47 protein-coding genes (1 of these 47 running past the window's edge) are annotated in these 56831 nt (G+C 62.3%); 30 read left to right on the forward strand and 17 right to left on the reverse strand.

Annotation, left to right across the window (positions count from 1 at the left end):
- Positions 1–263 precede the first annotated feature (263 nt).
- Positions 264–1484 carry a serine/threonine protein kinase gene (locus tag ACILSQ_RS30330; RefSeq protein WP_395747457.1) on the reverse strand — a complete coding sequence of 407 codons (1221 nt, stop codon included), beginning with the start codon at positions 1482–1484 and terminating at the stop codon, positions 264–266.
- Between the two features lie 89 nt (positions 1485–1573).
- On the opposite strand from ACILSQ_RS30330, the gene ACILSQ_RS30335 reads away from it, so the two are divergent.
- The 6 genes from ACILSQ_RS30335 (at position 1574) to ACILSQ_RS30360 (ending at position 6799) form a co-directional block, all read left to right on the forward strand.
- On the forward strand, positions 1574–2680 hold the full coding sequence (locus tag ACILSQ_RS30335) for an ABC transporter ATP-binding protein (protein ID WP_395747458.1): 1107 nt from the start codon (positions 1574–1576) through the stop codon (positions 2678–2680).
- Positions 2681–2712: 32 nt separating this feature from the next.
- Positions 2713–3537 (forward strand): ABC transporter permease, encoded by an 825-nt coding sequence (locus ACILSQ_RS30340; RefSeq protein WP_395747459.1) that lies wholly within the window; start codon positions 2713–2715, stop codon positions 3535–3537.
- Positions 3534–4304: an ABC transporter permease gene (locus ACILSQ_RS30345; RefSeq protein ID WP_395747460.1), complete on the forward strand. Its 771-nt coding sequence runs from the start codon at positions 3534–3536 to the stop codon at positions 4302–4304. The genes ACILSQ_RS30340 and ACILSQ_RS30345 overlap by 4 nt, the downstream gene beginning before the upstream one ends.
- On the forward strand, positions 4301–5077 hold the full coding sequence (locus ACILSQ_RS30350) for a YdcF family protein (protein WP_395747461.1): 777 nt from the start codon (positions 4301–4303) through the stop codon (positions 5075–5077). The genes ACILSQ_RS30345 and ACILSQ_RS30350 overlap by 4 nt, the downstream gene beginning before the upstream one ends.
- Positions 5078–5150: 73 nt before the next feature.
- On the forward strand, positions 5151–6251 hold the full coding sequence (locus ACILSQ_RS30355) for a helix-hairpin-helix domain-containing protein (protein ID WP_395747462.1): 1101 nt from the start codon (positions 5151–5153) through the stop codon (positions 6249–6251).
- 8 nt (positions 6252–6259) lie between these two features.
- Positions 6260–6799: a PHP domain-containing protein gene (locus ACILSQ_RS30360; RefSeq protein WP_395747463.1), complete on the forward strand. Its 540-nt coding sequence runs from the start codon at positions 6260–6262 to the stop codon at positions 6797–6799.
- A 449-nt stretch (positions 6800–7248) separates the two neighbouring features.
- Here the strand turns inward: ACILSQ_RS30360 and ACILSQ_RS30365 are convergent, their stop codons facing one another.
- Positions 7249–8553: a M20 family metallopeptidase gene (locus tag ACILSQ_RS30365; RefSeq protein ID WP_395747464.1), complete on the reverse strand. Its 1305-nt coding sequence runs from the start codon at positions 8551–8553 to the stop codon at positions 7249–7251.
- A gap of 54 nt (positions 8554–8607) precedes the next feature.
- Complete coding sequence (locus tag ACILSQ_RS30370; RefSeq protein ID WP_395747465.1) at positions 8608–12597, reverse strand: PQQ-binding-like beta-propeller repeat protein; 3990 nt, start codon at positions 12595–12597, stop codon at positions 8608–8610.
- Between ACILSQ_RS30370 and ACILSQ_RS30375 the strand changes: the two genes are divergently transcribed.
- A complete protein-coding gene (locus ACILSQ_RS30375; RefSeq protein ID WP_395747466.1) occupies positions 12596–13624 on the forward strand; it encodes a hypothetical protein in 1029 nt (342 codons plus the stop codon). The genes ACILSQ_RS30370 and ACILSQ_RS30375 overlap by 2 nt on opposite strands.
- On the opposite strand, the gene ACILSQ_RS30380 is transcribed toward ACILSQ_RS30375, so the two are convergent.
- A complete protein-coding gene (locus ACILSQ_RS30380) occupies positions 13605–14480 on the reverse strand; it encodes a hypothetical protein (RefSeq protein WP_395747467.1) in 876 nt (291 codons plus the stop codon). The two genes, ACILSQ_RS30375 and ACILSQ_RS30380, sit on opposite strands and share 20 nt — an antisense overlap.
- A gap of 182 nt (positions 14481–14662) precedes the next feature.
- Between ACILSQ_RS30380 and ACILSQ_RS30385 the strand changes: the two genes are divergently transcribed.
- Positions 14663–15403 (forward strand): lysozyme inhibitor LprI family protein, encoded by a 741-nt coding sequence (locus ACILSQ_RS30385; protein WP_395747468.1) that lies wholly within the window; start codon positions 14663–14665, stop codon positions 15401–15403.
- Positions 15404–15429: 26 nt separating this feature from the next.
- A complete protein-coding gene (locus ACILSQ_RS30390) occupies positions 15430–15714 on the forward strand; it encodes a VF530 family DNA-binding protein (RefSeq protein WP_395747469.1) in 285 nt (94 codons plus the stop codon).
- A 116-nt stretch (positions 15715–15830) separates the two neighbouring features.
- Here ACILSQ_RS30390 and ACILSQ_RS30395 read toward each other — a convergent pair whose 3' ends face one another.
- Entirely contained in the window at positions 15831–16583 is a 753-nt protein-coding gene (locus ACILSQ_RS30395; RefSeq protein WP_395747470.1) for an ABC transporter ATP-binding protein, read from the reverse strand.
- 148 nt (positions 16584–16731) lie between these two features.
- Here ACILSQ_RS30395 and ACILSQ_RS30400 point away from each other — a divergent pair, with 148 nt between their 5' ends.
- Positions 16732–18381: an alkaline phosphatase family protein gene (locus ACILSQ_RS30400; RefSeq protein WP_395747471.1), complete on the forward strand. Its 1650-nt coding sequence runs from the start codon at positions 16732–16734 to the stop codon at positions 18379–18381.
- A gap of 187 nt (positions 18382–18568) precedes the next feature.
- The gene (locus tag ACILSQ_RS30405) at positions 18569–19165 is read left to right on the forward strand and encodes a hypothetical protein (protein ID WP_395747472.1); all 597 of its coding nucleotides are present in this window, start codon (positions 18569–18571) and stop codon (positions 19163–19165) included.
- A 6-nt stretch (positions 19166–19171) separates the two neighbouring features.
- Here ACILSQ_RS30405 and uvrA read toward each other — a convergent pair whose 3' ends face one another.
- Complete coding sequence (gene uvrA, locus ACILSQ_RS30410) at positions 19172–22105, reverse strand: excinuclease ABC subunit UvrA (protein WP_395747473.1); 2934 nt, start codon at positions 22103–22105, stop codon at positions 19172–19174.
- A gap of 125 nt (positions 22106–22230) precedes the next feature.
- On the opposite strand from uvrA, the gene ACILSQ_RS30415 reads away from it, so the two are divergent.
- The 3 genes from ACILSQ_RS30415 to ACILSQ_RS30425 all read left to right on the forward strand — a co-directional run bounded on the left by ACILSQ_RS30415 (position 22231) and on the right by ACILSQ_RS30425 (position 25222).
- The gene (locus tag ACILSQ_RS30415; RefSeq protein WP_395747474.1) at positions 22231–23199 is read left to right on the forward strand and encodes a hypothetical protein; all 969 of its coding nucleotides are present in this window, start codon (positions 22231–22233) and stop codon (positions 23197–23199) included.
- A 209-nt stretch (positions 23200–23408) separates the two neighbouring features.
- Positions 23409–24695, forward strand: a complete 1287-nt coding sequence (gene hisD / locus ACILSQ_RS30420; protein WP_395747475.1) for a histidinol dehydrogenase — start codon at positions 23409–23411, stop codon at positions 24693–24695.
- Positions 24692–25222, forward strand: a complete 531-nt coding sequence (locus ACILSQ_RS30425; RefSeq protein ID WP_395747476.1) for a hypothetical protein — start codon at positions 24692–24694, stop codon at positions 25220–25222. The genes hisD and ACILSQ_RS30425 overlap by 4 nt, the downstream gene beginning before the upstream one ends.
- A 255-nt stretch (positions 25223–25477) precedes the next feature.
- Here the strand turns inward: ACILSQ_RS30425 and ACILSQ_RS30430 are convergent, their stop codons facing one another.
- Positions 25478–26422: a type I phosphomannose isomerase catalytic subunit gene (locus ACILSQ_RS30430; RefSeq protein WP_395747477.1), complete on the reverse strand. Its 945-nt coding sequence runs from the start codon at positions 26420–26422 to the stop codon at positions 25478–25480.
- A 63-nt stretch (positions 26423–26485) separates the two neighbouring features.
- Here ACILSQ_RS30430 and ACILSQ_RS30435 point away from each other — a divergent pair, with 63 nt between their 5' ends.
- The 4 genes from ACILSQ_RS30435 (at position 26486) to ACILSQ_RS30450 (ending at position 30111) form a co-directional block, all read left to right on the forward strand.
- Positions 26486–27871: an FAD-binding oxidoreductase gene (locus ACILSQ_RS30435; protein WP_395747478.1), complete on the forward strand. Its 1386-nt coding sequence runs from the start codon at positions 26486–26488 to the stop codon at positions 27869–27871.
- Between the two features lie 59 nt (positions 27872–27930).
- On the forward strand, positions 27931–28053 hold the full coding sequence (locus tag ACILSQ_RS30440; protein WP_395747479.1) for a hypothetical protein: 123 nt from the start codon (positions 27931–27933) through the stop codon (positions 28051–28053).
- Positions 28054–28122: 69 nt separating this feature from the next.
- Entirely contained in the window at positions 28123–29457 is a 1335-nt protein-coding gene (locus ACILSQ_RS30445; protein WP_395747480.1) for a (Fe-S)-binding protein, read from the forward strand.
- Positions 29458–29508: 51 nt separating this feature from the next.
- Entirely contained in the window at positions 29509–30111 is a 603-nt protein-coding gene (locus tag ACILSQ_RS30450; protein WP_395747481.1) for a flavin reductase family protein, read from the forward strand.
- A 22-nt stretch (positions 30112–30133) separates the two neighbouring features.
- Here the strand turns inward: ACILSQ_RS30450 and ACILSQ_RS30455 are convergent, their stop codons facing one another.
- From ACILSQ_RS30455 to ACILSQ_RS30465, 3 genes are all read right to left on the reverse strand, one after another.
- Entirely contained in the window at positions 30134–30463 is a 330-nt protein-coding gene (locus ACILSQ_RS30455) for a HigA family addiction module antitoxin (protein ID WP_395747482.1), read from the reverse strand.
- A 37-nt stretch (positions 30464–30500) separates the two neighbouring features.
- On the reverse strand, positions 30501–30779 hold the full coding sequence (locus ACILSQ_RS30460) for a type II toxin-antitoxin system RelE/ParE family toxin (protein ID WP_395747483.1): 279 nt from the start codon (positions 30777–30779) through the stop codon (positions 30501–30503).
- 63 nt (positions 30780–30842) lie between these two features.
- The gene (locus tag ACILSQ_RS30465; RefSeq protein WP_395747484.1) at positions 30843–32924 is read right to left on the reverse strand and encodes an FAD-dependent oxidoreductase; all 2082 of its coding nucleotides are present in this window, start codon (positions 32922–32924) and stop codon (positions 30843–30845) included.
- A gap of 158 nt (positions 32925–33082) precedes the next feature.
- On the opposite strand from ACILSQ_RS30465, the gene ACILSQ_RS30470 reads away from it, so the two are divergent.
- Positions 33083–33583, forward strand: coding sequence for a hypothetical protein (locus tag ACILSQ_RS30470; RefSeq protein ID WP_395747485.1), 501 nt, complete (start codon positions 33083–33085; stop codon positions 33581–33583).
- A 147-nt stretch (positions 33584–33730) separates the two neighbouring features.
- On the opposite strand, the gene ACILSQ_RS30475 is transcribed toward ACILSQ_RS30470, so the two are convergent.
- Positions 33731–34138, reverse strand: coding sequence for an RrF2 family transcriptional regulator (locus ACILSQ_RS30475; protein WP_395747486.1), 408 nt, complete (start codon positions 34136–34138; stop codon positions 33731–33733).
- Positions 34135–34947: a DUF4058 family protein gene (locus ACILSQ_RS30480; RefSeq protein WP_395747487.1), complete on the reverse strand. Its 813-nt coding sequence runs from the start codon at positions 34945–34947 to the stop codon at positions 34135–34137. Before ACILSQ_RS30480 ends, ACILSQ_RS30475 begins: the two co-directional genes overlap by 4 nt.
- 99 nt (positions 34948–35046) lie before the next feature.
- Between ACILSQ_RS30480 and ACILSQ_RS30485 the strand changes: the two genes are divergently transcribed.
- The 3 genes from ACILSQ_RS30485 to ACILSQ_RS30495 all read left to right on the forward strand — a co-directional run bounded on the left by ACILSQ_RS30485 (position 35047) and on the right by ACILSQ_RS30495 (position 38794).
- Positions 35047–36414 (forward strand): replication-associated recombination protein A, encoded by a 1368-nt coding sequence (locus tag ACILSQ_RS30485; RefSeq protein WP_395747488.1) that lies wholly within the window; start codon positions 35047–35049, stop codon positions 36412–36414.
- A gap of 322 nt (positions 36415–36736) precedes the next feature.
- Positions 36737–37456 (forward strand): 3D domain-containing protein, encoded by a 720-nt coding sequence (locus tag ACILSQ_RS30490; protein WP_395747489.1) that lies wholly within the window; start codon positions 36737–36739, stop codon positions 37454–37456.
- A gap of 111 nt (positions 37457–37567) precedes the next feature.
- Entirely contained in the window at positions 37568–38794 is a 1227-nt protein-coding gene (locus ACILSQ_RS30495) for an alpha/beta hydrolase (RefSeq protein ID WP_395747490.1), read from the forward strand.
- 1458 nt (positions 38795–40252) lie between these two features.
- Here ACILSQ_RS30495 and ACILSQ_RS30500 read toward each other — a convergent pair.
- Complete coding sequence (locus ACILSQ_RS30500) at positions 40253–41653, reverse strand: DUF1501 domain-containing protein (protein ID WP_395747491.1); 1401 nt, start codon at positions 41651–41653, stop codon at positions 40253–40255.
- A 93-nt stretch (positions 41654–41746) separates the two neighbouring features.
- Here ACILSQ_RS30500 and ACILSQ_RS30505 point away from each other — a divergent pair, with 93 nt between their 5' ends.
- Together ACILSQ_RS30505 and ACILSQ_RS30510 are read left to right on the forward strand one after the other, a co-directional pair.
- Positions 41747–42022 carry a UPF0175 family protein gene (locus tag ACILSQ_RS30505; RefSeq protein ID WP_395747492.1) on the forward strand — a complete coding sequence of 92 codons (276 nt, stop codon included), beginning with the start codon at positions 41747–41749 and terminating at the stop codon, positions 42020–42022.
- On the forward strand, positions 42019–42504 hold the full coding sequence (locus tag ACILSQ_RS30510) for a DUF3368 domain-containing protein (protein ID WP_395747493.1): 486 nt from the start codon (positions 42019–42021) through the stop codon (positions 42502–42504). The genes ACILSQ_RS30505 and ACILSQ_RS30510 overlap by 4 nt, the downstream gene beginning before the upstream one ends.
- A gap of 12 nt (positions 42505–42516) precedes the next feature.
- Here ACILSQ_RS30510 and ACILSQ_RS30515 read toward each other — a convergent pair whose 3' ends face one another.
- A complete protein-coding gene (locus ACILSQ_RS30515) occupies positions 42517–43935 on the reverse strand; it encodes a DUF1501 domain-containing protein (RefSeq protein WP_395747494.1) in 1419 nt (472 codons plus the stop codon).
- A gap of 53 nt (positions 43936–43988) precedes the next feature.
- On the opposite strand from ACILSQ_RS30515, the gene ACILSQ_RS30520 reads away from it, so the two are divergent.
- The gene (locus ACILSQ_RS30520) at positions 43989–44471 is read left to right on the forward strand and encodes a Uma2 family endonuclease (protein WP_395747495.1); all 483 of its coding nucleotides are present in this window, start codon (positions 43989–43991) and stop codon (positions 44469–44471) included.
- 191 nt (positions 44472–44662) lie between these two features.
- On the opposite strand, the gene ACILSQ_RS30525 is transcribed toward ACILSQ_RS30520, so the two are convergent.
- A complete protein-coding gene (locus ACILSQ_RS30525; RefSeq protein WP_395747496.1) occupies positions 44663–48370 on the reverse strand; it encodes a DUF1553 domain-containing protein in 3708 nt (1235 codons plus the stop codon).
- Positions 48367–49152, reverse strand: a complete 786-nt coding sequence (locus tag ACILSQ_RS30530; RefSeq protein WP_395747497.1) for an IclR family transcriptional regulator — start codon at positions 49150–49152, stop codon at positions 48367–48369. Before ACILSQ_RS30530 ends, ACILSQ_RS30525 begins: the two co-directional genes overlap by 4 nt.
- Positions 49153–49257: 105 nt before the next feature.
- On the opposite strand from ACILSQ_RS30530, the gene queF reads away from it, so the two are divergent.
- Together queF and queC are read left to right on the forward strand one after the other, a co-directional pair.
- A complete protein-coding gene (gene queF, locus ACILSQ_RS30535; RefSeq protein WP_395747498.1) occupies positions 49258–49695 on the forward strand; it encodes a preQ(1) synthase in 438 nt (145 codons plus the stop codon).
- Complete coding sequence (gene queC, locus ACILSQ_RS30540) at positions 49692–50354, forward strand: 7-cyano-7-deazaguanine synthase QueC (RefSeq protein ID WP_395747499.1); 663 nt, start codon at positions 49692–49694, stop codon at positions 50352–50354. Before queF ends, queC begins: the two co-directional genes overlap by 4 nt.
- 387 nt (positions 50355–50741) lie before the next feature.
- Here the strand turns inward: queC and ACILSQ_RS30545 are convergent, their stop codons facing one another.
- A complete protein-coding gene (locus tag ACILSQ_RS30545) occupies positions 50742–52232 on the reverse strand; it encodes a sigma-54-dependent transcriptional regulator (RefSeq protein WP_395747500.1) in 1491 nt (496 codons plus the stop codon).
- 459 nt (positions 52233–52691) lie between these two features.
- Here ACILSQ_RS30545 and ACILSQ_RS30550 point away from each other — a divergent pair, with 459 nt between their 5' ends.
- The 3 genes from ACILSQ_RS30550 to ACILSQ_RS30560 form a co-directional block, all read left to right on the forward strand.
- Positions 52692–53288 (forward strand): TetR/AcrR family transcriptional regulator, encoded by a 597-nt coding sequence (locus ACILSQ_RS30550; protein WP_395747501.1) that lies wholly within the window; start codon positions 52692–52694, stop codon positions 53286–53288.
- Positions 53289–53376: 88 nt separating this feature from the next.
- The gene (locus ACILSQ_RS30555; protein ID WP_395747502.1) at positions 53377–54531 is read left to right on the forward strand and encodes an efflux RND transporter periplasmic adaptor subunit; all 1155 of its coding nucleotides are present in this window, start codon (positions 53377–53379) and stop codon (positions 54529–54531) included.
- A gap of 33 nt (positions 54532–54564) precedes the next feature.
- Positions 54565–56831: the 5' portion of an efflux RND transporter permease subunit gene (locus ACILSQ_RS30560; protein ID WP_395747503.1), read on the forward strand. It continues 913 nt past the right edge of the window; the window shows 2267 of its 3180 coding nt (coding positions 1–2267); it begins with the start codon at positions 54565–54567; its stop codon lies off the right edge, out of view.

Genomic DNA, 56831 nt, shown 5'->3' on the forward strand with positions numbered 1-56831 from the left:
TGTTCCTGCTCGAAACCATCCAACGTTGGCAACGTCAGGTCCGACCATGAACATAAACTCTTCATCTCAACCGCCGGATGCGGAACCGCACGTCCGGTGGTGTGGGAGGACGGCGGGGGCAACCCCGCCTCCTACCCGATCGGAGCTACAAACCGTTTCCAGATCCGGATTCCGGATTCCGGCTTCCTCCTTCGCTCCACGAGCTACGGAGGGCCCGAAAGCCGGTACTGCAATGCGGCGCCGGATGCGGTGTCAGACTTCGGTCAGCGCGGCTTTGGTGCGGGCTTTCCTTTTTGGGACTGGGGATTCGTTTTCGGGGGTGCGGGCTTCGAACCGCAGCGGGGAAGGATGAACACGACGATGATGAGAATGACAGCCGCGGCCGCGATGATGATGGGCTTGTGGTTTTTGGCACCAGCGCCCGGGGTCTTGCGCAGAGGGGGTGTGGGGGGCTTGCGCTGAGCGGGAACTGCCGCTGCGGCTGGGGCGGGGGCCGCGGTGGGGCGCTTCGGTTTATTGGCGGCCACATGAGGGCCGGCGGCGATGGGGATGGTGCTGGAGGTGGCGTTTCGCGCGCCGTGCTGAGGCGTGGGCAGCACGACCGGGGCGGAGAGCGGCTGCTGGAGGAAGGGAGCGGGCGGGGTGGAGGTGGGAGCCTGGGGGGCGGGCTCGGAGCGCGGCGGGAGATCGGGGGCTTCGCGACGCTGAAACAATTCACGGGCGGCCGCGGCCTTGCGCGGACGCTGCTCGGGATCGACGGCCATGAGGTGCATGACCCAGGCGCTCATCCAGCCGGGGACGTGGGGGGCGAGTTTTTGCAGCGGGGCGAGATCGTGGCCGAGGTGCTTGAGGCGCAGCTCTTTTAACACGCGGCCGTCAAACGGCGGCCTGGCGGTGAGGGCTTCGTAGAGGATGCAGCCGAGGGCGTAAACGTCTGTGCGGCGGCGGGTGGTGCCATCCTGCCATTGCTCAGGGGCGGTGCAGCGGTAGGCGCGGATCTGCTCCTCCTTGCTGTCATTGCGTCCGGCAAAACCCTGGCCAAAGCCGTGCAGGGTGACTTTCCACTCCTCGGCGGAGCTGCCGGAAATGCGGACGTAGTCCGGGCGGAGGCTGCCGTGGACGATGGCCTCCTCGTGGAGGGCGGAGAGGGCCTCCAGGAGCTGGGAGGCGACGGCTTCAAACTCCTTCTCCGTGAGGGGGCCGCGCTCCAGGATGGCGCTGAGGGTCTCGCCGGGCAGGGAGCCGGCGACGATGGTGTAGAAGCCGTCCTTGTCCGCGCCGAAGTCGATGAGGCGGTCGAGGTGGGGATTTTGCAGGGGGGCGAGCTGGCGGAAGAGTTCCTGGAGGCCGTCGATTTCCTCCTGCTTGGTGGTTTTGAAGCGGCGCAGGCGGAGTTCGTCGCCGCGCTTGTTGTCGCGTACGAGGAGGAGCTTGCTGGCGGTGTCCTCTTCAAGAGGACGCAGGATTTCAAAACGGGAGGACATTCGGTAAAGCTGGCCCGTTCCATTGAATCCCGCAAGCTTCTTGCCACATCCATTGTTTGCAGGCTACAGTACCCCTTCAACCATCCTGAATGGACGATTTTCTCGTCATTGACCACGTTTCCAAGTCCTTCGGCGCCCAGCGCGCCGTGGATGATGTGTCGTTGACGGTGGGGAAGGGGGAGGCGTTTTCGCTGCTGGGGCCGAGCGGGTGCGGGAAGACGACGCTGCTGCGGATGATCGCGGGATTTGAGCGGCCGGACGGGGGGCGGATCCTGGTGGGGGGGCAGGACATCACGGCGCTGCCGCCTGAGCTGCGGCCGGTGAACACGGTGTTTCAAAACTACGCGCTGTTTCCGCACCTGAGCGTGTGGGAGAACGTGGCCTTTGGGCTGCGGATGAGCCGGAGGCCGCGGGAGGAGATACGCAGCGGGGTGGACCGGATGCTGGAGCTGGTGAGGCTGAGCGAGCATGCGCGGAAGAAGCCGGCGCAGCTCAGCGGCGGGCAGCGGCAGCGGGTGGCGATCGCCCGGGCGCTGGTGAACCGGCCGCAGGTGCTGCTGCTGGACGAGCCCCTGGCGGCGCTGGACCTGAAGCTGCGGCAGCACATGCTGATGGAGCTGAACACGATCCATGAGCAGGTGGGGACGACGTTTATCTACGTGACGCATGACCAGGGGGAGGCGATGAGCCTGAGCGACCGGATAGCGGTGATGAACGCGGGGAAGGTGGAGCAGGTGGACTCGCCGGAGCACCTGTATGAGACGCCGCGGAGCAGCTTTGTGGCGACCTTCATTGGCGATGCGAATTTTTTCACGGGAGTGGCGGTGGAGCTGCAGCATGAGGGGTATGTGCGGGTGATGATCGACGGGCTGGGAAGTCCGCTGGTGCTGAGCAACGGGGCGGTGGCGTCGAACCAGAAGGTGACGCTGATGGTGAGGCCGGAGAAGATCAGCCTGACGCTGAAGCGGCCGCCGAGCGGGGAGCGGGTGAACGCCTTTCCGGGGGTGGTGGAGGACATGGCGTATTTCGGTTCGCACACACGGTACCGGATTCGCGCGGGGGAGCATTCGGTGCTGGCGCAGGTGCAGCGCAGCCGCTTCAGCGGCGGAGAGATTGACCCCGCGCCCGGCGCGGAGGTGTGGATGAGTTTTCACCCTGACGAGGGCCGGGTGGTGCGGCTGGAGGGGGCGGCATGAAGAGCGGGGGGGAGCCTTCCAAGCAATGGCTGGTGACGCTGCCGTCCCTGGCATGGCTGATGGTGTTTTTTGTGGTGCCGGCGGTGCTGGTGTTTGTCACCGCGTTTCGTCCGGCGGATCTGCAGGGCGGGGTGGGACCGGGATGGACGCTGGCGACGCTGGAGGAGCTGCGGGATCCGGTGTACCCGCCCATTTTGTGGCGCACCTTCTGGCTCAGCGGACTGACGACGGCGGCGTGCCTGGCGCTGGCGCTGCCGATGGCGTTTCAGATGGCGCGGGTGGGGCCGCGCCTGCGGCAGGCGCTGCTGCTGCTGGTGATCATCCCGTTTTTGTCGAACTTTTTGATCCGCATCTTTGCGTGGAAATCGCTGCTGCATCCGGAGGGGCCGCTGACGAAGATGCTGGTGGCGCTGCATGTGGTGCCAGAAAATGCCATGCTGCTGAACCACGCGGGTACGGTGCTGCTGGTGCTGGTGTACACGCAGCTTCCGTTTGCCATTCTGCCGCTGTATGCGGCGGCGGAGAAGTTTGACTTTGGCCTGCTGGACGCGGCGCGGGATCTCGGGGCGGGGCCGTGGGCTGCGTTTTCAAAGGTGTTTGTGCCCGGGGTGCGGCGGGGGCTCATTTCCGCGGGGGTGATGGTGTTTGTGTGCTGCCTGGGGCAGTATGTCATTCCGCAGATGGTCGGCGGCGCCTCGGATGAAATGCTGGGGAGCAAGATCGCGCAGCGGGTGTTTTCAGACCGGAACCTGCCGCATGCCAGCGCGCTGGCGGCAGGGCTGATGCTCGCAGTGCTGGCGCCGATGCTGATGGTGGCGCTGTGGCAGCGGTTTGGACGAAAGGAGGAGGCGGCATGAAGCGCTCGCGCGTGCCCGCGTTCATCACGGCGGGGGTGATTCTGTTTTTGTTCGCGCCGCTGGTGGTGCTGGTGGTGAACTCCTTCAATGCATCGCGGTTTGGCGGCGAGTGGGAAGGGTTTACGTGGAACTGGTATGAGAAGCTGTGGGCGGCGGGAGAGGTGTGGGCGTCACTGTGGATCACCCTCAAGATCGCGGTGTCAGCCTCGCTGGCGGCGATGGTGCTGGGCACGCTGGCGGCGTATTCGCTGCACCGGTTCCGGTCGTGGCTGCAGAACGTGCATCACATGCTGATCACGCTGCCGCTGGTGATGCCGGACATTTTGATGGGGATGTCGCTGCTGGCGCTGTTTGTACTGACGGGGGTGGAGACGGGACTGCTGACGATCTGGATCGCGCATGTGACGTTTTGCCTGAGCTTTGTGACAATGGTGGTGCTGGGACGGCTGCAGGACTTTGACTTCACGCTGCTGGACGCCGCGCGTGACCTGGGGGCAACACGGGGGCAGGCGGTGAAGAAGGTGCTGCTGCCACTGCTGCTGCCCGGGGTTCTGGCGGGCGGGCTGCTGGCCTTCACGCTTTCGATTGATGATTACGTGATCACGTTCTTTGTATCCGGGCCGGGAACAACCACGCTGCCACTGCGGGTGGCCAGCATGATGAAGACCAGCCGAAGCCTGCCGATGATCAACGCCCTGAGCACCCTGCTGATCGCCAGCACATTTCTTTTTGCCGCCCTCAGCTCCCGCCTGCAACGCCGCGCATGAACTCCTTTCTCAGAGCCCTGGCCGATTTCATGGAGCCCGTGGGGGTTCTCTGGCTGCTGCTTTCAGCCATGCTGGGGCTCATGCTCCGGCGGCGGCAATGGCGGGCGGCGGCGCTGCCCGCGGCTGCGTGGCTGCTGCTGACGCTCACCGCGGCTTCTCCTTTGTCGGACGCCTTGATGGGATGCCTGGAATCCCGGTGGCCGCCGGTGGAGGTGGAAAAGCTGCCGGAGTGCGACGCGATCGTGGTGCTGGGTGGAGGCATGGACCCCTCATGGCGTGAGCCGGCAGGCATTCACCTGAAAGGAGGAGCGGACCGGCTTTTTACCGGGCTGCTGCTGGCGAGACAGCACAAGGGCAGGGTGATGGTCATCGGCGGAGGGAGCTTTGAAACGGCGACGAGCAGCGAGGCCGAAGCGGACGGCGCGAAGCGCTGGGTGGAGTCGTGGGGGCTTTCGCCCGTGCCGGTGGAAAGCCTGGGCCACTGCCTGGACACGCATGACGAGGCGGTCAAAGTGTCCGCGATGGCGGCCAAAAACGGCTGGAAGCGCGTTGCTGTGGTGACGTCCGCCTTTCACATGACGCGGACGAAGGCGGTCTTTGAAAAAGCGGGGGTGTCCGTGGTGCCGGTGCCGTGCAATTACATCAGCACGATGATGAGAAACCAGAAGGTGAAGTGGCTGCATGTGCCCAATGCCGCGGATCTGGCCAGCTTTGAGGCGTGGATGCATGAGGTGATCGGATGGTGGGCCTATCGTCTGCACGGGTGGATTTAAGGGCCGGCACGGAATCAGGAGCGGAGATGATTTTCGCGCTTCACCTCGCTGCAAGGCACGCCATGATGCGGGCATGACCCGTGAAGACGCCGCCACCCTCTTTGAACGCATCGCCCTCCTGCTTGAGCTGAAGGGGGAAAACACCTTCAAGGTGCGTGCGTACCGGACGGGCGCGGAGATCGTGGAAAGCTACAGCGGGGACATCATGCAGATGGCGGCGGAGAACAAGCTGGCGGGCATCAAGGGCCTGGGCGAGGCGCTGCGGGACAAGCTGCATGAGATGGCGACCACTGGGCGGCTGGAGTTTTATGAGAAGCTGAAGGCGGAGTTTCCGGACACGCTGTTTGAGCTTTTCAACCTGCAGGGCCTCGGGCCGAAGAAGGTGGCGGCGCTGCATGCGGAGCTGGGCGTGTCCTCCATCGCGGATCTCAAGCGAGCGTGCGAGAGCGGAGAGGCGGCGAAGCTGGCGGGTTTTGGCGGCAAGACGGTGGAGAAGATTCTGGAGAGCATCGCCTTCCGTGAGCAGCATGCTTCGGAGTTTCGCCAGGACCAGGCGCACCCGCTGGTGCAGGAGATTCTGGAGGCGCTGCGACAGCACCCCAATGTCTCGCATGCGGAGGTTTGCGGCAGCTTCCGGCGCGGCAAGGAGACGGTGCATGATCTGGACTTTCTGGTGTCCACGCGAAAGCCGGAGGAGGTGATCGAAGCTTTTGTGAAACTGCCGCTGGTGGTGGATGTGATTGCCAAAGGACCGACGAAGGCGAGCGTGCATGTGACGCACGGTTTGCAGTGCGATCTGCGCGCCGTTTCATCCAAAGAGTTCCCGTTTGCGCTGGCCTATTTCACGGGGAGCAAGGAGCACAATGTGGCGATACGGCAGCGGGCGCTGGCGCGCGGGTGGTCGCTCAATGAGTATGGCTTTACTGCGGAACGGGATGATGCGCCGGTCATCCCGCCGGTCCATGATGAGGCGGAGCTGTATCGGGCGCTGGATCTCGATTTCATCGACCCTGAGCTGCGCGAGAACAAAGGGGAGATCGATGCGGCGGAGCATGGCGGGCTGCCGCGGCTGATTCAGCTGGAGAATCTGCGGGGTGTTTTTCATAACCATACGACGGCGAGCGATGGTGGTGCGACGCTGCGCGAGATGGCGGATGCTGCATCAAGGCGCTGAACGAAGAGATGAGGGAAGAGGGCTTCCGTATCTTTGCGGGCAGCGAGGTGGACATTTTGAAGGATGGCAGCCTGGACTTCAGCGATGAGGTGATGGCGCAGCTCGACTACGTGGTGGCTTCGGTGCACAACGTCTTCAACCTGCCGGAGGCGGAGATGACGAAGAGGATCATCCGTGCGATTGAAAATCCGCATGTGACGATGCTGGGGCACGTGACGGGGCGGCTGCTGCTGCAGCGCCCGGCTTACAATGTGAACATCGCGGCGGTGATCGATGCGGCGGCGGAGACTGGGACGATCATCGAGCTGAATGCGAGCGCGTGGCGTCTGGACATGGACTGGCGCTGGTGGCGGCTGGCGAAGGAGAAGGGGGTGAAGTGCAGCATCAATCCGGATGCACACAGCACGCACGGGCTGCAGGCGGTGATCTATGGGATCAAGGCGGCACGGAAGGGATGGCTGACGCGGCAGGATGTGGTGAACAGCCTGCCGCTGGGGGAGATTGAGGAGGTGCTGAGAGCGAAGCGCGGCAGAAAAGCGGAGGACTGAAAATTGGGAACTGAAAGGTGAAAACTGAAAATTGACTGACGCCAGGCGCAGTTGAAAATGAGCCTGGCGGGAGGTGCTTTATTGAGCGCCGGTGCTGAGGTTTTGGCGAGGCGGCGAATGGTGAGATGAAAGAGATGGGTGATGGCGGAAGAGGAGCGCGGCGGGACGCGTTGCAGACGCTGCTGGAACCCGTCGTGGTTTTGAGGGATGATGGGTTTGCTTAACCGGATTTCGCGTGAGAGACCCAGGGCTTGCTCGTTCCTCGCGGCGCCCTGGGCTGAATCCGTCGCCCCTTTGGGGCTGGTGAAAGTTTGGGCGAAGAGAATCGACTCGTTTTCAACAGATCGTGGTATGAGAAGGCGTCAGGCGCTTTGGGCGATGTTTGGGAAAAGTGGACGCTGGGCATTCCAGAGTGAGCTAAAGCGCACGAGTACTTTTCTTGGAGCGTCTTACTTTGCTGAGGCGTCGAGAAAATCGCAGACGGCGGCGGCCATGACGGCGACGCCGGTTTTGATGCTTTCTTCGTCGCAGTCGTACATGGGGGTGTGGCCGCCGTAGGTGAAACCTTTTTCCTCGTTGGCGACGCCGAGGCGGAAGTAGAAGCCAGGGACGACCTGGGCGAAGAAGCTGAAGTCTTCGCCGCCCATGCCGGGAATGAGCTGGATGACGTTCTTCTCGCCGACGATGCGTTTAAAGACGGGCAGGGTGGCATCGACGAGCTTCTGATCGTTGTGAATGCTGGGGTAGGTTTTGCGGTACTCCATTTCATAGGTGGCGCCGTGGGCTTCGGTGATGCCTTTGAGGATGCGTTCCATCTGCTTGATGATGCCGTCACGGAAGGCGGCATCGTAGGTGCGGACGGTGCCGCCGAGCTCGACTTTTTCCGCGACGATGTTTTCGCGGTCGCCGCCGCTGATGGTGCCGATGCTGATGACGAGGGGCTGGCGCGTGTTGGTCTGGCGGCTCTTGATCATCTGCAGGGCCATGATGGCCTCGGCAGAGATGGCGATGGCGTCCACGCCTTTGTGCGGCGAGGAGCCGTGAGCCATCTTGCCGTGAATGGTGATGTGGAAGCGGTCGCTGTTCGCATTATCAATGAGCGGGGTGTAGCCGATCTGCCCGGCCTTGAGGTAATGCGCCTGATCATCGGTGGTGCTGGCGGGCTGCACGAGGGCGGTGGTGTGCAGGCCAAAGACGGCGGCAGGTTTTGGGTTTTCCATCGCTCCTTCAGCGACCATGAGCTTGGCGCCCCAGTCGCCTTTGAAGGTGGCGGGCATGGCCTCCTCCGCAGGCTGGAAGAGAAACTTCACGCTGCCTTTTATCTGATCGCGGTGCTTGGAGAGAAGCTCCGCCACACCGAGCGCGCAGGTGACGTGGACATCGTGACCGCAGGCGTGCATGACGCCGGGATTCTGCGAGCGGTAGGGCGTGCTGCGCAGTTCCTTGATGGGAAGGGCGTCCATGTCCGCGCGCACGGCCACGCAGGGGCCGTCCTGCATGCCTTTGAGCAGGGCGACGACTCCGTGCTTGGCCACACCGGTTTTGATGTCGGTGAAGCCGAGTTCCTTGAGGCGGTCAGCCACGAGCTTTGACGTGCGGACCTCTTCATTGGGAAGCTCCGGGTGCATGTGGATGTCGCGCCGGATCTCGACGAGGTGAGGGAACATCTCCTCGATGCTCTTTTTGAAAACGGCGTCGCGAGTTTCCGTGGCGGCGGCGGAGGAGATGAGTGCGAGCAGGGCAAGGTATTTCATGGCACGGGAGGTTTCACGTGGAAGGCAAGCGGAAGACAGAACTGCAATGCGGTATTACCTCTGAGCGACGCCCGCGGTGATTTCCTTGGCATTGGTCCGCAGGATTTCGATGCCGTTGAGGATGGGGGCGCAGTCGGGGGAGGCGGGAATGAGCTCCACCACGAGATTGTCAGTGGCGGGGATGTTTTCAAACTGCTCCACGATGGCGCCTTTGCGCGTGGCGGGGTCGAAGGCCTTGAGCACGGTTTTGCCGCCGAGCTTGATGTCGAAGACGCGCTGGCCGGGCTGGTCCTCCGCCATGGCGGCAAACATGAGCTTCACGGTGTAGGTGGCGGGCGGCTGGCCTTTGGCGAGGACGGGGATTTCGAGCTTGGTGATTCCACGCAGACCGCTGGTGAAGATCCAGGGCGTGTCATGGCCTGAGATGGAGTGGCTCTCAGAGCTGAAGGCAAAAGCTCCGCCGCTTTTGCTGGTGTATTGAGGTTTGAAATCGAGCGGCAGGTCGATGCCCGCACGGCTGGCAGGGCGAGGGTAGCCGAGCCAGAGCTTGCCGTGGGCATCGCGGCGGTCGCCGGGGGCTCCCAGATTCAAGGCCATGTGCTGCACGGGCAGGGAGGGACCTTCAGCGCTGTACACGCCCCAGTTCATGCGGTCCTCGCGAGGCTCAAACACGACCGTACTGGCGATGGAGAAGAGGCAGACGCAACCGGCGCTGGCCTCGGGAATCATGACAAGGCCGTTGGCGGGGATGGTGTTGATCCAGCAGCCGAGGCGATGGCCGGCGAAATGCTCGGTGCCGCTGTCCGTATCGCGATCATAGAAGGCGGTGAACTTGGAGCGGAAGAACATCATGTTTGGCGTGGCAGAGATGGCGCCGCAGTGGTGGCCGGGGCGGGCAAACATCCAGGCGGACTCTTCGCCAGTGAGGGGATGCTTGCGCGTTTTTTGCGTGCCGGTGTAGAGATCGTAGCTCCAAGGTTCGGCGATGATTTCATTGTCCACGACAACGGGGCGGTGGCGGTAGTTGGCGTCCTTGGCCCAGAGCTTGTCGCCCTTGTTGGCATCCAGCACGACGAGGCGGCGGCGTTTGAACTCACCGCTGAGGAACTGCTCCCAGTAGTGGCCGTTGGCATTGGCGCCGCCGAGCACGAGGTGGCCGTTGTGATACATGAGCGTCAGTGCGCCGCCGCCGATGCCGATCTCGCTGCAGTCGGTGACATCCACGGGCTTGGCCCACTGCTGCTCGCCGGTGGCGGCATTCAGCGCCACGGCCATGCGCAGGTCGTGATTCTTCTGACGATCCTCGGCGAGTTCACGCTCCTTGCCGGTGAGCTTGGCGAGGTCGGTCTTGTCCTGCGCGAGCATGAGTGCGCGCTGCTCGGGGGTGAGCGAGGCATCGATGAAGAAGAGGCGGCCGTCTCCGAGGGCGATGCTGACGTGGGAGATGTGCTTGCCCTGATGCGTCCATTTCAGCGCGCCGGTTTTCACATCGTAGGCAAAGATGCGGTCGGTGGAGATGGAGCCGGTTTTGCCACGGCGTGCGACCTCCGAGGCCTTCTCCACGCGCTCGGTTTCGGTGCCGTAGAGAAGGCCATCTTGAACGGCGATGTAGCCCCACTGCAGGTCTTTCTTGCTGCCCGCACCGGGGATTTTCAATGTGCGCACGATCTTGCCGGTGGCGGCATCAAACTGGATGCACTCGTCCTCGATGAGCATGAAGAGGTAGTCATCGGTCGCGGCCATGTTGCCGGGTTCGCGGGCATTGTAAACGCCGATGCGCATGGCGCCGGGGTTCATGGTCTCCCAGAGGAACTGGCCGTTGTAGGCGTCATAGGCCATCACGCTGTCCTCCCCCTGCACAAAGAGGCGGCCGTTCACCGAGACGGGCCCCACCGCTCCATCGTGACGGTTGACGACCTTGCCCGGGCCTGGGTCGCCATACCAGAGCACGCTGAGGCCGCCTTTGATGCGGTGGTCGTCAGTGCTGGAAGTGTTCGCCGCATTGCCATACTGGTGAGACCAGGAGCTGGCGCCGGGCAGGGTGGCGCGAGTAAGCACGCTCCAGCCGCCGGCGGTTGTGAGGCTGGCTTTTTCATCCGTCAGTTTTGTTTCAGCCAGCCAGGCGGTGGTCTTCGGTGTGGCCTTGAAGCAGAACTTGCCGCCAACGGGCTTCAGATGCATGGCGACATCGGCAGGAATGCCGACAGGCTCCAGGCTGTCGCTGACGATCAGGTTGGCGCAGTAGTTTGAAAACGGCATCACCGCGAGGTCGAGATGGTCCACGGTGATGCGCGGGCCGTAGAGTCCGGTGGGCAGCAGCGCCTGGCGCGTGGCGGCGACCTTCTTTTCATCGGCATCCACACCGAAAATCACGAGGTCGGAGCGCTTGGCGAGTTCATAGGCGAGGCGGCCCTGGTCATTCCCGAGGACGATGCAGAAGCCTTTGGTGACGCCGGTTTGTTTCAGGATGGCCTCCGCAGCTTCAGCGTGGGCTTTGTCGGAGGGAAATTCATTCGGCTTTTTCTCAGCGAGCACTTCGGCTGGCTTTTGACCGAAGACGTAAACGCGGCCGGTGGTGGTGCTGACGACGAGATGTCCGTCTGAAGCAGCGAGGCCGCGCGCCTCGCCCTCCACGGCGGACTTCCAGACCTGTTTGCCGGTTTCGGCATCGATGGCGATCACTTCGCCCTTGCCGCCTGCGATGACGGTTTTTCCAGCGATGATCAATGCGGACTGATGCGGTGTCTCAAGCGTCCACTTCACGCCGGCATCGGTGAGGGTGGCAAGCTCGGCCTTGTGCTTCGCGATCTCATCCTGCTTGGCCTTGTAGGCGATGCGAAGAGGCTCGTATTTTTCGGCGATGGCGGCGAGCTCGGCCTGGGCCTTGGCAAAGGCCTTGGGGTCGTCCTTGGCCTTGCGGGCGGCGCTTTCGGCGGCCTGCAGTTTTTTGGCCGCGGCGACTGCGGGATCCTTTTTCAATGCGGCCCCGATCTTGGCGATGGCTGCCTCGTGGCCGTGGCGGATGCGCGTGCCCTCGGCATGCTTCGAGCGGTCCACAGCGATGATTTTGGAACCGTTGGCCATGTAGCCCATGTCTCCGGCCAGGGTCATCTGGGTGCCTGCGAACCAGGCGTAGCCGGCTTTCTGCTTCTCCTGATCGAGCGCCAGGATGTGGTGCTCGCCCACGGCGTAGATTTGATCATCGGCGAGGAATGCCTGGGTGCCGCCGATGGGGCCGCCGGCATCGCTGCGCCAGCCGGGTTCAGGTTTGACGATGAGCTCGCCGGTTTTGCGATCGATGGAGACTGCGAGTGATCTGCCGGAGGGGACGAAGAGGATGTCCTTCGTGGCGAGGAGGTAGCCCTGCGGCGAGAGGTCGTTGCGGCCGGCGTCCTTCTCGCTGATTGCGTCATTCTTCCAGATGATCTTTCCGGTGGCCGCCTCGACGGCGTAGAGGAAGACTTTTTCATGCGGAAACACGCCAGCGCCGAAGTAGGCGATGCCGTCATCGATGAGCAAACCGGTGCGCACGGGCCAGCGCGAGATCATGCGGCCGCGGGCCAGGATGCGCTCGTCATGCGGGCCGGCGCGGAGCTTCCACACCACCTTCCCAGATTTCGCGTCCAGGCAGTAGGCATGGCCGTCATCGGAGCCGACATAGACTTTTCCGTCTGCGATGGCGGGTGCCAAACGCACGGGGCCATTGGTGAAGAAGGACCACTCGTCCCGGCCGGTGGCGAGGTCACGGCAGATCACGCGGCCATCGACGGAGGAGCCAAAGAAGATCTTCCCGCCGCTGATGGCGACGTGAAACACCTCATCAAAGCGGATGCGGTTCAGCGTGACGTGATTTTCAAAGACGCGACCGTCCTCGCCCGCCCAGGCCATCTGCGGAGGGGTGGGGGATTCAAAGGTCCAGGCGGAGTGCAGCGGCAGCGAGAGATCTTCGGTGGTGGCGCCGACACGGGAGGCATCGTGAAGGTAGGTCGGCCAGTCGGCGCGGGCGGTGGAAAGGAGAGCGAGGAGAAAGAGAAGCGGACGCATGATCGCACTAAAACGCGGGTGGGATGCGAATTCATCCAAAGTCCCGCGTATTGTGCGGGTGCCCATGCTGCGCCGTCTTGCTCTTATCCTTCTTTTTTCCGCGACCGCCGCGCTGGCCTGCTCCGTGCCAGTGTTTCGATATGCACTGGAGCATTGGGCGGCGGATCCGTACCGGGTCACGCTGCCGCATGGGGTGACGCTGGAGGGGAACTTCAAGGTCACGGTGGGAACTGAGCGGCGGATCGAGCTGCGGCAGCCGCTGATGATGCGGAACGATGAGGTGATCTGGTCGGCGGAGTACTCGGAGGCCAATGCGAAGCTGCTGGTGGATTCACCGGCGCGCCAGCAGATCGCGGAGCGGCTGGGCAATGGAGAAAGCGCGGTGTGGGTGCTGCTGGAGAGCGGCGATGCGGCGAAGGATGCCGAGGCCGCACGCTTTCTGGACGAGCGCCTGGAATACCTGAGCAACGTGATGGAGCTGCCGAAGCTGGACCAGCAGGACGTGAAGAACGGACTGGTCTCGATCCCTGATGAAGGGCTGCGACTGGCCTTTTCGACACTGCGGCTGAAACGCGATGAACCGGCCGAGAGCGCCTTCATCGCGATGCTGCTGGCGAGCGAGCCGGACCTGCGCAGCCTGAAGGAGCCGATCGCGTTTCCCATTTTCGGTCAGGGGCGCGTGCTCTATGCACTGGTGGGCAAAGGAATCAAGGTGGAGACGGTGGACCGTGCCGCACAGTTTCTCATCGGCTCCTGCTCATGCCAGGTGAAGGAGCAGAATCCCGGCGTGGATCTGGTGATGGCGACGGACTGGAAAGCGATGGTGAAGGCGCAGGCGATGCCTGGCCAGCAACTGCCGGAGCTGAGCCAGATCGCCGATCTTCTGCCGCAGACGGTGAGAATCGGAGCGGAGCCTGTGCCCGAGCCCGAGCCTGTGCGTGACAGGTCTCGTTTGTACTGGGGCGGCGGACTGGGGCTGGTGGCCCTGATCCTGGCGCTGTGGTGGTTCAGGGCTGGGCGGAATTGAGATCGAGGCCGAGCTTTTTGAGCTCCCATTCCTGCGCGGGCCAGTTGATCTCGGTGGTGGTGCCGACGGGTTTTTCGTTGGCGAAGATGCCGGCGGAAAGCGGGCGGATGCGGCGGTGCGTGGCGTGTTTGTCCACGAGCGGCATGCCCTGGGTTTTGGGGGAGGGATTTTGCGCGGCCTTTTCCTCCTCCTGCCAGACGGTGGCGAGCTGATGCAGGGCGACGATGCGGTACCAGTGCCAGGGCTGCTCGCAGACGACATTGTCGCGGCACCAGCGCCAGCTGGCGAAGCGCTCCAGCTCCGCGGGGCGGACGAGGAAGCAGCGGACGCATTTGCGGCGGACGACCTGGCGGTCCTCGCAGGTCATGGCAAAGAGCCAGGTCTCGCGCGGGAAGGGCGTGATGGCGAGGTGGCCGGCGATGTGGTTGAAGGCGTCATTGAGGACTTCAAAGCCGAGGACGCCTTCGGTGCGGAGCACGGGCTTGCGCAGGGTGGTGATGTCGGCGAGTTCGCGGACGATTTTGCGCGCGGCGGGATTGTCGTAGAGATCATTCACCGTGGTGCTGGGCATGAGATTGCGGAAGAGGAGCGTGTATTTGTCCGAGCCGGGCACGGGGACGAGGAAGTGGGCCTGGAAGAGCACGTCATCGGAGTCGCCACGGCGGAGGCGGTCCAGCGCCTTCAGATGACGGCGGAAGAGGAGGAACCAGCTGGCGAAGAAGCCGAGGAGGAAGCCGATGAACTTTCCGGTGATCTCCGGGACGACACGGTTCCATTCCAGATGGCGCAGCCAGTCCGCCACCGTCTGCGCATTCAGACTGCCGATCCATTGGGTGAACTGATCGTAGAGATTCATGGAGAAGAGGTGACGGAGACGCGGGGGCGGAAAGCGCGGAGGCTAGAGGTAAAACATTCTTTGGCAAGGCGTGAACACACATTCAAAAGCACCCGCATCCTGATGATCAGGAAATGGAAACAACCTGTGGCAAACCATGGACATGCGCACGCGTGCAGCTAATCTGGTGCCACATGCGAAACGTGATTTCATTTCTCTCCCTCGTCCTTGTGCTCGTGGCCTTTTCCCAAGGCAGCGTGCAGGCGCAGGACAAGCCGATGAGCCGCGCGGAGGCGAAGGCTGCGTTTGAAAAAGCCGACCGTGCGTTGAACGAGGCGTGGGCGGTGGCCAAGCAGAAGCTGCCGGAGGGGGACTTTAACAAGCTGAAGGAGGACCAGCGGGCGTGGGTGGAGTATCGCGACTACCTGGCGCGCTCGCCGATGTACACCGGTGCGGATGGGCAGGGCGAGCTGGCGCTGGATGCGCCGGAGTATCTGGAAGCGGCGGCAGGACTGGAGGAGGAGCGCACCACCTGGCTGAAGGGACTGACCCACGAATGGAAGGACGAGACGCTGACGGGGCTGTGGACGGACAGCTATGGTGGAAGCATCGAGATCGTGGAGCGGGAGGGGCATCTGCACTTTGTCATTCAGTGCGTGCGCGGGCCCACCTCGCATGTGGGCGGGCTGGCGGGCATTGCGGTGTGGAATTCCACCATCGGCTGGTTCAGCGACAAAGGGCGCGAGAAGGACAAGACCGACGAAACGAATCTGAGCTTTGTGCTGACCGACAAAAGGCTGGAGATCAACGGGGCCAATACCGGCTACTACCACGGCGCACGCGCGTATTTCAACGGCAGCTACGTCAAGGTGAAGGCGCTGGATGCGAAGGCCCAGGCCAAGGTGGTCAAGGCCGCGAAGGCTGGCGAGGTGCCGGAAGAGTAACCTTTCATCACGAATTCATTCTTATCATGCACGCCGCAGGTCCGAAAAATCCGCTTCATGGCATCACGCTGCAAATGATGGTGACGCAGCTCGTGGAGCACTATGGCTGGGAGATGCTGGGGAGGATGATCCCGATCAACTGCTTCAACTGGCACCCGAGCATCAAGTCGAGCCTGACGTTTTTGAGGAGGACGCCGTGGGCGCGGGCGAAGGTGGAGGCGCTGTATTTGGATTCGCTGCCGGATATGAAGGCGGCGAAGGAGGGGGAGGCGCCAGAGGGGGAGACGAAATCGGAAGGGACTGAAAACTGAGAACTGAAAACTGGGAATTGGAAATTGTCTGAAGGGGTGCGCGTCCGCTTTTGAAGGAGCGGGGATGATCGGCCTGACGGTAAAGCTCGTGGGGGTCGGAGACCCCCACTCCTTGTTTAGAGGCGCTCGACGTGCTTGAGGTGCTCGGGCGGGGGATTGTCGGCATCGACGTCGTGGATCTCGACGACGCGGCCGTCGTCCATGCTGGCGATGCGGTTGGCGTGGTGGAAGATGCGGTTGTCGTGGGTGACGATGAGCACGGCGCGGTCTTTGCCGCGGGCGACGTGCTCGAAGAGTTCCATGACTACGTGGCCGTTCTTGGCATCGAGCGCGGCGGTGGGTTCGTCGCAGATGATGAGCTCGGGCTCGTGAACGAGTGCGCGTGCGATGGCGACGCGCTGCTGCTGGCCGCCGGAGAGCTGAGAGGGGCGGTGCTTGAAGCGGTCGCCAAGGCCGACCTGGGCGAGGACTTCTTTGGCGCGTTTTTCGGCCCTGCCTGAGCTCATGCCCTGGATGAGGAGCGGCACGCTGACGTTTTCCGCGCAGGTGAGGGTGGGGATGAGATTGAAGGACTGGAAGATGAAGCCAATGTGTTTCGCGCGGAAGCGCGTGATGGCGGCGGTGGACATCTTGCGCAGGTCCTGGCCGAGGACCTCCAGCTCTCCGGCGTCTGCGCGCAGGGTGCCGGCGATGATGCTGATGAGGGTGGTCTTGCCGCAGCCGGAGGGGCCGACGAGCATGGTGATGTCCCCGCGGCGCACCTCGAGCGCGATTTCCTTGAGCACCTGGAGCCGGGAGCCGCCATCGCCAAAGCTTTTGGAGATGCCCTTCACATGCGCGGCGAGCTGGGTGGGTTTGGGAGTGCTCATTCGTTCGGAATTCCTACGCGGGTTGAATGGCGGTGGTTGTGCAGGAGTTCAAGCGGGGAGTGGTGGGTGAAGCGCGGCCACCTTGTGCTGAGGTCGCTGAAACTCTGCTCGCGGGGCGGGCGTTAAGGTGTTTCTTCTTTTTCCGACCATGAAGTTTTCCACACCGACTTTTCTCTCTGCTTTTGTCATGATGTGCGCCGCAGGTTTGCAGGCGGCGCCGCCCAAGGCGCCGAAGCTTGTCGTCGCCATCCTGGTGGACCAGCTTCGCTATGATTATCTGGATCGTTTTCACTCGCAGTTTGTGGATGGGGGATTTCGGGAGCTGACGGACAAGGGGGCCTTCATGACCTTCGCCCAGTACAATTACTATCCGACGATTACGGCGCCGGGGCATGCGAGCTTTTTCAGCGGGAGCCCGCCGATGATGCACGGGGTGATCGCGAACGACTGGTTCGACAAGCGGAGCGGGGAGATGATGTACTGCGTGGAGGATGATAGTGTGAAGGGCGTGGGAACGGATGCGAAGGAAGGGCAGAGGTCGCCGCGCAACTTTATCGGGGCCACGGTGGCGGACCAGATGCGGCTGCACTGGGGCAGCAAGGTGGTGGGCATTTCGGTGAAGGATCGCGGGGCGATTTTGCCGGCGGGGAAGAAGCCGACAGGGGCATACTGGTTTGAGGCGGCTTCGGGGAATTTTATCACGAGCACCTATTACCAGAATGAACTGCCGGGATGGGTGAAGGCCTTCAATGACAGCAAGCGGCCGGATGCGTTTGTGGGGCAGACCTGGGAGCGGCTGCTGGATGCGAAGCAGTATCCGGTGCCGGATGAGGCGGCGGGAGAGGGCCACCTGGCGGGCGAGAAGGGCAGCACCTTTCCGCACAAGGTGATCAAGGAGGAGGCGGAAGGTTATGAGTCGATTCTTTCGACGCCGTTTGGCAATCAGCTTCTGATGGAGTTCGCGAAGGCGGCGATCGAGGGCGAGGGACTGGGGCAGGGGGACAAGCCGGACCTGCTGACGGTTTCATTTTCCTCCATCGACTACTGCGGGCACAAATTTGGGCCGTATTCGCAGGAGGTGCAGGACATCACGCTGCGGCTGGACCGGCAGCTGAAGGAGCTGTTTGCGTATCTGGACAAGAAGATCGGGCTGGCGAATGTGGTGATGGTGCTGACGGCGGACCACGGTGTGGCGCCCACGCCTGAAAATGCGAAGGAGCAGGGCCTGGATGGAGAACGCCCCAATGTGACGGACATGCTGGTGGAACTGCAGGGGAAGGTGGCGGAGCGCTTCGGCGCGGGTCGGTATTTTCTGTCTGCGAAGGGCAGCCTGAAGCCGAAGCTGGTGGAGGGGAACCTCTATTATGATCACGCGGTGCTGGAGACGAACAAGGTGCAGCCCGAGGCGCTGACGGCCTTCATCCGCGAATGGGCGCTTTCCAAGGAGGTGTTTCACGCGGTGTATGGCCGCGACCAGCTTCTGGAAGGCCGCGCGCCGGGCGTGATCGGCCAGCGGATTGCGAATGGATTCAACGGTGAGCGCAGCGGCGATGCGGTGCTGATTCTGAAGCCTTGGATGATTTCGGGCACGGGCAAGGCGGCGACGGGCACGACGCATGGCTCGCCGTTTTCGTATGACACGCACATCCCGATCATCTTTTACGGCGCACCGTTCAAGGCGGGAAGGTACGCGGATGAGTTTTCGATCACGGATCTCGCGCCGACGCTTTCAGCGGGGTTGGGGATTCAGGAGCCGCCGATGTGCATGGGGAAGCCGGCGGTGAGGGTGCTGAAGTAGAGGGGCGACTAATTAACAGAGGAATAGTGCAGGACATTCGTTGCGAGCAGCTCAGTCTCTTAACCGCATGCTGCCTGATTATTCCTCGCGTTATTTGTAAGTGCGCTGCGTTTGCCGCGCGCCACTGTTGAGTTTTCTAAAACGATTCATTTTTTAGGAAGCAGACAAAAACGCCCACTTTTATCTTATGAAATACCCTGGTTTTAAACTTGAGGACGTAGCCAATCTTATGACCGTTTTTCAGCCCGCGGTTCTTTTTTTGTTTTGGCTGCTAACACATAAAAAGTTTCACAGCTTCTGGCAGAAGTGGAAGAACTGGGTTGTCACTCTTTCAATCGTTGCGTCTGCAATCGGATTGTGGAAACAAGGATGGCTTGCATGGCTCGCTGCGCCAGTGAGTATACCGGTTTGGGGTGTAATACTTGCTGCCGTTCCCGTTATTTTATGCGTTGCCCTGATCATCCGAGAGATGTTCAAAAGTTCGTCCAGCGTTCCGACTTTTGAAGACTATAAATCGGATATGATTTTTGGAATCCGATGGAATTGGGTTTATCATCTGGGCCAGATCGAACCAGATCTTGTAAATGCGTTTTGCCCAAACGATACATGCCGTTGTCGCTTATCCCACAGTTGGTATCTGGATCGATCAAACTCCATATTCAATTGTCCAAACTGCGGCTTCCATCACACATTAGAAGGTGATGAACGCGAAGTACATAGGCGTGTGGCGATCGAAATTGAACGACGCGTTAACACTGGCGAATTTATAAAAGCTCTTGGCTAATTCAGGTTACCGCAAAAACCTCCCCGTCACACTCTTCTCATTCGCGGCAATCTGCTTTGGAGTACCCGTTGCAAGCACATACCCGCCTTCGGTGCCGCCGCCGGGGCCGAGGTCGATGATCCAGTCGGCGCAGCGGATGACGTCGGTGTGGTGCTCGATGACGATGAGGGTGTTGCCAGCATCGCGGAGGCGGAGGAGGACGCCGAGGAGAGTCTGGATGTCGGCGCTGTGGAGACCGGTGGTGGGCTCGTCGAGGACGTAGAGGGTGCGGCCGGTGCTGCGTTTGGCGAGCTCGGCGCTGAGCTTGATGCGCTGGGCTTCGCCACCGGAGAGGGAGGCGCCGCTCTGGCCCAGCTTGATGTAGCCGAGGCCGGTTTCTTCCAGCGTTCGCAGCTTGGGAGAGATGGTGGTGCTGCGGTCAAAGAAGCGCAGGGCTTCGGTGACGGTCATGTCGAGGACGTCGGCGATGTTCTTGCCTTTGAAGGTGATCTCCAGTGTCTCCGCGCCGTAGCGGCGGCCTTTGCAGGATTCGCAGGTGACATAGACATCGGCGAGGAAGTGCATGTCGATCTTGATGAGGCCGTCGCCTTCGCACTTCTCGCAGCGGCCGCCGGGGGTGTTGAAGCTGAAGCGTCCGGCGTCGTAGCCACGCATGCGGGCGAGCGGGAGCTGCGCGAAGAGTTCGCGGATGGGGCCGAAGGCGCCGGTGTAGGTGGCGGGATTGGAGCGGGGGCTGCGACCGATGGGGGATTGATCGATGACGACGACTTTGTCGAGGTGCTCGAGTCCGGTGATCTTTTCGTGCGCGCCGGGGATTTCCTTGGCATCGTAAAAATGGCGGCGCAGGGCGCGCATGAGGATGTCATCGACCAGGGTGGATTTGCCGCTGCCGGAGGGGCCGGTGACGCAGGTGAAGGCACCGAGGGGGAAGGCGGCGGTGACGTTGCGGAGGTTGTGCTCGGTCGCGCCGTGGATGACCAAAGAGTTCCCTGTTCGCGGTTCTCTGTTCTCGGTTAAGAGGTCTTGGGGGAGGGCGATGGCTTCGATGCGTTTTTTGCCGCTAAGGTAGCCGCCGGTGATGGAGTTTGGGTTTGCGGCGATTTGTGCGGGGCTGCCTTGGGCGGTGATTTTTCCGCCGAGGTGGCCGGCGCCGGGGCCGAGCTCGATGATGTGATCGGCGGCGCGCATGGTGGCCTCGTCGTGCTCGACGACGAGGACGGTGTTGCCGAGATCGCGCAGGCGGAGGAGGGTCTGGATGAGGCGTTCGTTGTCACGCGGGTGCAGGCCGATGCTGGGCTCGTCCAGCACGTAGAGGACGCCGGCGAGGCCTGCGCCGATTTGGGAGGCGAGACGGATGCGCTGCATCTCCCCGCCGGAGAGGGTGCCGCTTTCGCGATTAAGGGCGAGGTAGCCGAGGCCGACTTGTTCGAGGAATTCGATGCGCTTGCCGATCTCGCGCTGGAGTTCGCCGACATAGACTTTTTGCTGGTCGGTGACTTCGAGATGGCGGATCCACTCCAGCGCGTCGCGGACTTGGAGGGCGGTGAAGTCGTGGATGTTTAAATCGGTTCTCGGTTCGCTGTTCTCGGTTAGCTGTTTTCCTTTTGCGGGGGCGCTGGAGGACAACTGAGAACTGGGAACGGAGAACCGGGAACTGAGTTTGACCGCGAGCGATTCGGGCTTGAGGCGCATGCCTGCGCAGGTGGCGCAGGGCTGGGGATTCATGAGGCGGGAGAGGGCGGAGCGGAGGGCGTCGCTTTCGGCGCTTTCGTAGAGGCGGGAGATTTCGGGGAGGAGGCCTTCGAAGGGTTTGGCGAGGCTGCGTTTGTTGCCGGCTTTCTGCCAGCCGGTGCTGATGGCCTCGCTGCCCGTGCCGTGGAAGAGGGCGTGCTTGAAATCCTGCGGGAGGTCCTGGAAGGGGGTGTCGAGGGATGCGCCGAAATGTCTGGCCAGGGCCTCGACGCTTTGATTGAAGATCATCTTCACCTTCGGGTGGCGAGCCCACCAGGCTTTGATGGCACCGTCTTTGAGTGATTTCGTTTCGTCGGGGACGAGGAGGGTGGCGTCGGGTGTGGGCTTGGTGCCGGTGCCTTCACAGGCGGGGCAGGCGCCGAGGTGGGTATTGAAGGAGAAGTGCTGCGGGGTGAGGCGCTCGATGGTGTAGCCGGTGCGCGGATTCGCAAAGGCGGTGGTGTAGCTGAGAATCTCCTCGCTGCCGTCGAGATTGACGAGGAACTGCACCTCGCGGTCGTTCCAGTGCAGGGAGCTTTCGATGGCCTCCATGAGGCGCTGGCGGGAGTCGGGGCGGACGACGAGGCGGTCGATGACGATCTGCACGTTTTGCGTTTCGGCATCGTCGAGGGCAGGGGAGTCTTCGAGCTCGGCGATGGTGCCGTTTAGGCGGACGCGGACGAAGCCCTGGCGCTTGAGCTTTTCAAAGAGGGTGCGGATGTCGGCAGCACTGGCCGGGGGCTGGGGGGAGAGGACGACGACGCGGGTGCCTTCGCCGAGGGCGAGGACCTTGTCTGCAATCTCGGGCGGGGTGCTGCGGTGGAGTTTTTCGCCGGTGCCGGGGTCGTAGGGCTGACCGGCCACGGCGTAGAGGACGCGGAGGTAGTCGTAGATTTCCGTGACGGTGGCGATGGTGCTTCGCGGATTGGGGTTCGAATGAACCTGCTCGATGGCCACGGCGGGGGAGAGGCCCTCGATGAAATCGACGTCGGGCTTTTCCATCTGGCCGAGGAACTGGCGGGCGTAGGCGGAAAGGCTCTGCACGTAGCGACGCTGGCCCTCGGCGAAGAGGGTGTCGAAGGCGAGGGAGGACTTGCCGCTGCCGCTGACGCCGGTGAGCACGACGAGCTGGTGGCGCGGGATGTCCACATCGATGTTTTGGAGGTTGTGCTGCCGTGCGCCACGCACGCGGATCACGTCTTCAGGCATGTCTGCACAAAAGCCGCACAGGGGAGGGTAGATCAAGCCCAAGAAATCTCCCGGCCCGGGCGTTTTAGAATGGTGAATCAGGGCGGTTGATTTCTCCGATCCCGCCCCTAGACTCCCTTCCTGCCATGAAACCTCTCATTGTCATCATCCTGGCCATCGCCGTCGGTTACATCTCCTACGAGTATGTGTATCCGCCGCTGGCAGACGCCATGAAGTTCACCAAGCACGTGCCGAAGGTGGAGGAGCCGAAGCAGGAGATCGTGGTGGCCCCAGTGCCAAAGCCAGCCCCGAAGCCGGCACCGAAAGTGGTGGTGGCGGAGCCCAAGCCTGAGCCGAAGCCGGAAATGAAGCCGGAGGAGCCGAAACCCGAAATGCCCAAGGCTCCCGAGCCGCCGCCGGTGGACCCGAACGCCTTTGTGGCGCCTGTGTTCCCGCCCGTGGATGAACTGACCCAGAACTGGGCGGCGGTGCCGAAGGGTTTCTTCAACACGCCGAAGCAGGTGACCATGAAGAAGGACCTGGAGCTGAAGATGCAGATGGGCAAAGCCACCGCGGCCACCACCTTCAAGTCGGGCACCAAGATTTTCGTGATGGGCCAGGAAGGGCCGAACCTGGTGGTGGGCGCTTCGGCAGGGTCCCCCATGCGCGGGCTGGTGGCGATGGACGACACCGACTTCAAGGAAGTTTTCACCGCGGCCTATGAGCAGGTGAAGGTGGTGCAGACGGAAAATGCCCGCAAGGCGCATGCATACCGCCTGGCGGCGGCTGAGCGTGCCAAGAATGCTCCGCCAACCGCTGGCGGAGGCGGCGGTGGCAGCAGCAATGACAAGCCCGTCAAAGACGCTGATGGAACGTACCCGCTGCTGCTCGCCAGCATGAAGGCCGGCGAAGTGACGGAAATCAAGCCCGACAACATCAAGTCGTGGGGAGATCCGGCGCAGGAAAAGATCGATGGTACGGAATACTGGACGGTGAACGTGAAGTACGAAACGCAGACGATGTTCGGGAAGTTTGAGACCGAAGCCCAGGCCCGCATCAAAAACGGCCGGGTGGACAAGTGGGTGTACACAGGCTCGGGTGAAGTGGTGCCGTAGAGAGGCTGCAGGTTTCAAGTTTAAGGTTTCAGGTTTCAAGCTTTAGGCCGGTCCCGTGGGTGAAATGGAGTTCTTGCCGGGGTGACGGGGGTTTGCTGGCGATCCGCAGAAACCGGAATGGGGGTCGGAGACCCCCACTCCTTGGGGGCGGCGTCTCTTGACTGCTTGACCCTTTGACGTCCTGACTGCATGTCTAACGCCCCCCTCCGATGAAAATCATCCGACACACTGACTCTGACTACACGAATGCTGCTGCAGCCTTGAACCGCCGTGCGGAGGCCAGTGATGCGGTGCGGGAAGTGGTGGCGGGCGTGGTGAAGGCCGTGCGCGAGCGTGGCGATGCCGCGGTGCTGGAGCTGGTGGAAAAATTTGACGGGGCGAAGCTGACGGCGGCGCAGATGCGTGTGCCGCAGGCGGAGCTGGAGGCGGCCTGGGATGCAGCGGATGCCGCGCTGAAGAGCGCGCTGGAGTCCTCCCACCGCAATGTGGCGGCGTTTGCGAAACGCAGCCTGCGGCAGGACTGGAGCTTTCAAAACGAACAGGGCGCGACGGTGGGGGAGGTGTACCACCCCTTTGAGCGCGTGGGCTGCTATGTGCCGGGCGGTACCGCGCCGCTGGTGTCCACCTCCATCATGACGGTGGCCATTGCCGCCGCGGCGGGTGTGCCGGAGATCGTGGTGTGCACGCCCTGCGGGCGCGATGGCACGGTGAATGCCGGACTGCTGGCCGCACTGAAGCTGGCGGGCGCCACGGAGGTGTACAAAATCGGCGGGTCGCAGGCCATCGCCGCGATGGCGTTCGGCACGGAAACGATCCGGCCGGTGACGAAGATTTTTGGTCCTGGAAACAGCTATGTGGTGGAGGCGAAGCGGCAGAGCTTTGGCGTGGTGTCGATCGACCTGCTGCCGGGACCGAGCGAGGTGCTGATTCTGGCGGATAAGTCAGGGAATCCTTCCTACATCGCGGCGGACATTCTGGCGCAGGCGGAGCATGGCAAGGACAGCATGGCGGGTTTCCTGACGGATGATGCGGCGCTGCTGGAGGCCGTGGTGGCGCAGGTGGAGAAGCAGTCCAAGACGCTGAGCCGGCAGGCGCAACTGGCGCCGGTGCTGGAGAAGGGCGTCTTCCTGATGCTGGTGCCGAGCCTGGAGGAGGGAGCGCGGCTGGCGAACGAATTTGCGCCGGAGCACCTGACGCTGATCACCACGCGTGAGGAGGCGATCCTGCCGCTGATCCGCACGGCGGGCGCGATTTTCCTGGGGAACCACTCGCCGGTGGCGGTGGGGGATTTCCTGGCGGGGCCGAGCCACACGCTGCCGACGGGCGGCTCCGGGAAATCGTTCCCGGGCATCACGGCGGACATGTTTCAGCGGCGCACCAGCATCATCCGCCTGGACGCGGAGAGCTGCGCGAAGTCGGAACCGGTGGTGAAGGCGATCAGCTCAGTTGAGGGGCTTGATGCGCACGCGCATTCGGTGTCCATTCGCGGTGTATGAAACGCTGCCTCTGCCTGACCGCCCTTCTGCTCATTGCCTGCGGCAAGGAAACACCCGCGCCTGCTCCTGCGCCCGACACCAAGAAAGCGGCGGAGGCGCTGAAACCGGTGCTGCCGCCGAAGAAACTGCCGCCTGTGCCGCAGGGGAAGCTGCCGAAGATGGATCCGGAGAAGGCGAAATTCATCGCCGTGCCGAGCACGCCGCAGGACGCGCCGGACAAGAAGGCGACGAAGCCACCAGCGGGTGCCACGGCGGAGAGCAAGAGGGAGAAGCCGCCTGCCACCGCAGCGAAGAAGCCGGCGGTGCCTGCGACTGAAACGAAGAAGGCTGAGCCAGGTGCCAGTGTGCCGGTGCCGGAGACGAAGAAGGCTGTGGCCAATGAGGCGGCATTGATCAAGGCGGCGGAGGACGCCGCGCCACAGATGAAGAAGGCGGAGCCCGCCGCAGTGGTGAAAAAGGCCGCGCCTGCGACACCCGGGGCGGAGGTGAAGAAGGCCGCGCCGTCTGGCGCCGCAGGCGGCCAGTAGCGTGTGAGGTGCGGGGTTTCAAACCCTGCTTGCAGGAGCTGTGCATCGGGTACGCGGCGGTGCTTTGTGTCGCCCCTACGCGGTTCCACGGCTTTGAGAGACGGAGGTGATGCGGTTCCGTGGGTTGTCACCCACGGCTACGATTGTGCCAGCCCTCCGGGCTTTCGGAGGGTGCCTGGGTCTCGCATGGAAATGGCATGTGTTTATGCCGGGCCGCCAGAAGAGGTTTCCAAACAGGGCCTGAACCGGGCTCTTTCACGAGGGCACGCGGATCTCGAGCCACTTGCTGTGGCTGTCTGCGGGCTTCACCTGGCGGGCCATTTCCTCCAGCGCGGCGGGGACAAGGGCGAAGTCACCTGCTTTCAAGACGGTGCCGCCGACGCTGATCTCGCCGCTGGTCACGGCGAGGGTGAGGCCTTCGCCTGGAGCACCGGCAGGGCCGGGAGTGCTGCGCACTTTGACGTCGAAGTATTCGCATTTTACCAGGGTGCCGTCGGCTTCGATTTTCTGCACGCCGGGCGCGAAGTCGTTGAAGTCGATGCTCTGCATGGACTCCATGACATGGAGCGCACGGGGTTTGCCATCGAGGCCCACGCGGTTCCAGTCGAAGACGCGGTAGGTGGTGTCGCTGTTCTGCTGGATCTCGTAGATGAGGAGGCCGGCGCCGATGGCGTGGACGCGGCCGCTGGGGATGAAGAGGCAGTCTCCGGTGCGGGCGGGGATGACGTGGACGACATCCGCCACGGTGCCGTTTTGCAGGGCGGCCTCGAAGTCTGCCTGGGTGACGCCGGGCCTGAGGCCGGCGTAGATTTTCGCGCCGGGATCCGCGTGGGCGATGTACCACATCTCGGTCTTGGGTTCGCCATTCAAAGCGGTGGCCATGTGCGCGGGCGGGTGCACCTGGATGGAGAGATCATCGCAGGCGTCGAGGATCTTCATCAGCAGTGGGAAGGTGGGACTGGGGCAGGAGAGGAGGGCTTTGCCAAAGACTTCCTCGCGGTGGTTCGTCCACAGGTCGTGCAGGGAGACGCCGTCCGCGGTGATGCTGGGGGCCTCCGGGCGGTCGCACACGGTCCAGGCCTCGCCGAAGGGCGTGGTGGCGTCCGGCAGGGAGGCGCCGAGGAGGGACTGCATGCGGCGTCCACCCCAGACGCGGCTTTGGTAAATGGGTGTGAAACGAATGAGGTGATTGAATTTCATGAGATGATAATGAACCACAGCGTGCGTTGACGCTCTAGCGCGAACTCGCCAGAGTGGCCCCCTGTGAACAAAATTGAAGCCCGCTTTATTCAGTCTCTGAAGGAAATCTTACCCCCTGATAGAGTTCTTACCTCGAACGAGGATTTGGTGCCGTACAGTTTCGATGGAACAGCGGCGCTGAAGCAGCGCCCTGGCGCGGTGGTTTTTCCGCTGACCTCCGAGGAAGTCTCAGAATGTGTACACCTCGCGCGCCGGAACAACGTGCCAGTGGTGACGCGCGGCTCCGGCACGGGACTGAGCGGCGGCAGCGTGCCGCTGGAAGGCTGCCTGGTGATCTGCCTGGTGAAGATGGACAGGCTGGTGGAGGTGGACGAGAAGAACCTGACGCTGCGCGCGCAGAGCGGGGTAATCACGAAGGAAATCGATGATGCCTGCGCGAAGGTGGGGCTGTTTTATCCGCCGGACCCGGGCTCGATGAAGATCTCCACCATCGGCGGGAACGTGGCGGAAAATTCCGGCGGGCTGCGCGGGCTGAAGTATGGCGTGACGCGTGACTATGTGATGGGGATGGAAGTGGTGCTGCCGGACGGCACGCTGACTTTCCTGGGCAACAAGTGCGTGAAGGACGTGGCGGGCTACTCCATGAAGGACATCTTCATTGGCAGCGAGGGCTCGCTGGGCATCATCACGGAGGTCACTCTGAAAGTGCTGCCGCGCCCCAAGGCGCGGAAAACAATGCTGGCGCTGTATGATTCCATGGAAGATGCGGCGAAGACGATCTCGGCGATCATTGCGGCGAAGATCATTCCCTGCACGCTGGAGTTCCTGGACCGCGTGACGGTGCAGTGCGTGGAGGATTACGCGAAAATCGGCCTGCCCACGGATGTGGAGGCGCTGGTGCTGATGGAGACGGACGGGCACCCCGTTGTTGTGGACGAAGAAGCGGCGCAGATGATGGCGCTGGCGAGGGCGAATGGAGCGCGTGATGTGCGCGCCGCTGCGGATGAAGCCGAAGGCGCGAAGCTGGCCGCCGCCCGCCGCAATGCCTTCTCCGCGCTGGCCCGCGTGCGGCCCACGACGATTCTGGAAGACGTGACCGTGCCGCGCAGCGAGCTGGCGGCGATGGTGGCGTTTATTGATGCGGTGGCGAAGAAGCACCGGCTGCAGATCGGCACCTTTGGTCATCTGGGCGATGGGAACCTGCACCCGACTTTCCTGACGAATGAGCGCGATCATGAGGAGATGCACCGCATCGAGGCGGCACTGGAGGAGATCGTGGAGGAGACCATCCGCGTGGGCGGGACGGTGACGGGAGAGCACGGCGTGGGACTGGCGAAGAAGTCCTTTCTGAGGCGACAGCTCGGGGAGGGGAGCTATGAGCTGATGCGGAGCATCAAGAAGGCGCTGGACCCACAGGGGCTGCTGAATCCGGGGAAGATTTTTGATTGAGATAGTGTATTCTTTCCAGTCTTGCCGCTGCTGCGGCGAAATGGCACCTCTACATCATTATGACAATCATCTCCGACATCCTCGAACACGGCGAGGAGGACAATTCAGACATCCTGCCCGGGCGTAAAATCGAGCAGGAGATTCTGAACATTCTGGATGGAGAGACCGAAGCAAACTTGTGACGTCTGGATGGCAAACACCGGGATGATTGAAACAATCAGTATCATGATGAAAAAGATTTGTGCACTGCCATGACCGCGAATCTTCTCAAATCCATCGACTATTCCGTGCTGCAGCAGTGCATGCACTGCGGCATGTGCCTGCCGACTTGTCCCACCTATGTGGAGACGAAGAATGAGCGAAACAGCCCGCGCGGGCGCATCTCGCTGATGCGCGCGGTGGCGGACGGCGAGCTGGAGGTGACAAAGGCTCTGTCTGATGAAATGTACTACTGCCTGGGCTGCCTGGCCTGCCAGACGGCCTGCCCGGCGGGGGTGAACTATGCGGAGCTGTTTGAAACGGCGCGCGCGGAGGTGGAACAGGCGCAGGTGGATGATGGGATGGAGCGCGGCTTCTGGCGCTGGCTTTCGCTGAATGTCATTTTCATGCGGCCGCGGCTGCTGAGGTTGATCGGGCGCGTGCTGCGGGTGTATCAGAGCACGGGGCTGGACAGGCTGATGCGGAAGATGCGCTTCTTTGGGCTGATGCCGCCTTCTCTGGCGAAGCTGGAGCCGCAGACGCCGCAGATCGCGGAAAAGTTTTCGGATGAAGTCATTCTCCCGGATGAACGGCCGAAGGTGGACCGGGGCTACCGTGTGGGATTGCTCACGGGCTGCATTCAGGATCTGGCGTTTTCAAACATCAACCGCGACACGGCGGACGTGCTGCTGGCAAATGGATGCGAGGTGATCACGCCGCGCGCGCAGAGCTGCTGTGGTTCCCTGCATGCACACAATGGGGAGCTGGAGCTGGCGCGTGAGCTGGCGCGGCGGCAGATCGATGCATTCGATCTCGATTCGCTCGATGCGATCATCACCAATGCGGGCGGCTGCGGCTCGCATTTGAAAACGTATGGGCACCTGCTGCACGATGATCCTTTCTATGCGGAAAAGGCGAAGCAGTGGGACAAGAAGGTGAAGGACATCCACGAGTGGCTGGTGCAGATCCGCTTCCGCAAGCCGGAGGCTGGCGCGGGAGTGAGCGAGGTGACGTATCATGAGAGCTGCCACCTGTGCCACGGGCAGAAGGTGGTGGCGCAGCCGCGGCAGATTTTGGCGAGCATTCCGGGGCTGAAGTTCAAGGAGCTGCCGGAGTCGAACTGGTGCTGCGGCAGCGCGGGCATCTACAACATCACGCAGCCGGAGCAGAGCCAGAAGCTGCTGAAGCGGAAGGTGGAGAACCTGAGGCAGGCCGGTGCGCCGGTGGTGGCGACGAGCAATCCGGGGTGTCACCTGCAGCTCGCAAATGGTTTGCGCAGGTGCGGAAGTGCGGGGCATCCGTGTCAGGAGGTGACGCAGCCGGTGACGCTGCTGGCGCGGGCGTATCGCGCGGAGGAAGACGCATCCCAAGGAGTGGGGGTCTCCTGACCCCCACTCAAATCCAAACCGGGGGTCGGAGACCCCCGCTCCTTGTGAATTATGGAACTCGATCTTACTGGACCTTATCGGGACGATGCTTACCGAATTCTTGCCGGGCTGGTGACGCCGCGGCCCATCGCCTTGACCACGACGGTGGATCCGGAGGGGAGGGTGAATGCGGCGCCGTTCAGCTTTTTCAATGTGCTGGGGGATTCGCCGCCGATCGTGGGCATTTGTCCGGGAGACCGGTCCGAGGGAGTGCCGAAGGACACGGCGCGGAACATCCGGCTGACGCATGAGTTTGTGGTGAACCTGGTGGATGAGGCGATCATGGAGAAGATGAACCTCTGTGCGGCGACGCTGCCGCCGGGTGAGAATGAGCTGGTGCATGCGGGGCTGACGGCGCTGCCGAGCACCGCGGTGAAGCCGCCGCGCATCGCCGAAGCTCCGGCGAGCCTGGAGTGCAAAAGCCACAGCATCATCGAGATCGGCGACAACCGGCTGATCATCGGCGAGGTGCTGCGCGTGCATGTGCGCGAGGGTGTGTTTGATCCGGAGACGTGGCTGGTGCAGCCGGGGAATTACCGGCCGATCGGGCGGATGCAGAGCCCGAACTGGTACTGCTACACGCGGGAGATGTTTGAGATGAAGAGGCCGAAGTAGGAGGGCGGTAAAGCCGCAGACCTTATGCAGCGTGCGATAGCTCTGGAAGCAAGGTGATGGCAGCGTATTCTTTTGCCTTCGCGGCACGCGCCATGCGCATGTCATAATCATGCTGGAGGTTCAGCCAGAATTCAGCGCTCACTCCCAGGGCGGCTCCAAGCCGGATGGCGGTGTCCGGCGTGATGCCACGGCGGCCTTTGACGAGGTCATTGATGCGGCTGACGCTGATGCTGGTGGCTTGGGCGAGCCGGTACTGTGTGACACCGGCTGGCTCCAGGAATTCCAGAAGCAGAATCTGACCGGGATGGGCTGGTGTGAGCCTGGCCGGCTGCTTTTTGTTTTTTGTGCTCATAGGAGAATTTGGGTTGAATGTGAAAAAAACAGGCGGGTCAATGATAGTCTGTGAACATGACGTTCCGAATTTCGAGCGGTGGCTCCGAGAAGGTGAAAGTGATGCGCCATTGCGCATTGACGCGGATGCTCCAGAGCGGTTTTTGATACGCCTTGCAGTGGAGCGAAGGAACAGCCTGGAGATCAGCGATGCGGGTGGCGGCATGCAGCGTCTGCAGCTTTCGCAGGACATTCTGCTGAAGCTCAAGAGGAACGCGCCTTACCATCAGGCCATTAAAAATGGCCTCGGTGTTTTTGTCCGCGAAATGAGTGATCACCCGCAGATAATACGCAAAAACGGAAATATAACAAGCGGCAAGCTTTCGCGGCCACCCTTTCGATCACTTCTCCGGCACCCACTGAGCGGCGTCGATGATGACGTGGCCGGTGGTGCCTGCGTTGCGGATTTCGAGCCAGCCGGATTTGCCTTTTTCGAAGCGGTAGGTGCCGAGGGGGAGGAGGATGTCCTTTTCAGGGGCCTTCTTTTTCTGGTTCACGATCACCGTGTCCTCACCACCGGCGTGGTGGATGATGACGGGGACTTTTTCGGCGCGGTTGGCGAGGGCGGTGTAGGTGATGGCGACGCGGTATTTACCGGCGGCAGGGAGATCGGGGGTGAAACGGGCTTTCTGCTCGCCTTTGGCGGTGTCGCCATCGTGGCGGTAGCCCTGGCCCACATAGCCGGGGGTGGTGTGGCCTTCGGAGGTGAAGCCGGTGAGCTCGGCCTCGCTGTCGTCCACAACGATGCCGCCGAGCTTTTCCTTGGTGAGGGAGACGTGCTCTGGGACGGGCGGAGATTCGAAGTCGAGCACCTGCCCATCGGCGAGGAGTTTTTCTTTGAGCTTGGCGGCGTCGATCTGCTGCAGGTCTTTGCCGGAGTCGATGGCGATGACGGCGGCGGTGGCGGCGCTCTGACCCATAACCATGAAGACGGGCTCCATGCGGATGCTGCCGTAGGCGATGTGGGTGGCGCTGAGGCAGACGGGGACGAGGAGATTGGTGCATTCCTCGGCCTTTGGCGTGATGCTGCGATAGCTGATGGGGTAAGGGCGGGTGCCGATCTGGATATCGCCCTCGTTGCGCACGAAGCCTTCCTTGGTGATGTAGCGCTGCACGTTGTGGGAGTCCATGTTGTAGGCGCCCATGCCCACGCTGTCTTCCACGATCTCGCGGCGCTTGCAGTTCTTCTCACTCATCACATAGCCGCCGATCATGCGGCGGGCCTCGCGCACGTAGAGCTGGCGGGGCCAGTGGCCGTTGTCTTTGAACTCATCCTTGGCGAGGCCCAGCTTCTGGAAGGCGGCGCGGATTTTTTCCGGCACGCGAGGATGGTGGGCATAGGTCCACATGAGGCCCTTCTGCCAGTCTTCGTGGGCTTTCCAAATCTTGGCGCGGGTTTCGTAGTCGCCGTTGGGGTAGTCGAAATTCTGGCCGATGAAGTCGGTGCTGACGGCGAAGTTGTTGTTGGTGTCGGTCTTGCGGTTCGGCATCCAGGAAGGGGCCCAGGAGATGCGCTCGTCGCCAGCTTCGACATTGCGCAGGGCGAGCTCGAACCATTTTTCGTCGTAGTTCGCCGGCTTCTCCCAGTCGAGGCGGTTTTCAGGCACGTCGGTGGTGCACATGCGGAAATTGTAGGCCTGCAGTTTGTTATCACCGGTTTCGTCTTCGCCGATGTTGCCGGGATCAATGCCAGGGAGGACGCCGCTCTTCGGGTCTCCGGGCTTCACATAGGGATCGACGTTTTTGATGAACTGGTGGTGGATGGTCTTGGCTTTTTGGATGCCGTTGATGGTTTCGCCGTATTGCGCATTCGCCTCACGGCCAACGGAGTAGCTCACGCCGGCCTTTGCCATTAGATCGCCTTCGTAGGTGGCGTCGATAAACATTTTGCCTGCAAAGGCGCGGCCGCTTTCCATGATGATCTTGGTGATGCGCGCGCCGTCTTTGACCACGCCTTTTTTCAGGTCCAGGCGCTCGCTGAAGACCACGGTCACCTTGTCCTTCACGGTGGCGAGCATGGCGTCGTAGATCTCCGTGGCGGCATGGGGCTCGAAGGTCCACATGGTGTCCTCGGCGCTGGAGTTGCCGTGCGGTTTTTTGGCAAAGTATTCCTCGCGGGTCTGGTGCTGCCATTTTGCGGGATCGTTGTAGTACTTGAAGACGTTGGCGTAGAACTCGCGGGACATGCCGCCGATGGCTTTTTTGTTGCCGATGTCGGTGGCGCCGAGGCCGCCGGTGGTGAGGCCGCCGAGGAATTTGGTGGGCTCGATGAGCACCGCCGTTTTGCCCATGCGGGCGGCCTGGATGGCCGCGGTGATGCCGCCGGAGGAGCCGCCATAGACGACGATGTCATATGAATCAGCCGCCGCCAGGGGGGAGAGCGCGGCGAGGGTGGAGAGCAGAAGGGCTGGGAGGAGTTTCATGGTGAACGGCAAGAAGGACTGAAAACTGGAAATTGGAAACTGAGAATTGAAAATTGGGGGGGGCACGCGGCGGCACATGTTCGAGGTCTGAAAAATATAATCGAATAGTCCGTTAAAGAGCGCGTCAGAGTGCAGGACAAGATTCCACACCCATACCTATGAAGACCACACTCGTTCGGACGCTTACTCTGGGCACCCTTCTGCTGACCTTTGGCCTTGCCTCTTGCGCGGGTCCGTATGGCGGCTACGGCGGGGGCTATGGCTACGGAGGCGGAGGCTACGGCGGGGGTGGCGGCGGTACGGTGGCGGGCGCGCTCATCGGCGCGGGGGCGGGTGGCATCATTGGGAATCAGCGGCACCGCGGGCTGGAAGGCGCGGCCATTGGGGGGCTTCTCGGGGCGCTGGCAGGCAGCATGATGAGCGGTCCGCGCTCCTACCCGCAGCAGGGCTACGGCCAGCCTTATTCCAATCCGGGGTACAATCAGTCCTACGGCCAGGGCTACCCGCAGCAGAATTACGGGTATGGCCAGCAGGGCCAGGGCTATTCGCAGCCGAACTACGGCGGCGGGCAGCCGTCCAGCTACTACTCTGGGAGCGCCTACAACCAGCAGCCTCCGACCAATCCCAACAACCCCTACGCCTTCGGCAACTGGCAGTAAAATTTCTCTCTCAACGGCCATGTGGCTGTTTGGGAAGTGGGCCGAGGTGTTGGGGGGCTGTGAACCTGTGGGGGCCGGAGACCCCCGCTCCTTGGCCGGACTCTGAACTGGTGGGGGTCGGAGACCCCCGCTCCTTGGGGGGCTGGCTCAAATGTCAAATGACACTGTATCGCGGGAGCGGTCTTGGGCGATGATCTGCGCGATGGTGTGCTCGGCGAACCACTGGGTGACCTGGTCGCGCAGGCCGCTGAAAACTTGGCCGAGGGCGTCCTGGTCAGCACCGGGGAGGGGATCGAAGGGGCCGTCAAAGAGGGTGACGACTTCGCCGAGGGTGATGCGCGCCGGGTGGGTGACGAGCTGGTAGCCGCCGCCCACGCCGCGCTTGCTGCGCAGGAGGCCGCCATTTTTGAGGGCCAGGAGGATCTGCTCCAGGAACTTGAGGGGAATGTGCTCGCTGCTGGCGAGGTCCTGGATGGAGAAGTTCGTGCCCTCGCGCTCGCGCCCCATCGCCACGAGGGCGCGGAGGGCGTATTCGGCTTTTTTGGAGACCTTCATGGGCGTTGAATCAGCCCGGCCTCTTTCAGCAGCTCCGTGGCCCACGCTGAGTCCGCGTCATTTAGGGGCTGGGGCAGTGGCCTCGTATAGTCTGTCTGCCAGTAGCGGCCTGTCTGGTAGCAACGGTCAATGAGCGGCTGCAGGTCGAGGATGGCGTCCTGGTCCGTGGCGCGCAGCGGAATGCGCACAGGTTTCAGCCGCTCCCGCAGCGGCAGCAGGTAGATCTCCCGCTGGCTGGGCATGCCGGCACGGGCTGTGCAGACCATGTAGCGGGCGCTGCCAGTCGCGGGCTTCAGCAGGTCCGGGGAAACGGCCACGGTGTGCGTGCCCGAAAGCAGGAGGTCGATTTCCACGAGATTCACGTGGCACTCCAGATAGCGGCGCTGGCGCAGTTTGTATTCCTGCCGGTCGTAGGTCTTGTTGGAGGGGCTCAGCAGTTCGATCACGGTGACCAGCCGGCCTGTGCTGTCGGTGATCTCCAGCCAGCGAGGCGGCACGTGGTCTTCCAGCACGATCTGGTCGGGCTTTGCAAGCATAGTGCTGCCAGTGGCTGGTTCGGGCTGCCACTGCGGAGGCTTGCCGAGTTTCCACGACTCGGTTACGGACACATCCGGGCGACGTTTGGTTCCCAGGCCTGTTTCAGGATCCCCGGCGCCAATCGTCACTCCCTCCTCGGTGCGAACACGCAAATCCGGCGGCAAGGATTCGTTGAGCGCGTCAGAAATGTAGGTGAGCAGCTTGGCATGAACATTTTCCCAGCCAATTTCGAGCCAGGGATTCATGCCGGGGAAGGGGTTCTCGAGCTTCATGACCGTTGGAATGTAATGCCGCATATCGAGAACAGGTGCAAACTGCGATTTGCCGTTGCGGCCAATCGGCTTCATTCATCGTTATCTTCCCTGATCTGAATGGCGGACGATTTTTTTGCCTCGAAGCCTCTTGAACCGCCACGCGCGGCGGCGGCGGTGCATCATGCCGGGGCGCCGCTGGCCTCGCGCATGCGGCCGCGCACGCTGGAGGAGTATGCGGGGCAGCAGCACATCCTGGCGGAGGGGAAGCTGCTGCGGCGCGCGGTGCAGGCGGACCGCTTTTCCTCCATCATCCTCTACGGTCCGCCGGGTGTGGGGAAGACCACGCTGGCGCACATCATTTCGCAGGAGACGAAGTCGCGCTTCGTCACGCTCAGCGGGGTGGAGAGCAGCGTGGCGGACATCCGCAAGGAGGCGGAGAACGCCGGGCACCATCTGCGGCTGTACAACAAGACGACGATCCTGTTTGTGGATGAGATCCACCGCTTCAACAAGGCGCAGCAGGATGTGCTGCTGCCGCACCTGGAGCGCGGCACGCTGCGCTTCATCGGCGCGACGACGCACAATCCTTTCTTCTATGTGAACAGCCCGCTGGTGAGCCGCTCGCAGGTTTTCACGCTGGAGCCGCTGGGCATCGCGGATCTGGAGGCGCTGATGGAACGTGCGCTGGGCGACACGGAGCGGGGCCTGGGCGGGATGAAGGCGCGCATCGAGCCAGACGCACGGCTGCACCTGGCCACGGTGGCGGATGGCGATGCGCGGCGCTGCCTGAATGCGCTTGAGCTGGCGGTGCTCTCCACGCCGCCGAATGCGGAGGGGGAAATTGTCATCACGCTGGCGGCGGCGGAGGAATCCGTGCAGCAGAAGACGGTGGTGTATGACGGCGATGGAGACGCGCACTACGACACGATCAGCGCCTTCATCAAAAGCATGCGGGCCTCAGACCCGGACGCGGCGCTGTACTGGCTGGCGAAGATGCTGTATGCCGGGGAGGATCTGCGCTTCATCGCGCGGCGCATCGTCATTGCCGCGAGCGAGGACATCGGCATGGCGGACAGCAATGCGCTGCGGGTGGCGGTGGCGGCGCAGCAGGCGGTGGAGTTCATCGGCATGCCGGAGGCGCGCATCATCCTGGCGCATGCCACGGTGTACAATGCCACGGCGCCGAAGAGCAACCGGGCGTACCTGGCGATCGACGCTGCGCTGGAAGACGTGAAAAACGGCCGCACGCTGCCGGTGCCGAAGCACCTGCGGGATGCACACCACAAGAAGGCGGCGAAGGAGTTTGGGCATGGGGAAGGGTATTTGTACCCGCATGATTTCGAGGGCGGCTTTGTGCCGCAGCGCTGCCTGGAGGGCGGGCGGCAGTACTATGACCCGACCTCAAACGGGCTGGAGGCGCGGATCAAGGAGCGGCTGGACCACTGGCGGAAGCTCTGGGCTGAAGAGCAGGGCGAGGCTCCGTAGCGCAACCGCTGCGGCTGCGAGGTGAAGGAGAGGGGAGCGTTCTCATCCCTCTTGACGCGCGGTTGCTCAGGAGTCCCGGGCATGGCTTGGTGTTTCCTGCGGCAGCGGGACCAGGATGATCCCGCTCAGCGTAAACCTCCTCCCCCAAAATGCGGGGGGCTTTTGCTGGGTCCGCGTGGGGACCTCTTTCCTCCGCGAAGGTGTCTCCTGCCCTGGGTTTCTTAAGCTCTATTAAACATTACAAATATGCAAATTATTCTTTTTATATTGAGGATATATGAAATTTACGGTATCTTTTTCGTAATTCCAAAAATATCCAGCCATGTACAACTCACGTTTGATCGCCTCTGGCCTGTGCGTTGCCTTGCTAACCGGCCTTTCTGCCTGTGCCCTGCCGAAACAACCGCTGCTGACCTACTGGAAGGAGATGCGGCATAAGAACGACAGCGCCCCGCTGCAGGCCGGTGTCAAATACGAGGTGCGCAAAGCCCTGGCGATGGATGTGCCCTTCCGCCCCAGCGCGATCAAGCGCTACACGTTTGTGCTGGATGACCCCAAGGTACCGGTGATGCTGGTGGGCGTAAATCTGCATCGCAATTCTCAGATGCGCGTGCGCACCACGGCCTACACGCACAACGAGAGCGATCACATCGTCTATGGAGTGAAGAATGCGCTGGGGACGAATTTGAGGTTTGGCAGTGTGCGCAGCGCGGCGGCGGACTGGTCGCGCTTTCCGGTGGGCACGCAGTTCCGCATCGCCGGCCAGCCGGGGATCACCTATGTGGTGGATGACTATGGCAGCGCGCTGGTGGGGACGGGAACGATCGATCTGTACAAGCCGAGCCGCTCCATGATGGACAGCTGGGGAGTGCGGCATGTGGACATCGAAGTGATCAAGTGGGGGTCGTATGAGAAGAGCATGGAACTCATGCGCGACCGCACGAAATGGCGCCATGTCCGCGCGATGATGGACGGCATTGAGGCGCGCCTGCGCACGGCCGGAACGCCTGGCGGGCGGATGCCGTACACAGCGGCGCTGTGAGAAGGGGCCGCCGCGGCCGGCAGACGCCCCCAATGACTGCGGCGATGAAAGCAGCACCGGCGTTAATTCGTCGATAATCTTTGTGCCGCAGCGGCGTTAGAGCGCGCACGCATGCGTTCTGTACTCCCTCTGTTTTTCTTCTGTGCCATCGGCTCCAGCTTTGCTCAAAACAAGCCCAAGCCGGGCGCGGAGCCGCCCATCACTCCGCGGCAGATCGCCGCGGCGCTGGCCAGGACGCCCGCGGCGGCGGGACAGCAGACGCTGCATGACCAGGTGGTGAGGCTCTTTGGCCGGCAAAACCTGACGCAGGGCAGGGCGCCCGCGAAGATCGAGGCCACGACGGTGGCCTGGGCGATCATCGATCCCAAGCCCGCGCGTGTGGTACAGCAGGACGGAACCCTGATCGGTGAAATGACCGCGCTGGGGGATGACGGTCTGCAGGTGCTCGTGACGGAGATGCCGAACTGCACCGAAACCGGCTACCGCGTGGAGTCGGATGGCATGCCGCATCTGGCAGGCACCGTGCATGTGGAGCATTTTGACTATACGGAAGACAGCCTGCCGCACCCAGAGGCGCCGCAGGGCCGGCTGGAGAAGTTTGAGTGGAGCACGAGCCAGGTCTTCCCCAACACCGTGCGGGAAGTGACCGTCTATCTGCCCGCGGGCTTCAAAGCAGGGGAGGAAACCTGCCTCATGGTCTGGCAGGATGGCTCGCGGCATGCGGACCCGAACGGGTCCATGCGTGTGCCGGTGGTGTTTGACAATCTCATCCACAAAAAGGAGATGCCGCGCACGGTGGGGGTGTTCATTGATCCGGGCCGCATGGCAAAGCAGAAGCCGGGAGAGAAAGCGGCCAACCGCGGCTTTGAGTATGACTCTGTCAGCGATGCGTACTCGCGCTTCCTGACCGGGGAGATTCTGCCCGAGGTGGAAAAGCGCTATCAGACCAGGTTTCGTCCGCAGCCGGAGGCCTGGGCGATTGCAGGCGGATCCTCGGGCGGCATCTGCTCCTTCACGGTGGCGTGGGAAAGGCCGGACAAATTTCGCAAGGTGCTCTCCTGGGTGGGCTCCTTTGTGGATCTCAAGGGCGGGCATGTGTACCCCTCGCTGGTGCGCGCCGCGGACCGCAAGCCCATCCGTGTGTACCTGCTGGATGGAGAGAACGACCTGGACAACAAGTTTGGCAACTGGCCCATCGCGAACAAGCAGATGGCCGCGGCGCTGAAGTTCAAGGACTATGACTTCCGCATCGACTGGACGCAGTGCTTCCACGGCAGCAAGGGGATGGCGCCGAATCTGCCCGAGGCGCTGAGGTGGCTGTGGCGGGATGTGAGGTGACGCCGGAAGCGGGGGCCGCCGTGCCGGCAGGGGGCGACGGGGGCGGACGAAAGTGAAGACGTCTGGATCCTGGTGCTACGTCGAGTTTATACCATGTGTCGTTACTGAATAAATCTTGCACCGCAGAGCACCGGAACTCAAGGCGGCTTGATTGTGGGACGGAGAGTAACGGCGGAGGCTGTTCGAGAAAGGGAGCGCTGTTTTTTTAGCAAAGGAATGAAGGAGCAAGGGAATGGCCGGAGATTTGCGCCGCAAAGATTTGGAGAGCGCAGAGATTCCTGATCGGTTCAGAGCCAGTCTGCGATTAGTTATTCGGGAGCACCTGAACTCAAGGCGGCTTGACTGTGGAACGGAGAGTAACGGCGGAGGCTGTTCGAGAAAGGGAGCGCTGTTTTTTGGCAAAGGAATGGATGGGCAAAGGAATGGCCGGAGATCTGGACCGCAGTTAGTCAGAAGCACCGGAACTCAAGGCGGTTTGATTGTGGGACGGGGAGTAACGACGGAGGCCGGTGGCGGAAGGGAGCGCTGTTTTTTGGCAAAGGAATTTTTTGGCAAAGGAATGGCCGGAGATTTGAGGCGTAGTTAGTCAGAAGATTTGGAGAACGCAGAGATTTGATTTTGAATGTATTCCTTGTGGTCTTCTATTTTTTGGCGGTGTTAATCAGCGTTTCCCTAAAGCTACGAAGCACCTGAACTCGAGGCGGCTGGATTGTGGAACGTGGAGTAACGGGGGAGGCTGTTCTAGAAAGAATGCGCTCCTTTTAGCAAAGGAATGAAGGAGCAAAGGAATGGCCGGAAATTTGCACCGCCCATCCTTCGCTCCGAGAGCTTCGGAGGACAAGCTGGCTGAGCATGGGCTATGATCCGCAGCTCCTTTGGAGCTGAGACGAGACCGAGAGCAACTCAGGCGAAGTGAGAGTCCGCGGTGCAAAACGTGATGCGAAGGGGGATGCAGACCTCACGAAGCATGCTGTTACTGAGACTCGCATCACAGGGTGACAGACTCCCGGGAAGGATCAGCCTTCCCTCATCACGCAGGTCAATCCTGTCATGGGCTCCCGGCAGGGAGCCAGGAGATTAGATGTGGTCAGCGCAAACCGCGAAGCGGTGCAGCGGGAACCACCGGACAGCCCATGACGCCATCCCCATTCAGGGCCGCATGCCGAAGGTATGCGAGAAGCGTCCGGCCACCCAGCGCACGCAAGGAGTCCTCGCACGGCTCTCGCATACCTTCGGCATGCGGGACTTGAGCTTGGAAGCATGTTTCGCGTGATCCGGTGGTTCTCGCTCGGCAAGCCTCGCTTCCATATCTAATCTCTCGGCTCCCTCCGGGAGCTTTGGGCAAGACTGCGCGTGGATGGGGTGACCTGATCTTGGATGGATGTGGTCACCCTATTGTGTGAGTCTCCATAACACGCGGTTTGTGCGGGAATGGACTGCAGTTATCGGCGCGTGGTGTTATGCGATCACATCGCGCAGCACGTTGCCATGCACGTCTGTGAGGCGAAGGTCTCTTCCGCTGAAGCGGTAGGTGAGCTGTTCGTGGTCGATGCCCATAAGATGCAGGACGGTGGCCCACAGGTCATAGACGGTGCAGGCGTTTTCGATGGCGTGGTAGCCGAAGTCATCCGTGGCGCCATAGATGTGGCCGGGCCTGACGCCGCCGCCGGCCATCCAGATGGTGAAGCCGTAGGGATTGTGATCGCGCCCGTCCGTGCCCTGGGCGAAGGGCGTGCGGCCAAATTCACCGGCCCAGATGACGAGCGTGCTGTCCAGCAGGCCGCGTGATTTGAGGTCTTTGACCAATGCGGTGATGGGCTGGTCCACCTGATGCGCCATGTTGGCGTGGCCCTTTTTGATCTGGCCGTGCTGGTCCCAGGGATTCGCGGCCTGACCCCCGCCGAGCGTCTGTGGCAGGCAGCTCAGCTCCACAAAGCGCACGCCGCGCTCCACCAGCCGCCGCGCCAGCAGGCACTGCTGTGCATAGGCGGTGCGCGGAGAGTCGGGGCCGTCCATGCCGTAGAGTTTTTTGGTGGCCTCCGTTTCGCCGGAGATGTCGCACAGCTCCGGCACGGCGGACTGCATGCGCCAGGCCATCTCGTAGTTGGCGATGGCGGCATCCACGTGCACATCATGCTGCGCTGTGCTGGCAAAGCGGTGGTCCATGGAGCCGATGAAGTCGAGCTGACGGCGCTGCGTGGTCCGGGACTGATGGGCGCGGATGTTTTTCACCGCCTCCTCGGCGTCTGCCTGCACGATGCTGGCCTGGTGCTGCGCGGGCAGGAAGCCATTGCTAAACACGCCCACGCCGCCATGCGGCACCGTGGCGCCGCCGCTTTGCAGCACGATGTAGCCGGGAAGATCCCGCGACTCCGTGCCGAGGCCGTAGCTGGCCCACGCGCCCGCGCTCGGGTAACCGAGAAAGGGAAAGCCGCTGTGCATGAAGAAATTTCCCTGCGCATGCTCGCTGAACTTCGCCGTCATGCTGCGGATGACGCAGATCTCATCCGCCAGCGTGGCCATGTGCGGGAAGAGCTCGCTTACCGGCATGCCGCTCTGGCCGCGCTGGCGAAATTCCCAGTGCGCCGGCTGCACGGTGCCGTTGTTGTTGAACTGCGTCTTCTTCACCTCCACCGGCATGGGCTGCCCGGCGTACTTTTCCAGCAGCGGCTTTGGATCAAACGAGTCCAGGTGGGAGACACCGCCGCTCATGTAGCAGAAGATCACGCTGCGGGCTTTCGGGGCAAAACGCTTCGCCCGGTGCACCGCCGTCTCCGCCTGCATCAGTCCCGCGAGCGCGGCCATGCCAAAGCCGGTGGAGGCATTGGCGAGTAGCTGGCGGCGTGAATATGGGAGCATGAGAGGTGAAAGTGAATCTTTTAGCTTCTTCACGAGAGGGGGTGGCTGAACGGCGCAATTTGCGTCTTTGCGCGGTTATGATAGTGTTTATTCATGACTGTGACTCTTGATATCCCTGAAGATTTGTCCGCGGCGCTATGCGCACGGATGGGCAATCTGAATCGAGCGGCCATGGAAGCGCTGGCTGCGCAGGCGTACGCAGCCGCGTGTTTTTCAGTCGAGCAGGTGCGACGCCTGCTGATGCTGGAATCGAAATGGGATGCGATTGAGGTTCTTTCGAAGCACTCGGTGTGGCCCGGGGCGTCGGCTGATGAAATTTTAGCTGACGCTCGTGTTGCTGAAGAGTTTCTCCAGCAGCAAGGGCGATGACGGTCGTCACAGACAATTCGCCTCTGTCGGCACTCGCGGAAATTGGGCATCTTGAAGTGCTGCGAGAGCTGTTCGGAATGGTGGTGGTACCTGAAACCGTCGCGCGTGAAAGCATGCATCCACGCGCACCCGTGCCGCTTCGCTCCTTTATGCAGAATCCGCCATCGTGGCTGCGGATTGTGGCCGACCCTGTTTTTTTGCCGGAAACGGCTGCTCTCGATCCTGGTGAGTCTGCCGCCATATCGCTCGCATGGATTCGCCTCCCTGATGTTCTGCTGATTGTTGATGACCTGCCCGCGCGGCATCTCAGCGCGGCACTGGGCATCAAGCACATCGGCACGGCTGGTCTTTTGCTCAATGCGGCGCAACGTGGACTGATTGAATTTGAAGCATCCATGGCAAAACTGCAGGCGACTCGGTTTCGGCTCGGAGCAAGGATTGTAGATGAGCTCCGCATCAAGCTTCGAGCAGGTGGTTGGTGATAGGTGACGACATCAGGCAATGATGTCTTTGAGGACATTTCCATGCACATCGGTGAGCCGCAGGTCGCGGCCGCTGAAGCGGTAGGTGAGCTGCTCGTGGTCAATGCCCATGAGATGAAGAACGGTGGCCCAGAGATCATAGACGCTGGAAACTTGTTCGACTGCGTTGTAGCCGAAGTCGTCCGTGGCGCCGTAAATGTGGCCGCCTTTCACGCCGCCGCCGGCCATCCAGACGGTGAAGCCGTAGGGGTTGTGGTCGCGGCCATTGCTGCCCTGCGCGAAGGGCGTGCGGCCAAATTCGCCCCCCCAGACGATGAGCGTGCTGTCCAGCAGGCCGCGGGCGCGGAGGTCCTTGATAAGCGCGGCGATGGGCTGGTCGATCTGATTGCCCATCTTGCCGTGGCCTTCCACGATGGAGCTGTGGTGGTCCCAGGGGTTCGCGCCATTGCCGCCGCCGATGTTGTAAGCGAGCGTGCTCAGCTCGATGAAGCGCACGCCGCGCTCCACCAGACGCCGCGCGAGGAGGCACTGCCGTGCATACGCGGCTTTCTTTGGCTCGGGGTCGTCGAGGCCGTATAGTTTCTTGGTCGCTTCGGTTTCGCCGGAGATGTCGCAGAGATCCGGCACGGCGGACTGCATGCGCCAGGCCATCTCGTAGTTTGAAATGGCGGCCTCCACGTGCATGTCGTGCTGCGTGGTGCTGACAAAACGGCGGTCCATGCTGCCGATGAAATCAAGCTGCTTGCGCTGCATGCCCTGCGGCTGGCGCGGGCGGATGTTTGCCACCGCCTCGGCTTCGTCCGCCTTCACAATGCTGGCCTGATGCTGCGCGGGCAGGAAGCCGTTGCTGAAGAGGCCGACGCCGCCATGAGGGGTGGAGGCGCCGCCGCTCTGCAGCACGATGTAGCCGGGAAGATCGCGTGATTCTGTGCCGAGACCGTAGCTTGTCCACGCGCCCGCGCTCGGATAACCGAGGAAGGGGAAGCCGGTGTGCATGAAAAAGTTCCCCTGCGCATGCTCGCTGAATTTCGCGGTCATGCTGCGGATCAGGCAGAGCTCATCCGCCACGGTGGCGATCTGGGGGAAGAGTTCGCTGATTTCCAAGCCGGACTGGCCGCGTGGCTTGAACTCCCAGTGCGAGGGCTGCACGGTGCCGTTGTTGTTGAACTGCGTCTTCTTCACCGCGCCGGGCATGGGCTGGCCTGCGTACTTGGTGAGCAGCGGCTTGTGATCGAATGAGTCCACGTGAGAGACGCCGCCGCTCATGTAGAGGAAGATGACGCTGCGGGCTTTGGGGGCGAAACGTTTGGCGCGGTGGACGAGGGGCAGTGCCGCCTGAGTTTCCTCGTGCATGAGGCCTGCAAGTGCGGCCATGCCGAAGCCGGTGGAGGCGCGGGAGAGGAGTGCGCGGCGGGAGAGGGGGGAGGTCATGAAAGCGAGAAATGAATGTTGCGAGAAATCGAGCGCGAGGTCATCTTCGAGCTATGCGCACGTGGAAAGAAATTTGCGAAGACCGCACTCTGCAGGACCTGCCGTACAAGATTGAAACAAACCGCTTCAACCAAATCGTCATGAGTCCCGCATCCAACTGGCATGGTGGTTTTCAGTCCGAAATCGCTCGCAGACTTGCCGATTCGCTGCCTGGAGGGCGTGTGATCACTGAGTGTGCTGTTGAAACCTCCGATGGGGTTAAAGTTCCTGATGTCGCGTGGGTTTCCACGGACCGTCTCCAACCCCATCGCCGATCTGCTTCGATGCCAATTGCGCCCGAAATTTGCGTCGAGATCAGATCCTACTCGAACAGCGTTGTCGAGATGATGGGCAAGATGCAGCTCTACTTTGCTCGCGGCGCGGAAGAGGTGTGGTTTTGTGACGAGGACGGGAACATGAAGTTTTACCGGCATGATGAGCCTGATGCGACGAAGTCCAAGCTCTGCCCGGATTTTCCGGTGAAGTTTGAGTGGTGATTCGCTTCGAGGGAGGTTTGGCTGCCTTGGAGTGCTCCATCCTTCTGAAGCTCTGCGCAGGCGGTGGGATGTTCGAGAGCGCCGGAGGACCGGCGCATTGATTCGCTTCGCTCCCCCTCCGGGCAACCTTTGGTTGTCTATCTCCGCTTCGCTCCGGTTCCAGGACGCTGGCGCGGGTTTTGAAGGCGGTTTCATTGCAGATAAATAAACTCCTTCAGGTTGATGAGTGACTGCGCGAGGCTGGTCCAGGCTTGAAGTTCGGGGTCGTCTCCGGCGGTGGCGCGGAGGGATTCGATCTTGGGGGTGAGGTCTTTGCGTTTGAGGTCGAGCTTGGAGAGCTGATTGCGCTGCTCGGCGGTGAGGGTGGCGATGATGTCGGCCTCGGTGATGTTGCTGGACTCGATGAGGGCGGTTTGTGAGATCTCTTCGGGTGTCAGCGCGCGGTCATAGAGGCGGGCGCGGAAGATGCGGCCGGTGAGGCCTTTGTTTCCGGCAGGTGTGCCATGACGGCAGCCGAGGAGGACCTGGGAGGCCTCGGCTTCAAAGGTGGCGACGGGGGCTTTACGGTAGGTGCGGCCGTAGGGCTTGCCATCGCGGTAGCCGGAGATGGTGCCGTCGGGCTGGTACACCACGGCCACGTGCACCGGGCGGGTGGTGGCCTCGGTTTCGGCGCTGCCTTCAAAGAGCTCGCTGCGCTCAAAGAAGTTGCTGCCCGCCACCCAGTGCTGCGGCGTCTTCTCCGCGAAGACGATGGAGTCAAACTGGCCGCCATCTTTGTGCTGCAGCGTGATGACGCCGCCGCCGCGCTGGGCCAGATTTTCCAGCATGACCCAGGCTTCGAGGGTCTTGGTTTTGACGGGCTTCGGCAGCGATCCCGATTTCGCCATGGACTTGCCATCGAGAATGAGGGCGCCTTTTTCGATGCGGGCGGTGCCGGTGAGTTCCAGATTCATGCGCCCCTTGGTGTCCTTAGCGTCTTTGTCAAAGGTCCACTCGGCGAGCGGCGCGGGAGTGTTGACGGGGGCGGCGGGCAGCTTGCGTTCGGCCTGGAGCTTGAGGCGCGCTGGATCGAGGACTGCATTGATCTGGCGGTTTAAATTGGCCAGCTCTTGCTCCTGAAAGGCCAGCTCCCGGCTGCGCTCATTGTTTTCATTCTGCAAGGAGGCGAGGTAGGCCAGGCTCTTCTCCACTTCCTCTTGCGTGGCTTCGCGGGCGAAGGCTTCGCGGAACATCTCCTTCACGCGCTCCTCGGCTGCGGTCTTGCTGGACCGCAAGGCCCATTCGCGTGACCAGCGGATGACGTTGGTGTCATTGAGCAGGGTGAGAGATTGAGCGGGGACGTTGGTCACATCACGCTTGCCTCGTGTGCTGAAGGGGACGGGGGAGTCGAAGGTGGTGAGGAAGGGGTCCAGCGCATTGCGCACCACTCTGACGTAGATGCTGCGGCGTGTCTGGCCGGTACCGACGGGTTCTCCATAGAGCTCGGGCTCCAGCTTGCCGGTGAGGGTGAGGATGGAGTCGCGGATGGATTCGGCCTCCAGGCGGTGGATGGTCCAGTGGCTGAGCAGCTTGTTTTCAGGGTCCTTCTGCAGGGCGAGGTCCGAAGCGTGGGCGCTGCGCTGGAAGGCCCGGGAGCTGACGATGAGCTTCAGCATGGCCTTGATGTCTCCGCCGCTTTCGGTGAAACGCTGCGCCAGGAAGTCGAGCAATTCGGGATGCGTGGGCAGGTCTCCGAGTTTGCCGAAATTGTCCACGCTGGCGACGATACCACGACCGAATACATGATGCCAGAGGCGGTTGACGATGACGCGGGCGGTGAGCGGGTTGCTTTTCAAATCCGCCATATGCTCGGCGAGCTGGAGGCGGCCGCTGCCGGTGGTGTTGAAGGGCTTCGGATCCAGCGCATCCAGGAAGCGGCGGGGGACGAGGTCGGAGGGCTGCTTATGGTCGCCACGAACAAAGAGCGGGGCGTCCTTGGCATCTGCCTCAATGACGCCGGGCACGCGCGTGGGCATGGGCAGCCGGGCTTCGACTGCGCGGTAGCGGGTGACGAGTTTCGCTGCGGCAGGAATGTCGTTCAGCTTGTTGGGCAGCAGGCCGGCCTGCACCAGCCGGTTGAGCGCCTCGGCCTGGCTGTTGCTGAGTGTGCCCTTCTGCCATGCCTGGATGACCTCGGCGGCGGAGAGCTGGGTGCGCTCCTCTTTCGTAGGCGGTGTCTTGTCCTTGGTGATGACGACGTCTGTGAGGCCAAACCAGGAGCGCGCGTCTTTGTTGTACTCAGCAGGCATGTCGGCCGAGGTGGTGATCTGGATGAAGATTTCGTCGCCCTTCCAGAAATCGAGATCGAGGGAGCGCCAGGCCAGCTTTTCATCCCGCGTCTCGCTCAGCAGGGCGGCCTTGTGGATGGTGCCGGTGCGGGGGTAGTTTTCCACCACGTACTTGGCCTTCACGCCGCCATTGCCCGCGACGCGGAACCACAGCGTGCCGCCCTCGCATTTGAAGCGGTTGGAGAAAACGACGGCGCGGTCCTTGGTGGTGAGGAGGTTGCTGAAGTAGCCGCCCGGGTAGATCTGCGAGATGAGGCCATCGCCCTCCAGCGCGACGGAAAACTCGCCTGCCTTGCTGAGGCTGACGCCGTTGGTGAACCACTGGTAGCCGCCGAGGCCCGGATGCGCGGAGTCAGAGGTGTCGTAGGAGACGGTCTTCGGCGCCACCTTGAGCCAATGCGCGGCCACGGCGTCTTTGATCTGCTGTTTGATCTGCGCGAGCTCTTCGCGCTCCGCCTTGCCGGTGCCGGGGGCGTTGACATCAATGACGGCGGGGTGGGTGCTGGTGAAGATGCCGTAGAGAGAATAGAAGTCGGCCTGGGAGATGGCGTCGAACTTGTGATTGTGGCAGCGCGCGCAGCTCACCGTGAGGGACTGGAAGGCCTTCGTGACGGTGTCGATCTGGTTGTCCGTGAAGGTGACCATTTCATCCAGTGAATCGACCGGGGAGAAGCCGTGCAGCACCATGCGAAGCTGCGCGATGCCGATGGCGCTTTCATTGATGCCGTTCTTGATGCGCGGTTTCGCCAGCAGATCTCCGGCGATGGCCTCCTTCACCAGCTGAGGATAGGGCACGTTGCCATTGAAGGCGCGGATGAGGTAGTCGCGGTACTGATAGGCGTAGGGAATGGCGGGGTCGCCTTCCGAGCCGTAGGTCTCGGCATAGCGCACCCAGTCCATGAAGTGGCGGGCCCACTGCTCGCCGAAGTGCGGGGAGGCGAGCAGTTCATCGATGCTTTTGTCGCCGGAGGGAGGCAGGCCGGTGAGGATGTAGCTCAGGCGGCGGCGCAGTGTCTGTGCATCGGCGGGAGGCGCGGCGGGGATGCCTTGTTTGGCGAATTCGGAATCGATGTAGTCGTCGATGGTTTTGCTGGGGGGCTGCTTTGAGACGGGCTGGAAAGCCCACCACTGCTTGCGGCGTTCGAGAATGCTTTTCCAGTCGGTCTCCCTGGCGATCTCCGCCTTGGAGGGCGGCGTGTCGCGCGGATCGGCGGCGCCATCGCGAATCCATTGCTCGAAATCGGCGACGACTTTATCATCGAGCTTGGCGCCGGCTTTGGGCATCTTGATGTCGTCGTGCTCGTGCTTGATGGTCTGCAGCAGGAGGGAGTCCGCGGGATCGCCGGGCTTGATGACATCGCCAGATTCGCCGCCGGCCTGCCAGCCGGGGCGGGAGTCGAGCACGAGACCGCCTTTCTTCTTGGTGCCGGTGCTGTGGCACTCGTAGCACTCCTGCGCGAGGATGGGGCGGATTTTGGACTCGAAGAACTCGATCTGCGCCGGTGTGGGCGCGGCGCCGCCGTGAGGGGGCAGGGAGGCAAGGAGGGCGGAGATGAGGAAATATTTTTTCATGCCAGGAGCCTCCGGGTGATGGTGGCGGCGGCCTCGAGGCAGAGCCTGCCGGCCTTGTCAAACTGATCGCGTTTCAAACGGAAGGAGGGGGACATGACGGTGATGGCGGCCACGGGGTAATGGTACTCATCGAGAATGGCGGCGGCGACACAATGGATGCCTTCGAGTCCCTCGGCGATGTCGGTGGCAAAGCCTCGCTTGCGCGTTTTGGCGAGGTCAGCATCCAGCAGTTCGGGCGTGGCGAGGGTGGTGGGGGTGAACTGCTTGAGCTGCACCGAGGTGAAGAATTTGCCCAGTTCCTTCGCCGGCAGGTGGGCCAGGACGGCCTTGCCGGGCGCGCAGGAGTACATGGGCACCTGCAGGCCCACGGTGCTGCTGACCTTGATGGGCTGGGAGGAGATGCACTGCTCCAGCACGGTCATCTTGTGGTTCACGCTGGCGAGAATTTGAGTGGTCTCACCGGTCTCATCGCGCAGCCATTTGAGGGACTCCAAGGCGCAGACGACGAGGCTTTTCTCGCGCACCTGCGGACGGGAGAGATCGAAGAGCTTGTTGGTGAGCACGAAGCGTTTGTCATCCTCGCGGCGCTGGAGGTAGCCGCGGTTGTGCAGGGTGCCGGTGATGCGGAAGACGGAATTGACCGGGAGGTCCAGCTCGCGCGCGATCTCGGTGAGGCTGAGCCCGGCGCGGTGGCGGCCCAGGAGTTCGAGGATGGCGAGCGTGCGCTCCGTGCCGGGCGCGAGCGTGTCGTCAGTGAGGGGGATGGCGGCTTCTTTGAGCATTCTGGATTTAGAAACGCTTCCACATTTGGAAAACTATCGAACAATCTCGGGCGGGCGTTCATCGCGTTTGCATTCTGGTTTCTCTCCCGCATTCTGCGGGGACAAATGAGCCAGGAAAAAGACCTCACACTGCTCGGACGCTCTGAAAACCGCCTGCCGGCCTCGCCGGATGTGGCGGTGCTGGAGACCTTTCCCAACCGCACGCCGGGGCGGAACTACCGTATTCACCTCAGCGCGCCGGAGTTCAGCTCCATCTGCCCCGTGACGGGCCAGCCGGACTCGGCGCACCTGGAGATCTATTACATCCCGGCGGAAAAGTGCGTGGAGACGAAGTCGCTGAAGTTTTACCTGGCCTCGTATCGCAATCATGCATCGTTCAATGAGGCGATCGTGAACCGCGTGCTGGATGACATCGTGAAAGCCTGCGAGCCGAAGCAGGTGGTGGTGCGCGGGAAATTTGGCGCACGCGGGGGCATTCAGCTCACCTGCGAGGCCCGCTTCCCAGACATTGAGGAAACCCTGCGCCTGCCGGACTCCGAATGAAGACGGTGGTACTGCTCTCCGGGGGCATGGACTCCGTGACGGCGCTGTACTGGGCGCGGGAGGAGCATGAGGTGGTGGGCGCGGTGAGCTTTGACTACGGCGCCAAGCACAACCACCGGGAGATCCCGCTGGCGGCCTGGCACTGTGCGCAGACGGGGCTGAAGCATGACATCATCGACCTCGGTTTTGTGAATGACCTGTTTGCCTCCGATTTGCTGAAATCCGGCGGCGAGGTGCCTGAGGGCCACTACGCGGATGACAACATGAAGAAGACCGTGGTGCCCTTTCGCAATGGCATCATGCTCGCCATCGCCTGCGGTCTGGCGGAAAGCCGCGGGGCCGAGGGCCTGGCCATCGCCGCACACGCGGGGGATCACACGATCTACCCCGACTGTCGCGAGCCCTTCATGCAAGGCATGGCGGCGGCGATGCGGGAGGGGACCTATGCGCGCATCGAGCTGCTGCGGCCGTTCATTCATCTGGACAAAGCGGGTATTGCCAAGCTTGGCGCCGCGCTGGGGGTGGACTATGGGAAAACGTGGTCTTGCTACAAGGGCGGGGATTTGCATTGCGGCAAATGCGGCACGTGCGTGGAGAGGATCGAGGCTTTTGCGCTGGCGGGGATTGCTGATCCGACGGTTTATGAGGCGGATGTGTGAAGACGGGGGCGGAATAAAGGCGAGGTGAGGAGCCGTACGTGTGTGGCGGCGCGGTGTGATTGCGGCGGCGGGGCGGTGAGACGCTGCTGGAGGGCGCGGTGTGAGCGTGGGAGCGGTGGGTTTGCTTTCCTGAGGAGCGCGCTCTTTCCAGGGGTGGCGCTCCTTCGTCGCTGACCCCTGGCTACCGGCTGTGATCCCTCCGGGATCGTCGGGCATATGGCGGGGCGTGTCTTTCATTGAAGGGCTGTGCCGTCATCTCTATTGAAGCGGCGTGCGGCCCTTTCTTTGCAGTCGGGTATCCGGGGCTGGCGGGCTGTGATTTGCCTGCGGCTGGTTGCTTCGCTATGGCTCGAAGTGATCGCTGAAACGGCGTGCCGCCATTGCTGTTCAAGCGGGCGTGGATTCAGGGGAGGCGGGCGTCGTGACCCGCCTGCGGTGGGTGCGGACCATGTTCAGGTCCTTGAGCTTGCGCTGGAGGGTGCGGCGGCTCATGCCGAGCATTTCGGCGGCGACGGTGCGGTTGTTTCCGCTGCGCTGCAGAGCGGTGAGGATGAGCTGGTGCTCGGCTTCGGTGATGTCGAGGTCGCTCTTGGGCTTGGCGCCGGGATCTGCGGTGGTGCCGGGAGCGGCACCGGGGGCTGCAGCGGCGGCGTCCTTGGTGGCGAGGAGGGAAGGGGCGCGCAGGCCGATGCCGAGGCCGTGTGGATTCAGCAGGTAGGAGGGCAGGTGCTTGAGCATCACGCGGTTGCTGTTGCTCATGACCACGCCGTGCTCGATGGCGGCGCGCAGCTCGCGGATGTTGCCGGGCCAGTCGTAATTCATCATGGCGGGCAGGGCGTCTTCACCCAGGGGCTTGTAGGCCTTGCCGTTCGCCTTGGCGAGGTCGCGGAGGAAGTGGTCGGCCAGGATGGAGATGTCGCTCTTGCGGGCGCGCAGCGGCGGCAGCTTGATGGTCACCACGCGCAGGCGCCAGTAGAGGTCCTCGCGGAATTTGCCCTCCTCCACCATCTTCGCCAGGTCGCGGTTGGTCGCGGCGATGACGCGGACATTGATCTGGATGGGCTTGCTGCTGCCCACGCGCTCGATGGTCTGCTCGCCCAGCGCGCGCAGCAGCTTCACCTGCGTGCTCGCGTCGATCTCACCGATTTCATCCAGGAACAGCGTGCCGCCATTGGCCTGCTCAAAGCGGCCGATGCGGCGCTCCTGCGCACCGGTGAAGGCGCCCTTCTCATGGCCGAAGAGCTCGCTTTCCAGGATCTGCGGGGAGAGCGCCGCGCAGTGCACGGCGACGATGTTTGCCTTCGGCCGGCCGCTGAGGTTGTGAATGGCGCGGGCCACCAGCTCCTTGCCCGTGCCGCTTTCGCCTTCGATCAGGACGGTGGCGCGGGAGGGGGCCACCTGCTGGATGGTGTCCAAAATCGGCTTCATCACCTCGGCCTGGCCGAGGATGCCTTCGATGGAAAACTTGCGCTCCACCTGCTGCTTCAGCGCCACGTTCTCGTGCTCCAGGGTGCGGCTGCGGAGGGCGCGTTTGATGAGGAGCTCCACCTCGTCCAGGTTCAGCGGCTTGGTGACGAAATGGTAGGCCCCGCGGCGCATGGCCTCCACGGCGGTGTCCACGCTGCCGTAGGCCGTCATCATGATGCACACGGGCGGCTTCGGCAGGGCCAGGGCGGCATCCAGCAGCTTCATGCCGTCGTCCTCGCCCAGGCGCAGGTCCGTGAGCATGACGTCGATGTGGTCATTTTGGAGATACTCCATGGCCTCGGCGGCATTGCCGGCCACGTAGCAGTCGAAGTCATCCTCCAGAGAAAGGCGCAGACCATCACGGGTGTGCTTTTCGTCATCGACGATCAGGACTGTGGGTTGGTCGTTCATGTGGGAAGTGAAGGAATGGCACAATACGAGGGAATGACGAATGGCGAATGCAGAATGAGGAATTCTGGGACGAGAATGCCAAAAGGGGAATATCTGGAACGAAACTCCCTTGAACCGATCTTCGCAAAACTCACGCTTCCGGCGGATGCCGTGCTGCGAGGCGGAATATTGGCCCCTCACCCGGCCTCTCCCCGAAGGAACTCATTCGAAAACACACCCTCGACGGGGAGAGGGGAGATACGTTGCCACTCCGATTGAGTTTTTAAACGCATCAATGCGAATCTCCTCTCCTCGCCCCGGGCTTCGCAGATCTGGGCATTCTTCGGGGAGAGGTCGGGTGAGGGGATGGACAGAGGCTTCGACACCTCAAGCCGCCTCTCCTCCCCTCCCCAAATAATTCTTGACTGACCGTCTAGTCTGTTGCAAACGTCGGGCCTATTACCGAATAGACACCTTAGCATGGGCCGCACCTCCACCGCCAAAGACCGCCTCATTGACGCCATGATCGAACTGATCTGGGCGGGCAATTACGGCAGCACCTCGGTGGATCACATCTGTGAGAAGGCGGGGGTGAAGAAGGGGAGCTTTTACCATTTCTTTGAGTCCAAGACGGAGCTGGCGCTGGCGGCCATTGAGCATGGCTGGGCGGAGCACCGGGTGGAGCTGGACCAGCTCTTTTCCCCGGTGGTGCCGCCGGTGGAGCGCATCATGAACTGCTTCCGCAGTTTCCGCCAGGAGCAGGAGGAGCTGTTTCAAAAGCACGGCCGCGTGCTGGGCTGCCCCATCCATTCCCTGGGGGCGGAGGTCAGCACGGTGGACGAGCGCCTGCGGGACAAGCTGCAGGAGATTCTGAGCCAGTTCATCCGCTACTACGAGAGCGCCATCCGCGACGCGCAGGCGCAGGGCAGCATTGTCACGCATGATGCGATGGCCCTGGCACGGATCGTGTTTGCCTACAGCGAAGGCCTGCTGCTGCACGCCCGCATGTGGAATGACCTGGGCCGGCTGGATGAGTTTGAGGCCGGCGCCAAGATCATTCTCGGCGTCAAAGGGTGAGCCCTGCCCGAAAAGCCCCCGATCTCCCCTCTTTGTCGCTCCAAATAAACCAACTGGTCAACTTTCACCCCAAAACCTACGCGCTCCCGTGAAACTCCAAACCCTCCTCCCCTCAGTCCTGCTCCTCGCTGCTTGTGGCAAACCGCCCGCGGGCGGCCATGGCGGCGGTCAGATGCCCCCGGCCCCCGTCACGCTTGCCCCGGTGGAGCAGAGAGAACTGGTGGAGTGGGAGGAGTTCACGGGGCGCGTCGAGCCGGTGGAAACAGTGGAGCTGAAGCCGCGCGTTTCGGGCTACATCACCGAGGTTCATTTCCAGGCGGGAGCGCTGGTTAAAAAAGGGGACACTCTTTTCACCATCGACCAGCGTCCCTTCCAAACCCGGCTGCGCGCCACCGGTGCGGAGGTGGCCCGTGCGGAGGCCAACGCCATGGCCATGAAGCGTGAATTTGACCGTGTGCAGACGCTGCTGGCGGCGAAGGCGATTGCTCCCGAGCAGGCGGAGGCGCGTGAGTCGATGAACCTGCAGGCCATCGCCGGACTGGAGTCCGCCAAGGCTGCGCAGCACAGCGCGGAGATCGAGTTTGAGCACAGCACGGTGAAGGCGCCCATCAGCGGGCGCATCAGCCGCGCCATCACCACCACGGGGAACTATGTGACCGCCGGCACCACACTGCTGACGACCATCGTCACGGTGGATCCGGTGTATGTGTATGCGGACATCGATGAAAACAGCCTGCTGAAACTTCAGGCCATGCAGCGCAGCAAGGCGACCTTCACCAATGGCGACGGCCGCGTGCCGGTGGAGCTTCAGCTTTCCAATGAAAAAGGCTTCCCGCATCATGGCCACATCGAGTCCTTCGACAACCGCCTGGACGCAGGCACGGGCAGCATGGTGCTGCGCGCCGAGTTTTCGAATGCTGACAACATCCTCACGCCCGGCCTGTTTGCCCGCATCCGCATTCCCATGACGGGCAAATACAAGGCGCTGCTGGTGGAGGAAAAAAGCATCCTCACGGATCAGGCCAACAAGTTTGTGCTGGGCATTGATGAGTCCAAGACGCCCGCGCTCTCCGTGTACAAGCCCATCGTGATCGGGCCGAGCATCGATGGCAAGCGCATCATCCGCAGCGGCCTGGTGGCCGGGGACAAGATCATTGTGAACGGCCAGGCCCGCCTGCCACAGCCTGGCATGCCGGTGCAGCCCAGTGAGGCGCCGCCGGCCAAGCAAACGGCTTCCAAGTAAACCGCGGAGCGCCACATCCTCCCACCCGCTGCCATGAACATTTCCCGTTTTTTCATCACGCGCCCCATTTTCGCGGGCGTGCTGTCGCTGCTGATCTTCATTCTCGGCGCCATTTCCCTCTTTCAACTGCCCATCTCCGAGTACCCGGAGGTCGTGCCGCCGACGGTCATTGTGACGGCGACCTATCCCGGCGCGAATCCGAAGACCATCGCCGAAACGGTGGCCTCGCCGCTGGAGCAGACGATCAACGGCATCGAAAACATGCTCTACATGTCGTCCATGAGCACGGCGAACGGTGTGATGACGCTCACCGTCACCTTCAAGATCGGCACGGAGCTGGACCTGGCGCAGATGCAGGTGCAGAACCGCGTGGCGCAGGTGCTGCCCAAGCTGCCGGAGGAGGTGCGTCGCTTCGGCGTCACCACCGTGAAGTCCTCGCCAAACATGACGCTGGTGGTGCATCTGCTCTCGCCGAACGAGCGCTATGACGAGATCTACCTGCGCAACTACGCCACCCTCAATGTGAAGGATGAGCTCACGCGCCTTCCCGGTGTCGGCCAGGTGAACATCTTCGGCGGGGGCGACTACGCCATGCGCATCTGGATTGATCCCGACAAGGCCGCCGCCCGCGGGCTGACTTCCGGCGACATCGTGAACGCCATCCGCGAGCAGAACATCCAGGTGGCCGCAGGCACCATCGGCCAGCAGCCCACGAAGGACTCCGCCTTTGAGCTGACGGTGAATGCCAAGGGCCGTCTCATCAGCGAGGAGGAGTTTGACCAGATCATCGTCAAGACCGGCCCGCATGGTGAAAAGCTGCGCCTGCGCGACGTGGCCCGCGCCGAGATGGGCTCGGGCGACTACTCGCTGCGCGCGCTGCTCAACAACAAACGCGCCGTCGGCATGGGCGTGTTCCAGCTTCCCGGGGCGAATGCGCTCGCCGTCTCCGAGGCCGTGCGTCATTGCATGACGGAGCTGAAGAAGAAAATGCCGGAGGGCGTGGATTACGCCATCGCGTACGATCCCACGGTGTTCGTCGAAAAATCCATCGACGCCGTCATTCACACGCTGCTGGAGGCGCTGGTGCTCGTGGTGCTGGTGGTCGTGCTCTTCCTGCAGACCTGGCGTGCCTCCATCATTCCGCTGGCGGCGGTGCCGGTGTCGCTCGTCGGCACCTTTGCGGTGATGCACGCCCTCGGGTTCTCCATCAACAATCTCTCCCTCTTCGGTCTCGTGCTGGCCATCGGCATCGTGGTGGATGACGCCATCGTCGTTGTCGAAAACGTGGAGCGAAACATCCAAAACGGCCTCAAGCCCATGGCGGCCACGCAACAGGCCATGACGGAGGTGACCGGCCCCATCGTCGCCACGGCGCTGGTGCTGTGCGCGGTGTTCATTCCCACCGCGTTCATCAGCGGTCTCAGCGGCCAGTTCTATAAACAGTTCGCCGTCACCATTGCCATCTCCACGGTCATTTCTGCCATCAATTCGCTCACGCTTTCTCCGGCGCTCTCCGCCGTGCTGCTGAAAGGCCATGGCGACAAGCGCGACATCCTCACCCGGCTCATCGACGGCTTGTTTGGGTGGTTCTTCCGCCCGTTCAACCGCTTCTTTGAGTGGTCGTCCAACGTGTATGTGGGGCTGGTGAAGCGCATCATCCGCTTCAGTTTCATCGCGGTCATCATCTACGGCGGGCTTGTCTGGGCCACGTGGAAGGGCTTTGAAACCGTGCCCGAGGGCTTTGTGCCCGGCCAGGACAAGCAGTACCTCGTCGGCTTCGCGCAGCTTCCTGAAGGCGCTTCGCTGGACCGCACTGATGATGTGATGCGCCGGATGTCGAAGATCGCCATGGATCATCCTGGAGTGAAGGACGCCATAGCATTCCCCGGCCTGTCCATCCAGGGCTTCACCATCAGTCCCAATGCGGGCATCGTGTTCGTCGGGCTCGATAATTTCGAGGACCGCACCACGCCCGAGCTCAGCGGCGGCGCGATTGCGAATTCGCTCAATGGAAAGTTCATGGCCATTCAGGATGCCATGGTCATGATGTTCCCGCCGCCGCCCGTCAACGGCATCGGCACCACGGGCGGATTCAAGCTCATGGTGGAAGACCGCGGCAACCAGGGGTATGCGGCGCTGTATCAGGCCACGCAGAAGCTTGTGGGAGCGGCGTATGGCACGCAAAAGCTCACGCAGGTCTATTCCGGATACACGGTCAATGTGCCGCAGATCGAGGCGGACGTGGATCGTGAGAAGGCCAAGATCCAGGGCGTGCCGCTGGCGAATCTCTTTGAAACTCT

The sequence above is a fragment of the Prosthecobacter sp. genome (genome assembly GCF_044227185.1).
Classification (GTDB): Bacteria; Verrucomicrobiota; Verrucomicrobiia; order Verrucomicrobiales; family Verrucomicrobiaceae; genus Prosthecobacter.

Excerpts from the sequence above, each read along its gene's own strand:
- ACILSQ_RS30400 (WP_395747471.1), top strand. The coding sequence starts at position 16,732 with ATGAAGTTTTCCACACCGACTTTTCTCTCTGCTTTTGTCATGATGTGC.
- ACILSQ_RS30370 (WP_395747465.1), bottom strand. The coding sequence starts at position 12,597 with ATGCGTCCGCTTCTCTTTCTCCTCGCTCTCCTTTCCACCGCCCGCGCC.
- ACILSQ_RS30335 (WP_395747458.1), top strand. The coding sequence starts at position 1,574 with ATGGACGATTTTCTCGTCATTGACCACGTTTCCAAGTCCTTCGGCGCC.
- ACILSQ_RS30515 (WP_395747494.1), bottom strand. The coding sequence starts at position 43,935 with ATGACCTCCCCCCTCTCCCGCCGCGCACTCCTCTCCCGCGCCTCCACC.
- ACILSQ_RS30485 (WP_395747488.1), top strand. The coding sequence starts at position 35,047 with ATGGCGGACGATTTTTTTGCCTCGAAGCCTCTTGAACCGCCACGCGCG.
- ACILSQ_RS30470 (WP_395747485.1), top strand. The coding sequence starts at position 33,083 with ATGAAGACCACACTCGTTCGGACGCTTACTCTGGGCACCCTTCTGCTG.
- queF (WP_395747498.1), top strand. The coding sequence starts at position 49,258 with ATGAGCCAGGAAAAAGACCTCACACTGCTCGGACGCTCTGAAAACCGC.
- ACILSQ_RS30355 (WP_395747462.1), top strand. The coding sequence starts at position 5,151 with ATGACCCGTGAAGACGCCGCCACCCTCTTTGAACGCATCGCCCTCCTG.
- ACILSQ_RS30430 (WP_395747477.1), bottom strand. The coding sequence starts at position 26,422 with ATGAAATTCAATCACCTCATTCGTTTCACACCCATTTACCAAAGCCGC.
- ACILSQ_RS30530 (WP_395747497.1), bottom strand. The coding sequence starts at position 49,152 with ATGCTCAAAGAAGCCGCCATCCCCCTCACTGACGACACGCTCGCGCCC.
- ACILSQ_RS30475 (WP_395747486.1), bottom strand. The coding sequence starts at position 34,138 with ATGAAGGTCTCCAAAAAAGCCGAATACGCCCTCCGCGCCCTCGTGGCG.
- ACILSQ_RS30425 (WP_395747476.1), top strand. The coding sequence starts at position 24,692 with ATGAAACGCTGCCTCTGCCTGACCGCCCTTCTGCTCATTGCCTGCGGC.
- ACILSQ_RS30450 (WP_395747481.1), top strand. The coding sequence starts at position 29,509 with ATGGAACTCGATCTTACTGGACCTTATCGGGACGATGCTTACCGAATT.
- ACILSQ_RS30445 (WP_395747480.1), top strand. The coding sequence starts at position 28,123 with ATGACCGCGAATCTTCTCAAATCCATCGACTATTCCGTGCTGCAGCAG.
- ACILSQ_RS30500 (WP_395747491.1), bottom strand. The coding sequence starts at position 41,653 with ATGCTCCCATATTCACGCCGCCAGCTACTCGCCAATGCCTCCACCGGC.
- ACILSQ_RS30520 (WP_395747495.1), top strand. The coding sequence starts at position 43,989 with ATGCGCACGTGGAAAGAAATTTGCGAAGACCGCACTCTGCAGGACCTG.
- ACILSQ_RS30345 (WP_395747460.1), top strand. The coding sequence starts at position 3,534 with ATGAAGCGCTCGCGCGTGCCCGCGTTCATCACGGCGGGGGTGATTCTG.
- ACILSQ_RS30455 (WP_395747482.1), bottom strand. The coding sequence starts at position 30,463 with ATGAGCACAAAAAACAAAAAGCAGCCGGCCAGGCTCACACCAGCCCAT.
- ACILSQ_RS30495 (WP_395747490.1), top strand. The coding sequence starts at position 37,568 with ATGCGTTCTGTACTCCCTCTGTTTTTCTTCTGTGCCATCGGCTCCAGC.
- ACILSQ_RS30505 (WP_395747492.1), top strand. The coding sequence starts at position 41,747 with ATGACTGTGACTCTTGATATCCCTGAAGATTTGTCCGCGGCGCTATGC.
- ACILSQ_RS30480 (WP_395747487.1), bottom strand. The coding sequence starts at position 34,947 with ATGAAGCTCGAGAACCCCTTCCCCGGCATGAATCCCTGGCTCGAAATT.
- ACILSQ_RS30365 (WP_395747464.1), bottom strand. The coding sequence starts at position 8,553 with ATGAAATACCTTGCCCTGCTCGCACTCATCTCCTCCGCCGCCGCCACG.
- ACILSQ_RS30390 (WP_395747469.1), top strand. The coding sequence starts at position 15,430 with ATGCACGCCGCAGGTCCGAAAAATCCGCTTCATGGCATCACGCTGCAA.
- ACILSQ_RS30550 (WP_395747501.1), top strand. The coding sequence starts at position 52,692 with ATGGGCCGCACCTCCACCGCCAAAGACCGCCTCATTGACGCCATGATC.
- ACILSQ_RS30490 (WP_395747489.1), top strand. The coding sequence starts at position 36,737 with ATGTACAACTCACGTTTGATCGCCTCTGGCCTGTGCGTTGCCTTGCTA.
- ACILSQ_RS30380 (WP_395747467.1), bottom strand. The coding sequence starts at position 14,480 with ATGAATCTCTACGATCAGTTCACCCAATGGATCGGCAGTCTGAATGCG.
- ACILSQ_RS30375 (WP_395747466.1), top strand. The coding sequence starts at position 12,596 with ATGATCGCACTAAAACGCGGGTGGGATGCGAATTCATCCAAAGTCCCG.
- hisD (WP_395747475.1), top strand. The coding sequence starts at position 23,409 with ATGAAAATCATCCGACACACTGACTCTGACTACACGAATGCTGCTGCA.
- ACILSQ_RS30545 (WP_395747500.1), bottom strand. The coding sequence starts at position 52,232 with ATGAACGACCAACCCACAGTCCTGATCGTCGATGACGAAAAGCACACC.
- ACILSQ_RS30440 (WP_395747479.1), top strand. The coding sequence starts at position 27,931 with ATGACAATCATCTCCGACATCCTCGAACACGGCGAGGAGGACAATTCA.
- ACILSQ_RS30415 (WP_395747474.1), top strand. The coding sequence starts at position 22,231 with ATGAAACCTCTCATTGTCATCATCCTGGCCATCGCCGTCGGTTACATC.
- uvrA (WP_395747473.1), bottom strand. The coding sequence starts at position 22,105 with ATGCCTGAAGACGTGATCCGCGTGCGTGGCGCACGGCAGCACAACCTC.
- ACILSQ_RS30360 (WP_395747463.1), top strand. The coding sequence starts at position 6,260 with ATGAGGGAAGAGGGCTTCCGTATCTTTGCGGGCAGCGAGGTGGACATT.
- ACILSQ_RS30350 (WP_395747461.1), top strand. The coding sequence starts at position 4,301 with ATGAACTCCTTTCTCAGAGCCCTGGCCGATTTCATGGAGCCCGTGGGG.
- queC (WP_395747499.1), top strand. The coding sequence starts at position 49,692 with ATGAAGACGGTGGTACTGCTCTCCGGGGGCATGGACTCCGTGACGGCG.
- ACILSQ_RS30330 (WP_395747457.1), bottom strand. The coding sequence starts at position 1,484 with ATGTCCTCCCGTTTTGAAATCCTGCGTCCTCTTGAAGAGGACACCGCC.
- ACILSQ_RS30525 (WP_395747496.1), bottom strand. The coding sequence starts at position 48,370 with ATGAAAAAATATTTCCTCATCTCCGCCCTCCTTGCCTCCCTGCCCCCT.
- ACILSQ_RS30510 (WP_395747493.1), top strand. The coding sequence starts at position 42,019 with ATGACGGTCGTCACAGACAATTCGCCTCTGTCGGCACTCGCGGAAATT.
- ACILSQ_RS30465 (WP_395747484.1), bottom strand. The coding sequence starts at position 32,924 with ATGAAACTCCTCCCAGCCCTTCTGCTCTCCACCCTCGCCGCGCTCTCC.
- ACILSQ_RS30395 (WP_395747470.1), bottom strand. The coding sequence starts at position 16,583 with ATGAGCACTCCCAAACCCACCCAGCTCGCCGCGCATGTGAAGGGCATC.
- ACILSQ_RS30405 (WP_395747472.1), top strand. The coding sequence starts at position 18,569 with ATGAAATACCCTGGTTTTAAACTTGAGGACGTAGCCAATCTTATGACC.